46 protein-coding genes and 6 tRNA genes are annotated in these 57,671 nt (G+C 41.9%); 10 read left to right on the top strand and 42 right to left on the bottom strand.

Annotation, left to right across the window (positions count from 1 at the left end; translation table 11 throughout):
• Positions 1-23: 23 nt before the first annotated feature.
• From RHS_RS12335 to RHS_RS12320, 4 genes are all read left to right on the top strand, one after another.
• Positions 24-995, top strand: a complete 972-nt coding sequence (locus RHS_RS12335) for a DUF3644 domain-containing protein (protein ID WP_047833344.1) — start codon at positions 24-26, stop codon at positions 993-995.
• Between the two features lie 288 nt (positions 996-1,283).
• The gene (locus tag RHS_RS12330; RefSeq protein ID WP_047833343.1) at positions 1,284-2,360 is read left to right on the top strand and encodes a site-specific integrase; all 1,077 of its coding nucleotides are present in this window, start codon (positions 1,284-1,286) and stop codon (positions 2,358-2,360) included.
• A gap of 753 nt (positions 2,361-3,113) precedes the next feature.
• Positions 3,114-4,205, top strand: coding sequence for a glycerol dehydrogenase (locus RHS_RS12325; RefSeq protein ID WP_047833342.1), 1,092 nt, complete (start codon positions 3,114-3,116; stop codon positions 4,203-4,205).
• A 167-nt stretch (positions 4,206-4,372) separates the two neighbouring features.
• Positions 4,373-5,236 (top strand): DMT family transporter, encoded by an 864-nt coding sequence (locus RHS_RS12320; RefSeq protein WP_044295488.1) that lies wholly within the window; start codon positions 4,373-4,375, stop codon positions 5,234-5,236.
• A gap of 135 nt (positions 5,237-5,371) precedes the next feature.
• On the opposite strand, the gene RHS_RS12315 is transcribed toward RHS_RS12320, so the two are convergent.
• On the bottom strand, positions 5,372-6,448 hold the full coding sequence (locus tag RHS_RS12315; RefSeq protein WP_027296534.1) for a GntR family transcriptional regulator: 1,077 nt from the start codon (positions 6,446-6,448) through the stop codon (positions 5,372-5,374).
• 249 nt (positions 6,449-6,697) lie between these two features.
• Between RHS_RS12315 and RHS_RS12310 the strand changes: the two genes are divergently transcribed.
• Entirely contained in the window at positions 6,698-7,531 is an 834-nt protein-coding gene (locus tag RHS_RS12310; protein ID WP_047833341.1) for a deoxyribonuclease IV, read from the top strand.
• A 120-nt stretch (positions 7,532-7,651) separates the two neighbouring features.
• On the opposite strand, the gene RHS_RS12305 is transcribed toward RHS_RS12310, so the two are convergent.
• The 9 genes from RHS_RS12305 to RHS_RS12265 form a co-directional block, all read right to left on the bottom strand.
• A complete protein-coding gene (locus RHS_RS12305) occupies positions 7,652-13,405 on the bottom strand; it encodes a glycoside hydrolase domain-containing protein (protein WP_395022209.1) in 5,754 nt (1,917 codons plus the stop codon).
• A 411-nt stretch (positions 13,406-13,816) separates the two neighbouring features.
• Positions 13,817-15,112 (bottom strand): alpha-L-fucosidase, encoded by a 1,296-nt coding sequence (locus RHS_RS12300; RefSeq protein WP_255348132.1) that lies wholly within the window; start codon positions 15,110-15,112, stop codon positions 13,817-13,819.
• A 53-nt stretch (positions 15,113-15,165) separates the two neighbouring features.
• A complete protein-coding gene (locus RHS_RS12295) occupies positions 15,166-16,206 on the bottom strand; it encodes a glycoside hydrolase family 18 protein (RefSeq protein ID WP_044289735.1) in 1,041 nt (346 codons plus the stop codon).
• An 8-nt stretch (positions 16,207-16,214) separates the two neighbouring features.
• Positions 16,215-18,719 (bottom strand): glycoside hydrolase family 2 protein, encoded by a 2,505-nt coding sequence (locus RHS_RS12290; RefSeq protein WP_047833340.1) that lies wholly within the window; start codon positions 18,717-18,719, stop codon positions 16,215-16,217.
• 41 nt (positions 18,720-18,760) lie between these two features.
• On the bottom strand, positions 18,761-20,635 hold the full coding sequence (locus tag RHS_RS12285) for a glycoside hydrolase family 20 zincin-like fold domain-containing protein (RefSeq protein ID WP_242849168.1): 1,875 nt from the start codon (positions 20,633-20,635) through the stop codon (positions 18,761-18,763).
• Between the two features lie 30 nt (positions 20,636-20,665).
• Positions 20,666-22,204 (bottom strand): alpha-L-fucosidase, encoded by a 1,539-nt coding sequence (locus RHS_RS12280; RefSeq protein ID WP_395022205.1) that lies wholly within the window; start codon positions 22,202-22,204, stop codon positions 20,666-20,668.
• Between the two features lie 24 nt (positions 22,205-22,228).
• The gene (locus tag RHS_RS12275) at positions 22,229-23,872 is read right to left on the bottom strand and encodes an extracellular solute-binding protein (protein WP_044295483.1); all 1,644 of its coding nucleotides are present in this window, start codon (positions 23,870-23,872) and stop codon (positions 22,229-22,231) included.
• Between the two features lie 63 nt (positions 23,873-23,935).
• Positions 23,936-24,841 (bottom strand): carbohydrate ABC transporter permease, encoded by a 906-nt coding sequence (locus RHS_RS12270; protein ID WP_044289734.1) that lies wholly within the window; start codon positions 24,839-24,841, stop codon positions 23,936-23,938.
• A 17-nt stretch (positions 24,842-24,858) separates the two neighbouring features.
• On the bottom strand, positions 24,859-25,809 hold the full coding sequence (locus RHS_RS12265) for a sugar ABC transporter permease (RefSeq protein ID WP_027296525.1): 951 nt from the start codon (positions 25,807-25,809) through the stop codon (positions 24,859-24,861).
• Between the two features lie 730 nt (positions 25,810-26,539).
• Here RHS_RS12265 and RHS_RS12260 point away from each other — a divergent pair.
• The gene (locus RHS_RS12260; RefSeq protein ID WP_027296523.1) at positions 26,540-27,574 is read left to right on the top strand and encodes a LacI family DNA-binding transcriptional regulator; all 1,035 of its coding nucleotides are present in this window, start codon (positions 26,540-26,542) and stop codon (positions 27,572-27,574) included.
• Between the two features lie 307 nt (positions 27,575-27,881).
• Here the strand turns inward: RHS_RS12260 and RHS_RS12255 are convergent.
• The 22 genes from RHS_RS12255 to RHS_RS12150 form a co-directional block, all read right to left on the bottom strand.
• Positions 27,882-27,954, bottom strand: a tRNA-Lys gene (locus tag RHS_RS12255).
• 54 nt (positions 27,955-28,008) lie between these two features.
• Positions 28,009-28,080: transfer RNA gene (locus RHS_RS12250), tRNA-Gln, on the bottom strand.
• Positions 28,081-28,092: 12 nt separating this feature from the next.
• A tRNA-His gene (locus tag RHS_RS12245) sits at positions 28,093-28,166 on the bottom strand.
• Positions 28,167-28,218: 52 nt separating this feature from the next.
• A tRNA-Arg gene (locus RHS_RS12240) sits at positions 28,219-28,292 on the bottom strand.
• Positions 28,293-28,296: 4 nt separating this feature from the next.
• Positions 28,297-28,367 (bottom strand) — tRNA-Gly (locus tag RHS_RS12235).
• Positions 28,368-28,392: 25 nt separating this feature from the next.
• A tRNA-Pro gene (locus RHS_RS12230) sits at positions 28,393-28,467 on the bottom strand.
• Positions 28,468-28,665: 198 nt separating this feature from the next.
• Positions 28,666-29,148, bottom strand: coding sequence for a metallophosphoesterase (locus RHS_RS12225; RefSeq protein WP_027296522.1), 483 nt, complete (start codon positions 29,146-29,148; stop codon positions 28,666-28,668).
• Positions 29,149-29,164: 16 nt separating this feature from the next.
• The gene (locus tag RHS_RS12220) at positions 29,165-29,761 is read right to left on the bottom strand and encodes an XTP/dITP diphosphatase (protein WP_044295481.1); all 597 of its coding nucleotides are present in this window, start codon (positions 29,759-29,761) and stop codon (positions 29,165-29,167) included.
• An 88-nt stretch (positions 29,762-29,849) separates the two neighbouring features.
• On the bottom strand, positions 29,850-31,232 hold the full coding sequence (locus RHS_RS12215; RefSeq protein ID WP_047833339.1) for a lectin like domain-containing protein: 1,383 nt from the start codon (positions 31,230-31,232) through the stop codon (positions 29,850-29,852).
• A 10-nt stretch (positions 31,233-31,242) separates the two neighbouring features.
• Positions 31,243-32,391: a class I SAM-dependent RNA methyltransferase gene (locus tag RHS_RS12210; RefSeq protein ID WP_044295480.1), complete on the bottom strand. Its 1,149-nt coding sequence runs from the start codon at positions 32,389-32,391 to the stop codon at positions 31,243-31,245.
• Between the two features lie 49 nt (positions 32,392-32,440).
• The gene (gene yfcE / locus RHS_RS12205; protein WP_027296518.1) at positions 32,441-32,983 is read right to left on the bottom strand and encodes a phosphodiesterase; all 543 of its coding nucleotides are present in this window, start codon (positions 32,981-32,983) and stop codon (positions 32,441-32,443) included.
• Positions 32,984-33,080: 97 nt separating this feature from the next.
• Positions 33,081-33,398, bottom strand: a complete 318-nt coding sequence (locus RHS_RS12200; RefSeq protein WP_044290453.1) for a rhodanese-like domain-containing protein — start codon at positions 33,396-33,398, stop codon at positions 33,081-33,083.
• 154 nt (positions 33,399-33,552) lie between these two features.
• Complete coding sequence (locus RHS_RS12195) at positions 33,553-33,846, bottom strand: hypothetical protein (protein ID WP_052378025.1); 294 nt, start codon at positions 33,844-33,846, stop codon at positions 33,553-33,555.
• Positions 33,847-34,094: 248 nt separating this feature from the next.
• Complete coding sequence (locus RHS_RS12190) at positions 34,095-34,535, bottom strand: threonine/serine exporter family protein (RefSeq protein ID WP_027296516.1); 441 nt, start codon at positions 34,533-34,535, stop codon at positions 34,095-34,097.
• Positions 34,532-35,305, bottom strand: a complete 774-nt coding sequence (locus RHS_RS12185; RefSeq protein ID WP_027296515.1) for a threonine/serine exporter family protein — start codon at positions 35,303-35,305, stop codon at positions 34,532-34,534. Before RHS_RS12185 ends, RHS_RS12190 begins: the two co-directional genes overlap by 4 nt.
• A 179-nt stretch (positions 35,306-35,484) precedes the next feature.
• Positions 35,485-36,417 (bottom strand): cysteine synthase A, encoded by a 933-nt coding sequence (cysK, locus tag RHS_RS12180; RefSeq protein WP_027296514.1) that lies wholly within the window; start codon positions 36,415-36,417, stop codon positions 35,485-35,487.
• A gap of 41 nt (positions 36,418-36,458) precedes the next feature.
• Positions 36,459-37,754, bottom strand: a complete 1,296-nt coding sequence (locus RHS_RS12175; protein WP_047833338.1) for an O-acetylhomoserine aminocarboxypropyltransferase/cysteine synthase family protein — start codon at positions 37,752-37,754, stop codon at positions 36,459-36,461.
• Positions 37,755-37,950: 196 nt separating this feature from the next.
• A complete protein-coding gene (locus tag RHS_RS12170; RefSeq protein WP_027296512.1) occupies positions 37,951-38,394 on the bottom strand; it encodes an Rrf2 family transcriptional regulator in 444 nt (147 codons plus the stop codon).
• A gap of 157 nt (positions 38,395-38,551) precedes the next feature.
• Entirely contained in the window at positions 38,552-38,965 is a 414-nt protein-coding gene (locus RHS_RS12165) for an Rrf2 family transcriptional regulator (protein WP_027296511.1), read from the bottom strand.
• Positions 38,962-39,429: a DUF1700 domain-containing protein gene (locus RHS_RS12160; protein WP_027296510.1), complete on the bottom strand. Its 468-nt coding sequence runs from the start codon at positions 39,427-39,429 to the stop codon at positions 38,962-38,964. The genes RHS_RS12165 and RHS_RS12160 overlap by 4 nt, the downstream gene beginning before the upstream one ends.
• A gap of 209 nt (positions 39,430-39,638) precedes the next feature.
• A complete protein-coding gene (gene cysK, locus RHS_RS12155; RefSeq protein ID WP_044295792.1) occupies positions 39,639-40,586 on the bottom strand; it encodes a cysteine synthase A in 948 nt (315 codons plus the stop codon).
• Between the two features lie 192 nt (positions 40,587-40,778).
• The gene (locus RHS_RS12150; protein WP_027296508.1) at positions 40,779-41,096 is read right to left on the bottom strand and encodes a hypothetical protein; all 318 of its coding nucleotides are present in this window, start codon (positions 41,094-41,096) and stop codon (positions 40,779-40,781) included.
• A 284-nt stretch (positions 41,097-41,380) separates the two neighbouring features.
• Between RHS_RS12150 and RHS_RS12145 the strand changes: the two genes are divergently transcribed.
• Positions 41,381-41,944 (top strand): YcxB family protein, encoded by a 564-nt coding sequence (locus RHS_RS12145; protein ID WP_047833337.1) that lies wholly within the window; start codon positions 41,381-41,383, stop codon positions 41,942-41,944.
• Between the two features lie 96 nt (positions 41,945-42,040).
• Here the strand turns inward: RHS_RS12145 and RHS_RS30890 are convergent, their stop codons facing one another.
• Positions 42,041-45,958 carry an EAL domain-containing protein gene (locus RHS_RS30890; RefSeq protein WP_395022200.1) on the bottom strand — a complete coding sequence of 1,306 codons (3,918 nt, stop codon included), beginning with the start codon at positions 45,956-45,958 and terminating at the stop codon, positions 42,041-42,043.
• A gap of 180 nt (positions 45,959-46,138) precedes the next feature.
• Between RHS_RS30890 and RHS_RS12130 the strand changes: the two genes are divergently transcribed.
• The 3 genes from RHS_RS12130 (at position 46,139) to RHS_RS12120 (ending at position 49,707) form a co-directional block, all read left to right on the top strand.
• Positions 46,139-46,711 carry an N-acetylmuramoyl-L-alanine amidase gene (locus RHS_RS12130; protein ID WP_027296506.1) on the top strand — a complete coding sequence of 191 codons (573 nt, stop codon included), beginning with the start codon at positions 46,139-46,141 and terminating at the stop codon, positions 46,709-46,711.
• Positions 46,712-46,872: 161 nt separating this feature from the next.
• Positions 46,873-48,195, top strand: coding sequence for a uracil permease (gene uraA / locus RHS_RS12125; protein ID WP_027296505.1), 1,323 nt, complete (start codon positions 46,873-46,875; stop codon positions 48,193-48,195).
• Positions 48,196-48,423: 228 nt separating this feature from the next.
• Positions 48,424-49,707, top strand: a complete 1,284-nt coding sequence (locus RHS_RS12120) for an MFS transporter (RefSeq protein WP_044289733.1) — start codon at positions 48,424-48,426, stop codon at positions 49,705-49,707.
• A gap of 19 nt (positions 49,708-49,726) precedes the next feature.
• Here the strand turns inward: RHS_RS12120 and RHS_RS12115 are convergent, their stop codons facing one another.
• The 9 genes from RHS_RS12115 to RHS_RS12075 form a co-directional block, all read right to left on the bottom strand.
• Complete coding sequence (locus RHS_RS12115) at positions 49,727-50,965, bottom strand: DNA polymerase IV (protein ID WP_047833336.1); 1,239 nt, start codon at positions 50,963-50,965, stop codon at positions 49,727-49,729.
• A 67-nt stretch (positions 50,966-51,032) separates the two neighbouring features.
• Positions 51,033-51,623 (bottom strand): SOS response-associated peptidase, encoded by a 591-nt coding sequence (locus RHS_RS12110; protein WP_027296503.1) that lies wholly within the window; start codon positions 51,621-51,623, stop codon positions 51,033-51,035.
• 17 nt (positions 51,624-51,640) lie between these two features.
• Positions 51,641-52,873: an HlyC/CorC family transporter gene (locus RHS_RS12105; RefSeq protein ID WP_027296502.1), complete on the bottom strand. Its 1,233-nt coding sequence runs from the start codon at positions 52,871-52,873 to the stop codon at positions 51,641-51,643.
• A gap of 518 nt (positions 52,874-53,391) precedes the next feature.
• Positions 53,392-53,649: a DUF3795 domain-containing protein gene (locus RHS_RS12100; RefSeq protein WP_027296501.1), complete on the bottom strand. Its 258-nt coding sequence runs from the start codon at positions 53,647-53,649 to the stop codon at positions 53,392-53,394.
• A gap of 21 nt (positions 53,650-53,670) precedes the next feature.
• Positions 53,671-54,228, bottom strand: a complete 558-nt coding sequence (locus RHS_RS12095; protein ID WP_027296500.1) for a PadR family transcriptional regulator — start codon at positions 54,226-54,228, stop codon at positions 53,671-53,673.
• An 87-nt stretch (positions 54,229-54,315) separates the two neighbouring features.
• On the bottom strand, positions 54,316-55,332 hold the full coding sequence (locus tag RHS_RS12090) for a LacI family DNA-binding transcriptional regulator (RefSeq protein ID WP_027296499.1): 1,017 nt from the start codon (positions 55,330-55,332) through the stop codon (positions 54,316-54,318).
• Positions 55,333-55,554: 222 nt separating this feature from the next.
• A complete protein-coding gene (locus RHS_RS12085; protein ID WP_027296498.1) occupies positions 55,555-56,163 on the bottom strand; it encodes an HD domain-containing protein in 609 nt (202 codons plus the stop codon).
• A gap of 81 nt (positions 56,164-56,244) precedes the next feature.
• Positions 56,245-56,709 (bottom strand): cupin domain-containing protein, encoded by a 465-nt coding sequence (locus tag RHS_RS12080; RefSeq protein WP_044289732.1) that lies wholly within the window; start codon positions 56,707-56,709, stop codon positions 56,245-56,247.
• A gap of 27 nt (positions 56,710-56,736) precedes the next feature.
• The coding region (locus RHS_RS12075) for an ethanolamine utilization protein EutH (protein WP_047833335.1) at positions 56,737-57,671 on the bottom strand (935 nt) is incomplete at its 5' end.

Raw genomic sequence — 57,671 nt, 5'->3', positions numbered from 1 at the left:
TCAACAAGAAGGGAAAATGAGTTATGAATGATTTAACTATAAAACTTCTGGATAAGTCTAAAGAAGCTTTTGCAATGGCTATTGAATTATATAATAAGCCTACTATTCATTACCGCGTAGAAGGTTTTGCTCTGTTCATTTGCAACGCATGGGAACTGATGCTAAAGGCTCATCTAATTCATATTTATGGAGAGGAGAGTATTTATTACAAAGATAATCGTGATAGAACCTTGACTTTAGAAAATTGTATTAAAATAATTTTTACCAATGATAAAGACCCATTAAGAATAAATTTAGAAAAAATCATAGAACTACGTAATACCAGCACACATTTTGTAGTAGAAGAATATGAAATGGTATATGTGCCGCTATTTCAATCTTGTGTGCTAAACTTCAATGAAAAAATGATGGCATTTCATCAAATTGATATGACAACTATCATTCCGCAGAACTTTTTATCGCTCTCTGTAAGCATGAAAGCCTTGAATGAATCAGAAATTGTAGCAAAATACCCTGAAGAAATTGCGACGAAAATGTTAACCATAAAGAACACGATCGACGAATTGTCATTCCAAACAAACGATAAATTTGCCATTAGAATAGATCATTTTCACTTTCTCACTAAAGACAAAAATAAAGCCACATCTTATGTAAAGATAGATAAAAATGCTGATTCATCTATAAAAATAATACGTGATGTTAAAGATCTGAATAATACTCATAAGTATACTGCAAAAGCATGTATAGCGAAAATAAAAGAAAATCTGTCAAAGGAAAATATTAAATTATCATACAATGGCGATGAAGCTAAATTTACAAGCTTTCACTTCACTAATTTTTGTAAACACTTTGGGTTAAAAGAAAATGACAAATATTGCTATGTACATAAACAATTCTCTATGCCACAATACTCATATTCACAGCAAGCTATAGATTTTATATTAGAAGAGTTAAAAAAAGATCCTGATAATATATTGGACAACATAAAAAAATAAGCCAACCCCAGGGGCAAAGGAATTCTTGGTATTACTACCTACTCCCATTCGGGAACCCAGCCTTATCCATCACGAGTTAACTTATTTGTATTATACAGTATATTCGATATATTGTCAATTATGTATTGAATTTTAAAAAACCGCCCGGTGCAGAAACACCAAACGGCTTTAAATAAATACTATACAGACAAAGGAGCCTATATAATACTGCCTTAGACAAGCACATTATATCATTTTCCTCGACACCTGTATAGGTGTTATTTTTTTACGAAAAAGGAGGTTAAAATTATGGCAACAGCCAAAAAACTACCATCCGGAAGCTGGCGATGCCTTGTATACAGTCACACGGAAACCGTAAAAGGAAAAGACGGTTTAGAAAAGCAAAAACGAATCTATGAATCCTTTACCAGTGATGACCCATCTGCCGCCGGGAAAAGAGAAGCAGAATATGCCGCCGCAGAATACGCATTAAACAAGAAAGAAAAAAGCAAAGTATCTCACAAAACATATGGCGAATGCCTGGATGATTATATTGAAAACCGCACTGCTGTTCTTTCTCCGTCAACCATTCGTGAGTATAAACGGTCCAGGCGCTGTGATCTCCAGGATCTGGCAGATCTGCGTATCTGTGATCTAACTCAGGCTATTATCCAGAAATCAATTAACAGGGAGTCGCAAACACACTCCCCCAAAAGCGTGCGCAACATGCACGGCCTGTTATCTGCCGTATTAAAAGAATATCGACCGAATTTTGCCTTAAATACCACCCTGCCACAAAAAGTACGTCCAAAGATTCACGTTCCTACAGACGCCGAAATACAAGCTTTAATGACATACATAGAAGATACGGAAATGGAAATCCCCATATTGTTAGCCGCTTTTGGGCCAATGCGCAGAGGTGAAATCTGTGCACTTGACAGTATGCACATAAATAAAAATATTGTACATGTGGCATATGCCATCGTATTAAATGACAAAAATGAATGGGTAAAAAAATCCACAAAGACATACGATGGGGATCGCCTGATTGAGTTTCCGGACTTTGTTATAAAAAAGCTGGAACATAAATCCGGACAAATTGTTAATTTACTACCCTCGCAAATATCAGACCGGTTTTCGGATGTCTTAAAAAGAGCCGGCATCCCTCATTTTCGATTTCACGACCTGAGACACTACAATGCATCTGTATCTCATGCTCTAGGCATCCCCGACCAATACATTATGAAACGGGGCGGCTGGGCATCCGATGCAGTACTAAAAAATGTTTACCGGCATACCATGAGTGACCGAACTGAGCAAATGAACCAGATCGCAAATGATCATTTTATTAATTTATGCAACACGAAATGCAACACAACTTCTTAAAACCCAGTGAAATCAAGGGTTTTACAGTATATTTAACAGGTTCAAGTCCTGTTATCCGCAGGCTACACATCTTTTTCAAATCTTGAGAAAGATAAACCATAACTTGGTTTTGATTTTTTAAAAAACCCCGGAGTAATTTTCCGGGGTTATTTTAAATTCATATACCCCGTTACACTTTAGATCCCTTCTGTCCATCCGGTGAATCCATTATCCTGTTATCTGCCAAATAAAAAATTTGACAAATCTACCAAATCATAATATACTAAAAGTGTATTATCAACTATGATAATATATTTGACTCATAGCCCAGATCCCACGTCTGGGCTATACCCGACTATATTCAGTATCAAAAGGCATTTTTTACTTCCAAAGATCATGTTTGCATTTCTGCTCTTTTAATAATCTTATAAAATCACTGCCTCGAATCAGCTATCTGGCATACTTCCAAAAATTGTTAAAATTTTTTTTAAATTTGAATTGCATTATTTGCCAAAATGTGCTAAAGTAACTATTGTATTAGCGAACAGCTAATATATTTCATAACTCACACTTCGCAGCCCCCACACGCTGCGAAGTACTCCCTAATAGCCGGTATTGTTTGCCAGAGCTATTTTTTTATGCCTTTTTTAGAAAATTTATATATTGACATTTATTTCACAAAGGACTATATTGAACATGAAATTAATACAGGCGTTTCCCATCGTCGCAGAGACACCTGCAATAAACACGCGACGGAGAAAAGAGGCAGAAATGATGTTAAAATTGATGAGAGCACCAGCAAAATATGTTCAGGGACAGGACGCACTGTCACAGGTATATGAAGAAACTAAGGATCTGGGAAAATCCTTTTTATTTATTTGCAGCAGAAGCGGCCACAGGAACTGCTATGAGAAGATTGAGAAAAGTTTTTCCGGAAAAGATGCAAAAATATTATTTGAAATCTTCGGGGGCGTCAGCTCTATTGGGGAAATTGAAAAAATGCAAAGTATCGTGAAAGACCAGAGAATCGATTGTGTTGTAGGTGTCGGCGGCGGTTCCGCTATCGATACTGCGAAAGCAACTGCATACTACGAAGGTCTTCCTGTTGTGATTATCCCTACCGTAGCAGCAACCGATGCTCCCTGTACAGGACTTTCTGTTATTTATAATAATGACGGTACTTTTGCAAAATATATATTCTATCCTAAAAATCCAGATGCAGTTCTTGTTGATACCGATGTAATTGCACATGCTCCTGTAAAATTCCTGATTGCCGGAATGGGCGATGCTCTTGGAACTTTCTTTGAGGCAAGAGCCTGTGAGAAAGCTAAAGCACCAAGCCTGGAGAACGGCGGCATCACCAAATCTGCAATGGCTCTTTGTAAACTGTGCTACGAAACCCTTTTAGAAGATGGTTATAAAGCACTGCGTGCCTGCGAAAATGGTGTTGTAACCCCTGCTGTAGAATCTATAATTGAAGCAACTACTTATCTGAGCGGTGTCGGGGCAGATAATGGCGGGCTTGCAGTATCCCATTCTGTATATAATGGTTTTACAGCACTGGAAGAATGTGAAAAAACAATGCACGGTTCTATTGTGGCATTTGGAACCATTGCACAGTTAATATTAGAAAATGCACCGATGGATGAATTGGATGAAGTCATCGACTTCTGTGTAAGCGTTGGACTCCCTGTTACACTGAATGAAATCGGAGTAACCGATATGAATCGCGTTCATATCGCTGCTGAAAAAGCCTGCGCTGACGGTGAAAGCATTCACAATATGATCGGTGATGTGACTCCTGCCCAGCTGTACGATGCATTAATTGCAGCCGATGTATTGGGGAAAGAATATCTGGGAGAATAACATACTGCCAAAGGCCAGACAGCTGTCTGGCTTTTGGTCTTTTATACTGCAAATTTCTATATCTTATACTTTATCTTTCCATTCTTATCATTCTATGCTAAAATACCTTATACTTTTATACAGTGTCTTTTTACAGTATCAAACTACAGACAGGAGCATTTCATCATATGCAGGCAAAATTTAAAATCATCCTATCCATGGCTGTTTTTGGAACGCTGGGTATTTTTATTAAAAATATACCCCTGTCTTCCGGAGAAATAGCCCTTTTCCGTGCTGTCATAGCCGCAATTTCCATTTTACTATATAAATTTGTAAAAAACGAAAAGATCCCCTTTGACGAAATAAAAAAGGATCTTCTTCTTCTGTTCCTCTCCGGAACCGCAATGGGATTTAACTGGATCTTTCTGTTCCAGTCCTATCGCTATACCTCCGTATCCATTGCTACTTTGAGTTATTATTTCGCTCCGGTAATCGTTATGGCTGTCTGCCCCATATTATTTCGTGAAAATCTAAATTTGAAGCAGATCATATGTTTTGTGATGTCAACCCTCGGTCTGGTACTTGTTATTGATCCCGGGAAAATTTTACCCGGCAGCAATAGTTTTATTGGCATCTGCTTTGGATTAAGCGCCGCAGTGCTCTATGCCACTGTGATTATTTTAAATAAACTTATTAAAAATGTAACCGGAATTGATCGCACACTGATCCAGTTTTTTGCAGCGATTATCATTCTTTTTCCTTATGTTGGCCTTACAGATGGAATACATTTGTCTGCAGCCGGAACCTATGGAATAATTAATTTGCTGGTTGTGGGCATAGTCCATACGGGAATTACTTACTGCCTCTATTTTTCATCTCTTAAAGACTTAAAAGGACAGGAAGCAGCAATTTTAAGCTATACCGATCCGTTGGTAGCAATTATTGTGTCCGTATCCTTTCTGGGTGAAACCATTAGTCTGACGCAGATACTGGGCGGCATACTTATTTTAGGTTTTACTTTACTGAACGAGATTAAATCCCATGATACGTAAATACCCACGAACATAGAAACTGGATTGAAAAACCTCCCGGTACCACTTATGAGGACTTATCCCTCTATCCGGATATCCTTCCGGGGGCATGGTTTTTCCTTAAACCAGAAACTGCACCAGGCTCGCCTCCATTTATCAGGTACTCTTTCCCGGTTTCAAAACAGCTGAAAAACAATAATCTTCCCGATATCCGGGTTCTTCTATCATTTTCAATACAACCTCTGCCGATTTCCTTCCAAAAGATTCCTTCGGATGAATTATGGTGGTGATCTGCTTTCCCATTCCGGCATATTCCGTGTCTTCAAATCCTGTCACTGCAATGTCTTCAGGAACCCGAATTCCTCTTTCCTCCAGAAAACGAATCAGATAAAAAGCAACCCGGTCATCATTGCAGACAATTGCCGTACAATTCCTTACTTTTTCCCAAATTCTTTCTCCATGGGGCTGTGTAAATAGTTCATTTTCCGTTTCATTTGTATACCATATTACCTGCTCATTTTTTACCGGCAGTTTTAAATTCATCGAAGCTCTCATATATCCTTCATAGCGTTTCATTCCGGTCTGCTCATCCATCTTGCAGATTGCCCCAATATTCCGGTGCCCCTTATCAAACAGATGTTTTACCAGAAGCTCCCCGCCGCCTCTGTCATCCACTGTCACTGCTGATGCTGGAAACTGCGTATGCAAAGTCTGGGTAAATACTACCGGTATATTTGCTGTCAGCCTTTCATACAATCCATCATTAATCATAGGAAGTGCTGATTTTACAGGCTCCATGATGATACCCTGAACTCCTCCGTCAAGAACAGATCGCAGAAATTCTTCTTCTAAAGCTACCTGCTGGGATGTAAGAAATAATTGAATCCCATACCCTCTTGGGCATAACTCATCGTGAATCCCCTTTATTACGGCTGGAAACAAATAATCCTCAACTCTGTTCAAAATAACTCCAATGCATCTGCGTTTCTTTTCCTGATTTCGAAAAGGCGGAATCTGAACCTTTCTGCTCACATAAGTCCCGCTGCCCTGTACCTTATACAATAACCCCTCATTTTCCAGCACTTTAATTGCCTGTCGGGCTGTCTGACGGCTTACCGAGAACTTAACACATAATTCTTCTTCCCCCGGTATTTTTACTCCACCGGGAAATTTTCCGGAATAAATTTCATTCTTAAGCCAGTCCGCCACCTGGGAATATTTAAAATTTGCCATAGAAGATCTCCTTGTAACATTTGTACCTCCATTATACTAGGATAAATTCAGGTTTTCAACATTACAATACGTCATTTCTATTTTAATTAATAAGTAAAATATTTTTTAATTCTTTTATGTTTTTAATTATTTTATGTTTGTATCTATCTATTCGTTCTGTTTATTATCCCTTTATATCCAAATCCGAATAATCTATTTTAGAAAGAATATAATAAATAAAAACAAAATATTTACTCAGAAAGGGAATTTATGCTAAATATCGGCTCTCACCTATCCTCTGCAAAGGGATTTTTAAACCTTGGTAAAGATGCCTTAAAAATTGATGCGAACACATTTCAGTTCTTTCTTCGAAATCCCAGGGGGACACGGGCAAAAGCCTTGAATCAGGAAGATATTGATTCCCTCCGGAATTTCATGATGGAACATCACTTTGGTCCGATCGTTGCCCACGCACCCTATACCTTAAATGCATGTTCCTCCAATGCACATACCAGGGAACTGGCACAAGAAATGTTTCATGACGACCTTGCCATCATGAAACATCTTCCCGGCAATTATTATAACTTTCATCCCGGCAGCCATCTGGGTCAGGACAAGGATACAGCAATTTCCTTCATTTCTTCCATGCTAAATAAGGAACTAAAGCCGGGTCAGCCTACCATGGTTCTTCTGGAAACCATGGCCGGTAAAGGAACGGAGATCGGCAGGACATTTCAGGAACTGCGCGAAATTATTGATCAGGTTGATCTGCAGGAACATATCGGAGTCTGTTTTGATGCCTGCCACCTTTCCGATTCCGGCTATGATATTGTTCATAATCTGGACGGCATCCTGGATGAGTTTGACCGGATCATCGGACTTGGATACCTTCATGCTTTCCATATAAATGACAGTCAGAATCCTCCGGGAAGCCACAAAGACCGACATGCGTTAATCGGAAATGGCTACATTGGATTGGAAACAATCGTACAAATCATAAATCATCCCCTGCTGCGGCATCTTACGTTTATTTTGGAAACGCCTGCCGATCTGGATGGACACGCCGGGGAGATCCGGCTGCTGCGTTCCTTGTTTCAGGATTAATAACATATTTTATTTTTAATATAGATGCCGGCATCCATCCAGATCATCTGAAGATATACAGATGGATGAAATAAATAGGAAAGTGCCCCGAGGTATGCCGGCATCTGCGGATTATCTTATTTATCTTATTACTTTCCTATATTTTACCAAAGAATACGGACCATATATTTTCTTTTTCCCTACTGTTCGGTAGGCACGTACCTTGTAATAATACGTTTTCTTTTTTGTAAGTCTGCTATCCTTATAGGTTAATGTCTTTCCTTTCTTTATCGTGGCAATGCTATGGTAAGTTCCCTTTTTACTTACAGCCCGCCTGATTTCATATCCGCTTGCTCCGCTCACTTTTTTCCACCGGAGCTTCAGATGCTTTCCGGAGAGATTTGTAACCGAAGACAAGATCACTTTTCCGGGTACCGGTTTTTTTGACTTCACTTTTGAATAACCGCTAAGCACCGTCCTGCTTTTTTCTGTGGCATAAGCACGCACCTTATAATAATATTTCTTGCCGGTCGTCAGCTTTTCATTCACATACGTGGTTTTGCTTCTGCCTTTTACCGCGGCAATCTTTTTGTAAGTTCCATTCTTTTTGGTTGAACGGTAAATCCGATAGCCGTCCGCCCCCGTAACCTTAGACCAGGTAATTTTTACTTTATTGTAACTTTTAGCTTCTATTTTCGTAATCACCGGTGATGCAAGATTCGCCGGCTGAGGCGTTGGCTCCGGTGTCGGCTGCGGCATCGGCTCTGGTTTTGGTTCTGGTGTTGGGTCTGGTGTTGGCTCTGGTGTTGGCTCCGGTGTTGGGTCTGGTGTTGGCTCTGGTGTTGGCTCCGGTACCGGGTCCGGTTTCTTCACCAAATCCGCCTTCGCTTTTATAAGTGCTTCCCTGGCTGCATCTACCGCTTCCTGTGAAATCTTCTGATCCTCTTCTGCTTTCCGTGCCTCATGTAATGCATTTTGAAATGTACTCCAGCTTTCCTCCGTATAGTCTCCCTGTTCTGTAACCTTCTCTGCATCTGCTATGGTTTGCCGAAGTGCTGTTTTATCAGTGATTCCGGCTATTTTATCGATATCACTGAGTTTAAACTTGGCCTGTCTGATATAACAGAGATCTGTTGTCACCCCTCCCTGCCAGCTCTCTGAAAAATCTTTATCCCAATGGCCGTAAGAATTCATGATAAAAGTACCGTCCGGCTGTACGATAATCCCTGCATATCCCGTATCTCCCGACTTTGCATTGTTTGCCCAGTCTTCATCAATTAAAATTCGGTATTGTCCTTCATTTTGTTCCATTAAGTCTTCGTATGTGCCGACCCAGGCTGCCCAGTCACCGGCTTTCCAGTCATTGCCGCCGTCAAATTGCTGGTTGCCGTTGAGATCGTAAATAATTTCCCTAAATGTAATCAGAAGCCGGTTGCTCACCGGATCATAAACAGCCTTGTGCCGTTCACCTGCCAGTGATCCCGGCAGATCCATCGGCCTGCTCCAGGTTTCCCCCTCATCGTCAGAATAGATCAGGGTTGCAGGATTATTATGAGACTGGCTTCTGGCGAGACCTGCAATCCGTTTCCCATCGGGAGATCGGAACATACCGATTTCACACATCTGATACGTACTTTCGATGGAACGGTAAGCACTTAGATACGGTTCAGGCTCGCTCCACTGTTCCTTTCCGTTTTCATCAAATGTGAGATAAGTCTTATAATTAACATAATCATAATTGTGGTATACGCCCATCCATTTCTGCATGTCATTACCGTCAGCATCTTTTAACTGAATGAGACTTGCCATGGCTACAATGGATTTATTCGGAGTACCATCGGCATGATTCGTATACCAGTGTTTATACTCTGTCCAGGTCTCTCCTCCGTCATCCGAATACGACGTATTCCATCCTGTAGCATTACCTTCCAAATCCTGGCCCCAGCCCGGACAAGCTGTAATCAGCATTAATCTCTGGGTTCCGTCTTTCAGGTGAAGCTTGTACATGGTAGGCGTTTCCTGTGACCCTTTGAAGGATTCCGGTGTCTCTTTTTCTATCCAGGTATCTCCGGCATCATAGCTGATTTTCAAAACCAGAGGTCCTTTTCCGTGTCCAACCGGATAGGAGGTAACCAATGTTTGATTGTCATCCAGCATGACCATATCCGGCTGGCCTAAATACTGACGGGGGCCGCCCGGATCTTTGTCAATATCAGACAGATACTTTTCATCCAGCTCATATACCGGAAGCTGATTTGTAATGTTTAATTTTTTTGAAACAATAACTGTTACCGTATCACGATATCCCGCCGCCTGATTTTCCACGGCAATCGTTACATTCCCCTTTTTATGTGCCGTTACCAGCCCGTTTTCATCTACTGATGCCGTCTCCGGATCACTGGAAGTGTACACAATCGTCTTATCCTCCTGATCACTAATGAGATTTGTCTGTATGGCAAAATGTTCACCCACATTCAGCTCCTTATAGGTCTCCTGAATGTTCAGGCCTTTCGTCTGCATGATTGCAGCGATTTCTTCTGCTGACAGCACTCTGTTAAAAATTTTCAGCTCATCAATTTTACCGGTAAATCCACTACCGCCGATGATATCCGCCGGACATGGAAAATCATGGCTTACGGTCCATCCATTTGTCTGTATCAGAGTACCGTTTATATACATGGATAGCCCGTTCACCTTATCCTGTGTCCATGTCACATGCACCCAGGTATCTGCTGGAAATACATAATTAAAGGTCAGTACGTCCCCACTTCCCGTTCCCACATGTACTCCTGCTTTCTCTCTGTTGTCCGCCAGTCGTACGTCAAAAGAATAATTTCTGTCGTTACTCATCAATACGGAACTGCGCACAGGATCTTTCGTGCTGTTGTTCACCCAGTACCCTACCGTCCAGGTATCCGAAAGACCGGAATCGCCCTGTAAACGGACCGACTTTTCTGCCTCTGTAACAGTCAGCGCTTTTTCCGATCTGCCCGGAGAAAGTACCGCCCCCTGGTTGATGCCGTCTCTGGTCCCCCATTCATCCTTCACCACATTGTTGTCCATATGGTCAAAGGAATAGTATGCTGTCTTCGCACTCTCTTCAATAGTGATTCCTGTCACTGTTACGGAAATTTCTGTACTTTTAGAAGTATCCAGCACAGACGCCGCCGTAATGACAGCCTTTCCCATCTGCCTTGCAGTTAAAACCCCCTGTTCGGATACGGATACCACCGCTTCATCTGAGGAAGACCAATTTAATTTTTTATTGATTACATTGGATGGCAGGATCAATCCATGAAGCTGCAGTGTCCTGCCAATGGATAATTCCACACTGCCGCCTTCCTCAATCGTAACAGCTTCCACCTGATCCGTCCCCGCTTCTTTCAAAGCGAGATACTTGCCGGTAAGTTCCGCTACACCTTCTTTGAAAGTATCCATTTCCTCTGACAAAATTGCTATTTTTTCCGGGCTTAGATAAGTTTTCCCGCTGCCCGCCGTGGTGCTGACTGCATCATACAAAGCATCGATATCTTCCTTCAGGGACGGAATCTCCTGCTCCATATATTTTAACTTGTTTACATCCCGCACGCCTTCTGCCATCTTCTCCAGGCGGACGGAACTTTTCCCGACTGGTTCTGCGGCATCTTTATGATCCGGATAGAAAAGGAAGCAGTCTCCCGGTTCAAAAGCGTTGTGGGTGACATCCGTAAGAGGGTCGGCAACCCATGCATCATATGCCCAGCGCAAAAATCCTGCCGTTCCCATTTTCCCCGCATTAATCATTGACCAGTAGCTCTCTGCCGGAGCGCTCAGTGCATAATTTCCGGGCATATGTTCCGTACACGAATACAGTGTTGTCCGAAATCCTTTTGCTTCTCTTTCCTTTAAAAGCTCTGCAAATTCAGCAGCGTTAGCCTGTGCCGCACTGTCGCCAACATTTAAATCCGTGACACGCAGTGCCAGTTCTTTTTTGTCCGCAAAGTGATCCATAGCCCCGGCTGTCTTTAATGATTCACCATGAATGTTTTTCACGGATGCAATCAAATCAAATGCTTCTTTGCTAAACCCTCGCTCATCAATGCCGATATAGGATTCGTCAAACCAACCTTTTTCCATCAGATGTTCCGTCAGTTTTTGCAGAAAATCCCCCCAAACCTGCACATACCGGGTACTCCCAGGAGTAAAAGCTTCATAGGTTAATGTTCCGTTTTCCCAGTAAGTAAATGAATTATGCCAGGGTGCAATACTGTAAAGCACAATTTTATCCCCAATTCCAAGTCCTTTATTAAATGCGATCCACTTGTCAAAATCGGTATAATCATATTGAAAGCTCCCGTCAGGGTTCCTGCTCCATTTGATCATAGAAGGATAATGCACGTCATTAGCACTGTATGTCTGACCGTCCCACGCCTCTTCTACTATAGAAGCCGTGATTGCATGTCCTCCGATTTCCTTATACTTTCCCATAGCAGGTTCCAGGATTTTCAAATGTTCCGGTGAAAAAGGCTCCACTCCATAATATTCAGCACTGGTGTAAGGATACTGCCATAATTCAATATCAAATCCATCCTTAAATTCTTCTGCATCCGGAAGCTGTACATCCTGGACTTCTATTTCATACTGAAATACCAGCGGATTTTCAACCCCATCTGCCGTAACAGACAGCAATCCTGTATAGTTGCCTGCGGCTTGCCCTTTGGGAATATTAAATTCCACCCATACAGGCTGTACGCTATTAAATGGTATATCAACCGGCCCGGTCTGATACAGGATATCCGAAGCCTCACTCCGGTTGGATTCCGTAGCTTCCGGCACAGGCCGGTCTTTACTGCCATAACCCAGATATGCACCGTTATAGGCTAATGTGGATTTCACAAAGACTGCCCTTATCTGGTCTGCCGGAATAATGTCATCTCCATTAAACAGATCACCGGGGGTAACTGCCACGTTTTTCAGACTGCTGCCATTGGTTAGCAAAGCCAGCTCACTGACAGCCTTATCATTTTTCCATGCCGTGAGTTTCCCCGACATTACATGTCTGTCCAGTATTTCTTCGTAACGGTTCTGGGTATACTGGGTATTGGTGTCCACAATTGTTCCCTCCAGCCGTCGTACCCCGGCAGCCACTGTCACGGATATTTCTTTTGAAATACCGGCTTCTTCACTGGTCATGCGGATCATTGTACTTCCTTCTGACCGGGTGGTTATGACCCCGTCTTTCGAAACCTCCGCCACCTGGCTATCCATACTATCGTATACAAAATCGGTAACTTTCGCATATTCCGGTATGACGGTATAACCAATCTGCCTTGTCTCATCTTCTGTCATTTGAAACTCTGTATCGGTTAATTCAATATCCTCTGGCACATAAGGGGCATGGGTAATCTGAGCATATGCCGCCTGATTTACGATCCTGTTCCCTGTCGCTTCATTCAGCGTTACCGCCTTCAGTACATGCCTGCCTTCCGGCAAATCACTTACAGCATATACGGATTGTGCCTCTGTACGTGTCTCTTGATATAAATCTGCCGCCACTACATTTTCATCATCAACAGAAAACTGAACCTTTCCATGAATGGGACTCTTGTTCGAGAATATCTCAACCTTATTTCCCACAAATGGAATTTCATAATAGCATTCCTGTGCCCGTTCATCGGAGGCACCCAGATCAATATAGGCTTCGTCCTCAGAAACCGTCCATTCTTTTCCCTGGTAAGAAGTAAAAGAAAACTTATTCCAGAAACCCTCCGTCATTTTTGGCTTCACAGTTAATATCTCCACCTCCATGGCAGCATCTGTGGATTCCTGTGCAAAAACCGGTAATACATCAGAAGTAATTACCATCGAAAATACAAGCAGCATACAAAAAAATCTTTTCCATGAAAATCTCATCATAATTCAACTACCTCTCCTTTAAATACGCTCAAATACAGGAGTTTATCTGAAAAAAGCCCGCCTGCCAGAGATGTCTGTATCAAATATTTTCATTTCCACTCCTACTGATTTACAGTTGTCAATTCTCAAAAATATTCCTTATCTTTTGTTTTCGCAATCCTATAATGCATGATGTAAAACGCTTTTCCCTCTTCACCCCCTCTTTTCAGCACATTCATTCATTATTAAGCTTTAATCTTTCAGCTTATAGCGATATGCTTACTATTATATATAAAAGATATTATTTTTTCAATTATATTAATTAAAAAATATTTTTTCTTTTATTTTTTAACATGAAAAAACTCATTGCAATTTTTACTTTGCAATGAGCCTCTGTTTCATTTGAATTCAAAATACTTATATACAACACTTTTAATTATGGGTCACCACAGCCCCGCTGCCCCCATACATTTCCACTTTTCCTTCTAATTCCACTTTCAGTACAGTAACCTGTTCATGGCAGTCTTTTTCATTCATATAAATCCACGTAATTCCAGGAATGTGGAACCAGGGCACGCCGCCGTGTACGTCATAGGCAAGCTCTTTTCCGGAGTGAAGTACAGTAATTTTCCGTATTTTATTGCACAATCCTTTTATACTTATATTCTCACGGGGTTTATCCTGCACAAATAAATACAGTGTTTCCCCATCCATGGAAACAGTGCTTCCTCCTGGATAATAGCGGATCATAATCCCTTCTTTCGTTCCAAATACAGCCTCTTCGTGCTCACTGATCCATTTTCCGAGTCCCAAAAGAATTTCTTCCTGTCTGGGATCTACTGTTCCGTCTTCCTTTGGCCCTATGTCCAGGAGCATATTTCCGCCCATGCTGATACATTCACAAAACATCCGTATAATCTGGTTCAGGCTTTTGTAGTGATGATCATCCGGGGCATACCCCCAGGAATCATTTATGGTAGTACAGAACTCCCAGGCCCCTTCCGGTCTGGTAATCGGCAATCCCTGCTCCGGCGTTTTATAATCTCCGTAACCGCATAACCTGGAATTAACCACCAGTTCAGGGTTAAAACTTTTCAGATACTCCTTAAATTCCGGCAGTCCCCATTGGGATGCACTTCTTTCCCAGTCCCCATCAAACCAGATAAGATCCGCCGTCCCATAATTTCCAAGTACTTCTGAGAGCTGGTTTTTATTAAAGTCCAGAAAACACTGCCATGCCTCTTCATCCTGGATTCCGTCAACCGGATTGGAAAACGGATTTACCTTAGACAGATCCTCAGGAATAACACCTCCCTCATAGACAGAAGCATAGTCTGGATGTGACCAGTCCAGCAAAGAATAATACATTCCCACACGTATTCCTCTTTTGCGGATTGCTTTGGCATATTCATCCACAATATCCCGTTTCGCCGGTGTTTTCTTTACCACACTTAAATCACTGTATTTTGTATCAAACAGAGCCACGCCGTCATGATGCTTTGTGGTTAGCACTGCATATTTTGCTCTGCTGCCTGCAATTAAATCTGCCCAGTATTCCCCGTCAAATTTTGAAGCCGTAAAACCGTCCAGCTGTTTCATATAATCCTCATAGGAAATCCGTTTATTATAAAATGACCAGGACTCCGCTATACCGTTAACCGCATATATGCCGTAATGAATAAATATTCCAAGCTTTGCATCCCTAAACCATTGTGGAACCATCGTAATATCCTCCTGTTTTCTTTTGCTTAGTGATTCCCCGTCCCGAACTCACGGTGCCTTTACTGCAAACGTGCCACGCTGGAATTACAAAACGAATCCCGGATAATCCTGGTGAGGGTTTTCGTCGAATCACAGCTGTATTCCCAAAACATCATTCCTGCCAGACCATGCTCTTTTACATAATCCGCCTTACAGCTGATGGATTCCCCATCTTCGTAGCTGATAAACGTATCTCCGTTAAACAGCCATGGTGCTTTTGCTTCATCATCCCAATAGCGCTTAAATCCGTTTTTATCAATATACCGGTCAGCAAGCTCCCCGTAATCCGGCCCATATCCGCCGGTAGACTCCGCCATCTGCATCCATCCGTGATTGGCATCCGGAACCCCTTTCCACATCCGGGAATAAAAGGCTGCCCCAATCACCAGCTTCTCCCCTGGTACACCTGCTTTTAGATAAGCCTGCACTGCCCGGTCCGTACTGACATCCATCAGATCTGCCTGATTGTCATACAGGTTCGTGTGGTGTCCAGTCTCAATGGTAAATCCGCCCCTCAGGTCATAAGTCATAATCTGAACATAATCCAGATATGCTGACGCTTCCCCCATATTAGTACACCGCAGGAAATAGTTTCCCCCTCCGCCGGCAATATTCAGAAGACAATGACGGTCTTCTATCTGATCCAGACTGAGCCGAAGCTCTTTTAGCATAAGTGTAAAATTTTCCTTATCCTCTCCGGAAGATTTAATTCCGCTGATTCCGATACAAGGATACTCCCAGTCAATATCAATCCCGTCCAGCTGGTACCGTTCAACCAAATTCCGTGCGGACCGGGCAAATTGTTTTCTTCCGGCATCTGTTGCCATTGTTTCGGAAAAGCCCCCTGCTCCCCATCCGCCAACGGACAGCACCATTTTTAAATCCGGGCTTTCTTTTCTGATCTTTAAGAGACAGTCCCGATATTCTTCCAGATCACAGATTACATTTCCGTTTTCAATCTTTCCAAAAGAGAGGTTTAAAATGGAAAGCATCTTTGCATCTTCAACCGTAAGCCCGGGTAAATGATTTGTATAAATATAGCCTATTATTTGTTTATCCAATTTATCAATCAGTGAATATCATAGACGCTGCGGACGCGCAGACCGCTGGTCCTGCCGCTAATGACAGTCACTCTCCTTTCTCCTGCATTCATGTCAAAATAATTGTCAGACAGAACCAGATCCTCTTCTTCATTCAAAATTTCCACACTCTTTGCATAAGCATCTGCCGTCACAACAATATCATCGCCTTCTGTACGCAGCGTTAGGCCGGGATCCTGAAAGTGAAAATATTTCGGGTAAGTAAACAGGACGGTTCCCTCCGATATCACAACTCCGTTTTCCTCTGCCTCATAGCTTACATACTCATTCATATAATCCAGATCCGGCAATTCCACTTTATCCATCCAGACCGCAGAAAGTGCTGGAACCTTTATGGTTTCCTCCATCAGGCGAAGAATCGCTGCATCTGCATTTCTTAAAGCCCACCGTACTTTTACGGTACGCTCCGTCAATGTCTCATTTGCTGCATTTAACCGGATTGACTTCTCAAAGTGGAAATGCTGGCGGTTCATATCCGCTTCCTGGGTCATCCAGCTTTCTTCCTCACAGGAAATCATAAACGGTGCAAAGAAACGTTTCGCATAATACAAAAGTGCTTTCCATCTACCGCTTGAATCTATGGCTGACCAGGAAATTACCGGCCAGCAATCATTTAACTGCCAGAACACCGTCCCCATACATCTGCCCCGGTTTCTCCGAAAATGCTCCACGCCATATCGGATCCCATCAGCCTGCAAAAGCTGGGATGCATAAATCAAAGTTGAAAAGCTTGTGGGGTATAAATACATCTGCTGCATATATTTCACAATTTTTCCATTTCCCCCATTATTCCGTTCGTGCTTCTCGCAGACATAAGAAAACAGGTTCAAATCTTTCGGATCATCTGTAATTTCTTCCAGCGTCTTTAAAGAAGGGAGGGACTGAAACCCAAACTCAGAAATATAGCGGAAATAATATTTGCGGTATTCCGAAAAAGGTTTATTTCCATGCCAGACTTCCCAGTAATGCACATCCCCTCTGTCCGGGTCATTTGGATAGTCAAAAGATCCCCCTGAGGAGGGGCTTGCCGGCCAGTAAAAGGTATCCGGATCATGTTCCTTTAAAACTTCTGGAATCATTTTCTCGTACATAAACAGATAGTCCCGGACTTCAGTAGGCTTCGTCACCCAACAGCGCTGTTCCACAAACATTTCCATTTCATTATTACCACACCAGAGCCCCAGGGAAGCATGGTGGCGGATCCTTTTGATATTTGTGATAAATTCTTCCCGGATATTAGCTTCGAACTCCGGGGTGAGTTCATAGACAGAACAGGCAAACATGAAGTCCTCCCACACTACAAGCCCCATCTCATCACAGGCATCAAAAAACCAGTCTTCCGGGTAATAACCGCCCCCCCAGATACGGACTGAATTAAAATTAGCCAGTCTGCACTGTTCTAAAAGGCGGTAAGTGCGCTCACGTGAGGTTCGCCCCACCAGATGATCCTCCGGAATATAATCCGCCCCCATGGCAAAGATTGTCTTTCCGTTTATTTCATGGGCAAAGCTCTCTCCCCACTGATCCTTTTCCCTGCGTACCGTCATGGTCCGCAACCCTATTTTACGCTGCCAGATATCTAACACTTCATCCCTATCATACAGTATCACCTTAATCTCATAGAGAGGCTGTTCTCCGATACCATTTGGCCACCATAGCCGGGGATGATCCACGGTAAACCTATCGGTCTCTGACTCTTCACACAAAATCCTGCCGTCGGGATCGGAAATACGAATCGTATAATGCAGCCCCTCTTGATTGGAATGTTCTGCCCGGATCAGATTCTTATCTGCCGTTCTGTTTGTATTACAGCTATGTCCGTCCCTCTTCTTGTTCTGTTCTGCCTCCACAGAAAACGTTAATACTGCCTGCCCGGATTCATGCTCCTGATGAATCCTTACATTATCAATTCTGGCAGAGTGGATCCCCAGCAGCGATACCGGGCGGAAAATCCCTGCATCGGGGAGACACGCACCCCAGTCCCACCCAAACATGTAATGGGCTTTTCTCAGGTGCATAAATCCCTCTACCGTATCTTCATTTCCAATGTTTCCATACTTTTCATAAGCCTCTGCCAAAAATTGAAGCGGTGAGTGGAATACCACCTTTAATTCATTTTCCCCGGCTTTCAATATATCCTGCACCTCATATTCCCAGATCCGGTGCATGCTGAATGCCTCTCCTGTCTTCTGGCTGTTCACATAGATATCCGCCAGTGTATCCAAACCGTCAAAATGCAGCAGTATCCTTTCACAATCTTTAAAATCCTCCGGTTCATACACAAACCGGCACACATATTCATAGTCCTTGTTCATAAGCTTCTTGGCACGGATCTCATTGTCCTTAAAAAACGGATCCTCCATGTTCCCGTTCCTAAGCAGGTCGGTATAGACACTGCCCGGAACCTCCGCTTCCTGGAATGCCTCTCCCAGAGGTCTCATTTTCCAGCCATGATTTAATTCCAGTCTTATCACGCTATTCCTCGTTTCTTTGGATTACTTTTTTTCCGGCTTTCCTATTTCATATCCCGTAAGAAATCGGCAAACCAGAATATCACATGGGAAACTCTGTACAATTCAGATTCCCTGCTGATACTTCTCCACATTTTTTTATATTCACAGAACCAGCATTCCAACTTTTGTGCAATCACTTTTGCCTGATCCGCACATCCGGTCATTCCCTGAAAGCTGCTCTTATAGATTAGTAATCCCATACTGTTCAGCACTGCAATACCTTCCGCCGCTATCAGGAAATCATGAACCGCCTTCTTCTGTCCGGCATTCATCTCTTTTGCACATTTTTTCAGTTCCAGTTCCTCTGACTTAAGAATTTTATTCTCTTCCTCTGCCTTAAGAATTTCTTTTTCCCTTGACTTAATCCGTTCCATACACCAGGTATCTTCTATTCCGGATTCCGTCAATTCCTGGAACCGCACCGCCATCTCCCAGTCAAATACGGCATGTCTGCACATACGGCTGACGACAGACATCAGTCTTTCGGATCTGTCCTGATACTGCAGAACAGAAATCATACGGTTTATATCTTCAAATGATATTTCTTTTCGGTTCCAGGAAAATGCGGCTCCGTAGATCATGCCCGGCATACTGAAATCAGGATGGTTAATGTGCCCGAAATCACCCCAATCCGTATTCAGCATACCGATTGCCCGGTACTTTTCGCCAAATGCGCACATTCTGCTGATATTCATATAGGCAGATTCCATCAGGTTAATAAACTGATTCCAGCCACCTGCACCCGGGCAAACATACTGGGTAGCCCCGGCTTCTGCCAATGCCTTTGTTCCGTCTTCACACTGATTCCATGCATATCCCCAGTTTAAACAAATGGTTTCTTTTGGAAGTTCCTTCATGAGCTCCGGAAATCCGCAGATTACATCCCCCCAGAACATAGGTCGATATCCTTTGTCCACAAGATACCCGCAAAGCTTCTTCACGTAGTCAATGTACATCCGGTCTATGCCTGCTTCCTCTGCGTAAGTTTTACTTTTTCCTTTTCCCAGGTCAAAGGTTTCATCCGCGCCTATGTTAAACTGCTTCGAGGTAAATAACGGCATATATTCTTCAATCATTTTAACTGCAAGTTCATAACTTTCTTCCATGGTGACATTCAGGGTATGATGCATCTGACGTCCCCGGAAACTGAACGGCATCTTCACAGGATCCGCAAGTTCACAAAGGTGTTCATAAGTTCTTGTGCTGAGAAGCTTATATAAATGTCCGAAAGAAGACAGAGACGGTACCAGTTCCACCCCTGCTTTTCTGCAGTGGGCATCCAGTTCCAGAATATCCTCTGGCGTCAGCGGCGTGTCATCTCTCCACATCTCGCTGAGCCCCTCAAACAAAAAGCTGTGTTCAACGTATAGCTGCAGCTGGTTTATCTTATAAAAGCTTAACGTATCAGCCAGCTTTTTCAACGTTTCCAGTTTAGGTATCCTGCCTCTGGTAACATCATGATAAAATCCCCGAAACTCCATTGCCGGTTCATCTTCGATTTCAACAAGCGGCAATACACAGCCTTCCTGGCGGATTATCTGGCGCAGCGTTTGTATTCCGTAAAGAATTCCATGGTATCCTCCTCCGGTAATCTGGATTCCCTCCTCCCGGATTACCAGAACATAGCTTTGTTCCTTTAGTGAATCCTCTAATTTTAAAACAATTTCTGCTCCCCCATTTGTCCCCTTAGTTCCCCGGCTCAAGCTGTAATCCATTCCGGTAAAATCCAGAATCTCTCTTTTTAAAATATCTGCTGCATAAGATACATCCTGTGGACAGGAAGCGTCCATCTCGATCTTTCCATAATGAGGAAGGGCAAAAGCCCCTTCCTTTTTCATAATTTTCTGTGGTGCCGGTAATATATACATAGACTCCATTGATCCCTCCTTAAACTACTTCCATTATTTTTACTTCAGGCAAAAAACCCTGGCAATCGGCGCTGTTTCTTTATCGTACTCCTGCAGATGAAGAACATAACCGGTATCTTTTCTGGTAAACTCCACCTCTGCCCCGGTATCCTGCATCGTTATGGATGTCACTGTTCCCTCATAAGGAATCCAGACTTCTGCCCTTACCGGATCCGATTCTTTATCAAAAGTTTCAATTGCATAGACTAAGTTTTCTTTCTTTGTAAATGCAATTCCATCTTTTTTATAAGGAGCACATACTCTGGTCCCATAAATGGCATCTCCATAAACCGAAAGCCATTTTCCCATATCTTCCAGGCATTCCACAGCGCCTCTTGGAAGTCTGCCATCCGGCTGGGGTCCCACATTAATAGCCAGATTTCCTCCCTTTGCCACAATGTCCACCAAAAGCGCTATCACTTCCCGGCAGGTTTTATAACGGTCTTCATAAGCAAAGGAAAAGGAAGTGCCAAGGGTGATACAGCTTTCCCATGGTACGTTCAGGGGTTCCTTGGGAACGCACTGTTCCGGTGTAATATAGTTTTCATAAGGTCCACCCATAGTGCGGTCCGCGCAAAGCATTCCAGGCTGGAATTTCCGGATCTCTTCTATAGTCTCTCCTAACCCGATATCACTGACCCAGCCTGCGTCAAACCACATAATGTCCAGTTTTCCATAACTCGTTGCCAGTTCCTTTATCTGATTCTGGGTGAAATCAACAAACTTTTTCCACTGCTCCGGATGCTCCAGGGGTACATATGATGGTCCTCTGTGCATATAGTTACCCCTTGCATATCCATCACTCCAGTAACTGTCCACATGCCAGTCCGCTTTTGAGAAATATGCGGCGATACCGATTCCTCTCTTTCGGAAGGATTCAAACAGGTGGGCACAGATATCCGCGTATTTATGGGTATGGAACGGACAATCCTCTGCCGTTACTTTATAGTCTGAATAAGCACTGTCCCACATGCAGAAGCCATCATGGTGTTTGGTTGTAAAAATCAAATACCGGATACCTGCTCTTTTCGCCAGATCTGCCCATTTCTCCGGTTCAAAGCGAACCGGATTAAAGGTTTTGTTCAGATTAAAATATTCCTTTTTAAACTCTTCGCCTGTAATCTCCCAGTCAACACCACCCCTGGACCACTCTGCATCGGCATCAGACAGTGCCCAGGACTCCACAAGACCAAGCTGGGAATAAGCTCCCCAGTGCATCATCAGCGCCAGCTTCTGATCCTGAAACCACTGGAGCTTTTGAAGAACCTTTGGATCATCCGGCATGACATATTCCTCTTCTGCACTGTAATTATGTACACCGGCAGCGACTTTGTCTTCTACTGTTTCTTCTGTTTCTTCTATTTCTTCTATTACATCTTTTGCGTCCTCTATTTCTACGTCCTTTATGTCTTTTGCATCCATTATGTCATTCGCACCCTTTTTCTCTTTCGCCAGTTTAATGTCTTCTGCATCCTTAATGTCCTCTGCCTTTTCTTCTGATCTTAACATTTCCTGTAAATGCATACTTTCTTCACTCATGGTGCCTCCTTACTGCTTATCTTTCTATTGTGCTGTTTCCGTTACTGCTTCCTCCGTTGTCTGCAATGCTTTTTCACGTATTGTTATATACTCCTGCAGACCCAGTGTATTCAGCTGCTCTAAATAGCTGTCCCATTCCTTATCAATATCTGACTGTCCCGCAATCCATTCTGCTGCCTTTTGGGCAATGAAATCCCGAAGAGAAGTCTGGATATCGGAAAATTTAGCAGAATCATCTATGGATACCCAGTAAGATGGAATTGCTTCCGTCAAATACGGCTTATAAACTTCATCTGCCTTGTCTTTTTCCGGATACATCGGCACATCTTCTTTAAATTTGAATCCCTGGGGCAGGTAATGCGGCAATGACTGTGGGAACAGGTTCGCCCAGGAATACTTCTTTTCATCTTCCGGAGAAAGGGTTGCCTTATCAATCGCGCGGTATCCATCCCCATCTTTAAAAATGCATATGTCTAAAGGACCAGACAACTTCTGTGCAGAGTTCTGAAATTCAAATAAATCATCCCACCATCTGACAATTGCCCCTACATCCTTCGCTTTATCTGTAATAACAACCTGCGTCTTCATAACAGAAGCTCCATCCGAAGCTCTGAGCCATACAGGATTATCCGTATCCGGGCTTTTCAAAACAGGAAGGGGTTTAAAATCTGGTTCTTCTCCCGCCAGATACGGTACAATATCATTGCTGGCATACATCATAGAACAGCCATAGCGGTCCTGGGAACCTTTAGCCTTCCACTGGCTTAAATCCTGCGTAAATGCTTCCGGATCAATCAGCCCCTGGGAATATAACTTTTTAAGCCATTTAATGCCATTCTTATATTCTTCGCTATTGGCTCCGAAGATCAGTTTTCCATCCTTCATACTCATTCCGTAATTATCCACCGGCATACCGAAATATCCGCACAGATAACCAATATGTTTATTATTCGGGTCAAAAGACATTGGTATCTCATCATTTGGGTCCCCATTTCCATTGGCATCTTTTTCTTTAAACTCCATCAATACTTTTTCGAACTCATCTGTGGTGGTCGGCATTTCCAGCCCCAGATTTTTCAGCCATTTTTCATTGATAAAAGGTTCATAATCTACCAGCGGAGCATCTACTACGTATGGTATGGTATAGATGTGTCCATCCGGAGCTGTCATTGCTTCTCTGACGCCTTCTCTTTCCAGAATCTTCATAATATTTGGCGCATATTTCTCAAAATAGTCTTCCAGGGGAATGAAAATCTTCTGGTCAACACCGTATTTCAGGATGTCGCTGTCCTGGAACAGCCATCCACCGATACAGTCCGCATAGTCTCCCGAACTTAATGCCAGAGACAACTTTTCCTTTGCCACCTCATTTGGGAAATACTCTAAGTTCACCTTGATATTCGTCTGCCTTTCCATCTCATCCATCATCCAGTACTCACCATTTTCAGAAGAGTCATCACAGAAGAGTGAAAAACTATAGGCATCTTTATCAACAATCGGAAGCCCTGTTTCGTAAAATACACCATTTACCTTTCCATCTTCATCCACTTTGTCATTAGCCGGACCGGCTGCTTCTAATGAAGCACTGTTTTTGCTGCATCCTCCCATACCCATTGCAGTAAGGGCTGCTGCACATACTAAAACTGCCAACACTCTTTTTCTTTTCATACTCATACTCCTTTTCTTTTAGATTTTTATTTTGACTGCCACATACACTTAGCATGTTATGTGTTACCCTTTAACTGACCCAATCATAACTCCCTTTACAAAATACTTCTGGACAAAGGGATACATAATCATGACTGGAATACTGGAAATAATAATCAGCGAATATTTCATAAGTTCAACTAACTGCCGCTGTGCTTCCAGTGCTACCTGGGCTGAAACACTTGTCACCTGCTGGGCAAGGGCCGCCTGATTCTGAATCAGAATGGAACGAAGCACTAACTGCAGCGGGAACTTTGCATCATCTTTCAAATAAAGCAATGCGCTGAAATAAGAGTTCCAATGTCCTACACCATAATACAGCACCATAATTGCAATAATTGATTTGGACAGCGGTAAAGCAATTTTAAAGAAAAACTTTGTCTGGGTACAACCATCCACACTGGCTGCCTCCCACAGTTCCTCGGGCAGATTGCTTTGAAAAAACGTTCTGGCAACAATCATATTGTAGACACTAAGTGCCCCCGGAAGAATTAACGACCACATAGTATCCAGCATATGCAGATTTTTGACAACCAGGTAGGTCGGAATCATACCACCGCTGATAAACATCGTAATCATATAGAACCAGGTCACGATTGTCTTTCCGCCGAACCTGCTTCTGGATAAGGCATAGGCGGTAGGAATCGTCACGACCAGATTGACACAGACACCACATGCTGTGTATACGATTGCATTGATAAATCCCGATACGACTAAAGAATTCTTAAACACTTCCCGGTAACCCGCAAAATTAATTCCTACCGGCAGAAATGTTACCATTCCGCTGGCAACTGCCTTGGGGTCGCTGATGGAGGAAATTATAATAAAGTAAAGGGGATAAGCTACAATGATTAAAATAACTGTCAGTATGATAAACAGGGAAATATCAAAGAACTTATCGGTTGCTGACTGTTGTCTGAATTTCTTCATCAATTAATTCCTCCTCTCTAGTACAAACTAATACCCGAAGACTTACGGGCTATTTTATTTACAGTGATCAGCATCACTGCATTGACCGCCGAATTGAACAGACCAATTGCCGCTGAATAGGAAACATTATTTTCAACAAGACCAACCTGATATGTATAGGTAGAAATAATTTCAGATACGCTCTTATTCAAGTCGTTCTGCAGCAGGAATACTTTTTCAAACCCTACTGAAAGAATACTTCCACAGCTCATAATCAATAGGATAATTGCGGTGGGCATAATACTTGGTAAATCAATATGCCGGATAAGCTGGAATTTATTTGCACCATCCATAATTGCTGCTTCATGCAGGTCCGGGCTGACTGCCGAAAGAGCCGCAAAATAAATAACCGAATTCCACCCCATGCTCTGCCAAATACCGGACCATACATAGATGTGTCTCCAGTAAGACTTGTCTCCCATAAAATTTATCGGTGCAATGCCGAAAAAAGAAAGTATCTTGTTGATAATACCGGCATCCGGTGAAAGAAATAACAACAGCATACCGCACATAACAACCACGGAAATAAAGTTCGGTGCATAGGTAACTGTCTGAATTACCTTACGGTATTTCTTATGCTTAAAAGAATTCAGTCCCAAAGCCAGAAGAATCGGAATGGGGAACCCGGCAACCAGAGAATAGATACTGATTAAGAAGGTATTCTTTATTGTAGATGCAAAATAAGGAGATTCAAAAAACCGGATAAAGTATTTAAACCCAACCCATGGACTTCCCAAAAACCCCAGTCTTGGATTAAAATCCCGAAACGCAATCTGTACTCCATACATGGGAATATAACTGAAGATAAATGTCAGAATTAATCCTGGCAGGACAAACATCCACAAAGAGATGTCCCCCCTTACTGCAGATTTACTTCGTACTTTCTTCACTTTAAGGGGTTTGTTGCTAACCTTATCGTTTTTTTTCATTTTCTGTCTCTCCTTTTCTATTTATTGTTCAATATTATTTAACATAGCTTTTTAACAAAATATATAAATATTATACATTTGATAACTGCTATATCTGCTCTTATTTTACATATGCTATATATATTTGTCAATATAAACAATTCATTTTTGTATTTATTTAACATTTTGCACAATTTAGAAAGAGTTTTTTATTATATAATGTATATTGAAAATGAAGTTTTTTAACATATTGTTAAAATTGTTTCTTATTAAACATATCTAATTTACGCAGCAGAATATGAAGTATTATTGAGCCACTCATTAGATAAATGCTGCAATCCTTTACTATGAAGCAGAAATATCATACATAACTAAACAGGAAAAACGATGTACAAAAAATAAGAAGCAGAAAAAGATAGCGGATTTTTCCTCATACGAATTATCCGCGATCCTTCTGCTTCTTAAATTTACTTCCAAATGCATTAAAACCTTCTGCTTCCAAAATCTTTTTACTTTCAATTCTTTTACTTGGAAACAATGATCCGGCTGCTTAGCAAAAATTGTTATACGCATTTTCCTATAAATCTTTTTTTACATTTTTTCTTATTTTTAACATCGGTTTTAACATTTTAAACAAAACCTATTGCGAAACCTCCTGTGATTTGGTAGAATAATAAAAAAAGATATCTGCTAAAGTCGAGTCGTTTCCGTTCTCACGCAGACATCTTACATGATGTGCGAGGTATATAATATGAAAAAACCAACTATGCAGGATATTGCAGAGGCCGCAGGCGTCTCCCGTGTCACCGTCTGGAAGGTACTGAATAATCATCCGGGCGTTTCCGAAGTTAAGAGCAATCTGATTATAAAGGAAGCTGCCCTGCTTGGCTACCCACTGCCGGAACAGTTTACAAATAATACAGTACATGCAAATCCGGCTCTAATGACCAATACCAGTCACGAGAGTGCTACTATATCCGTCGTAGTGTCCAGACCCGATTCTTCCGTGTTCTGGAGCAATATCATACATGAAATTGCGAAAGAGGTCACACAAGCCGGATGCAGCCTTATGTACACCTACGTCCCTACCGAAATCCCGAAGGATTATATTTTGCCGCCACCACTCACTTCCGGTCAGGTACAGGGGATTATTATTCTAAACGTGTACGATGCAAAGCTCCTGTCCATTTTAAACAGACTTCCAATCCCAAAGGTATTTTTGGATGCCGTAACCAATTTTTCTCTGGATACACTGACTGGAGACATGCTTCTGCTGGAGGGCAAAAGCTCCGTAGAAAAAATTACCGACTATCTGTTTGCCTCAGGGCGCCAAAAGATCGGATTTATCGGAGATATCAACTATGCCCTGACTAACAAACTGCGTTACGAAGGCTACACCGCATCCATAACCAGGCATGCGTCCCATATTGATCCTGCTTACTGCAAGACAGGTACCATTGGAATAGAAACTTATGTAGAAGAAATCCATAATTATTTATCCGGTCTGCGGAAGCTGCCGGATGCCTTTGTGTGTGTCAGTGACTTCGTTGCCCATGTAGTTTACCAGGAGCTGATGCTCATGGGTATCCGGGTCCCGGAAGAGGTGAACCTGACAGGCTATGACAATATTGCCGATTATATTGATATGAAGGATTTCTTAACAACCGTTAACATTAATACATCAGCTCTTGGAAAGCGTCTGATCAGGCAGCTTTTTTACCGGATTGAAAATCCGGACACACCTATTGAGGTTATTTATCTGTATTCTGAGATATTGTATCATTGAATGAAACGGCGTTCAGACAGCGCGTTAGTTTATCATTGTTTTCCGAGAGCGTGTTAGAAAATGCTTTCTGACAATTGTGTGTATACTAAAAGCGGTGATGTAAGCAAAAAATTGGAAAGCCTTGTTGATTGGTTTTCCAATTAATTATTTGGTGTAATATCAGGGATTCCAAAAGTGCCCAAATAAAAAAGTCATTTTTGTAACGATATTTGACGACTTCTTAACGTGTCAGATATGACTAACTTGTAGCTGAACCAAAATAGCGGAAACACCTGTATTTACAGACATTTCCGCTATTTTATAGTAATGAGACATCGGGGATTCGAACCCCGGACAACTTGATTAAAAGTCAAGTGCTCTACCAACTGAGCTAATATCCCGTATTTAATTTTTAACCATACTATGGGTTTATATTTCTTACGGCTTTCGCCAAACTGGGCTAGTTGGATTTGAACCAACGAATGCAGCAGTCAAAGTGCTGTGCCTTACCGCTTGGCGATAGCCCAATGTGTGGTTAGGGTGGATAAAGGGATTCGAACCCTCGGCCTCCAGAGCCACAATCTGGCGCGCTAACCAACTGCGCTATATCCACCATATTAATTTTGCTTTCTTTGCAGCAGACATATGATCTCTGCAAAGAAAAACGAGCCTGAAGGGATTCGAACCCCCGACCCACGGCTTAGAAGGCCGTTGCTCTATCCAACTGAGCTACAGACTCAAACAGCGGGTGATGGGAATCGAACCCACGTATCTAGCTTGGAAGGCTAGTGTTCTACCATTGAACTACACCCGCATATCTGCGTTATTTTAGGAACAAGTCGGGGTGACAGGATTCGAACCTGCGACCTCCTGGTCCCAAACCAGGCGCTCTAGCCAAGCTGAGCCACACCCCGATGGTGTCTTGTTTGTTTTTGTTGTTTCGTCTGTTCCCTGACGCAAGACATATTATATTATAGCTCACACCAAATGTCAACAACTTTTTTCAAATATTTTTTTATTTTTTTGAAAAAGCCCGAAAGTGTTGAATATTCGGGCTTTTTCGCCAATTTATTTTTTGGATTTATTTCTTCAAATTGGTCAAATCGAGCTCTTCACCCTAAAAAATTTATTGTAAAATGTGCTTCTCCCTTATTATCAAGTTCCATGATAATATAGCTTGGTTTTCTCCCATCCTGTCTGGGATAGGATAAACTGCCCGGATTTAATGCTATAATATCTTCCTGTATCTCTAAAACCGGCCTGTGTGTATGTCCAAACATTACAATGTCAAATCCTCTTGCTTTTGCCTCTTCTTTGATCGAACGTGTATCCAGTGATACATAATAATAATGTCCATGAGTGAGCAGAATTTTATATTTCCCAAGCTGCAATTCTTCTTCACGTGGTAAATCACTGAAGAAGTCATTATTTCCGCTTACAATATGTACCGGGCAGTCAGCAATCTGCCTGATATAGTCCTCACTGCCCTCAGAATCCCCCAGATGGATTAATTTGTCGATCGGGCTAACTTTTAATAAGACCTCTTTTAAATTGGCATCTCTGCGATGCGTATCACTTACAATCAGGATCTTCATCTGGCACCATGCTCCTCTAAATTTTATTTTTTAATTGTTCTTTCATCGCCCGAAGCGCTTTTCCTCTGTGGCTTAATTCATTTTTCAATTCCATATCCAGTTCTGCCGTCGTACATTTATACTGGGGAAGATAAAATATAGGATCATAGCCAAAACCATTGCTTCCTTTTATCTCATATCCAATCATACCTTCAATGGTTCCTTCCGTAGTCAAAATTTCACCATTTGGAAATGCTGCTGCAATGACACATACAAAACGAGCCGTCCTTTTTTCATCAGGCACACCATTCAGACGCCCGATAAGATTATTATTTTTTATATCATAAGAAGTATCTTCTCCCATATATCTTGCAGAATAGATACCCGGCTCTTTATTCAGGTAATCAATTTCTAACCCTGAATCATCTGCCAGTACAATATCGCCGGTCATTTCCATAATAGTCTTAGCCTTAATAACAGCATTTTCTTGAAATGTTGCTCCGTCTTCTACAATATCGGCTTCAATTCCGGCTTCTTTCAATGAGACTACCTGAACATCCAGATCAGCCAGTATCATTTTTATTTCTTTCATTTTTCCCTGATTACCAGTTGCGAAAATAATTCTCTTACTCACTGTTCCACCCTTTTCCTCATGTTAATTTTTCTTATGTAAATTTACCAAAATTATAACACACCGGGATTGCGTCTGTAAACCAATACCGTTACTGCGCATCCCTGGTGTATACCTTCAGACAGACATTGCAGGAATGCTCTGTTTCTGTTCTTGTCCAGGAATATCCGCTCATACTGATATACCCTTCACCATCGGCAATATCCACGTTCTTAGTTGCTTCATCTGCCTGATATTCCGTTGCAACCGGATACTGCAGACCGGGAGATTTTATTTTTATCATAACTGCATAACGCTGGCCTTTAGCCACTTTCACCGGCTCCTCCAGATCTACGGTATAGTACCCTCCGTTGCCAAATTTACCGCTCTGGGCAGGACTCCAGGAAATCAAGGAGGAAGGCCCGTCAAACTCTTCAATGATATGAATGTCATACTCCGTATCTTTCCCCGTAGCATAGAATCCCACTGCACTCAGATTTTCATCCTGCTTTGCTTCATATACATTTGCAAAATAGCAGGTATCAGAGCCATACCCGATCTGCCCTACCCAGCCGCACAGGTCTGTCTGGTAAATATGGTCATAATTCCCCGTATTTTCGATCCTGGAATAGGCAACACAATTATTTCCAAGATTGGCATCTTCGTATGAGACATAAAAAATGCCGTCTTCCCCGAAGTCTGCCCCCCAGCTGTTCTGGCAGATAAACGCCCCATCCTTCTTAATATCCGCATTAAATTTGTCCGCCGGATAGTGGTCATCCCATCCAATAATTAAAATATCATGATTAGAGCGGGCATTTCCCACATAACAATACGTATTGTTAATCTTATTAAAAAACACCGATGAACTCACTGTATTCTGAAGATCCATATAAAGGGAAGACTGGACAGCACCATGGTGATAAACTGCCCGTTTTATTGCATCATAATCCTTATCCTTAATCATCTGGATCTCCTGTACATGCTTCACCGGTGTCAGCCCATCCGGTGAAACACCATCTCCATAAGGGTCATCCTGTTCCAGTACAGGTCCCTGCCATCCGGCAAGATACGCCATTGCCATGGTATAATCTCCGCCATCGTTCTGATTCTTTGCAAAATGATTCCGAAGTGATATATGGTCCGCAGAAAATACAAGGTGTTCCCTTGGAAGCAGGGAGGATTCCAGCGCCGAGGACGTGGCTACCGCCCAGCAGGTGCCAAGCTCACCCTGATTTTTAATAACAGGAGCCCTTGCTTCATTCCGGCTGTCATATGACTTTGGCAGCCTTACATTTTCATCCTTGCCCGCCGGCTCTGTATTATCTTCCATGCTGCTGTCCCGGGTATTGGAACCACTTTCCGTTTGCCTGTGTTCCTGCTGCTTTTTGCCGTCTAACAGCGCACGTATCTCCGGCTCCATATATTGAAATGCTCCGTATCCAATCAGCAATACAATTAGAATCACAATGAATGTCTGAATTTTTTTAATCAATGTCTACCCCTTATTTTTTAATCTTAGGCGGTCTGGGTCCCAAGAATTGATAAAAATATGTTTTTATCATTCCATTATAAATCTTTCTGTTCTTATCTGCTTTTTTTCCAATATACTTTTCCGCATCTTCATAAGAGGTAATCAGATATTCTGACCAGGAATCCAGCCGCTTAAAGCTCTCTCCTATCTCCCGGTACAATCCCGGCAGGTTTTCTTTATCTTCAATTCTCTCCCCATACGGTGGATTGGTAATTACAAATCCGTATTTTTTTGGATGATTCAGCTGGGAAACGGCTCTTTGCTGAAAATGAATCAGATGATCCACGCCTGCCAGCTTTGCATTTTCTCTGGCTGATTTTATCACGTCACCGTCCATATCATATCCCTGTATATCCACTTCTATCTGATCATTTACATTTTCTCTTGCTTCATCCATTGCATTGTACCAGTGTTTCTTCGTTACCAGGTTGTCCCAGTCTTCCGATAAGAAAGAACGGTTCATCCCGGGAGCTATGTTGGCAGCCATTAAAGCTGCTTCTATTGGAAAGGTACCGCTTCCGCAAAAGGGATCAACCAGTATTCTGCTTTTGTTCCAGGGTGTCAGCATAATCAGTGCAGCCGCAAGTGTCTCTGTAATCGGTGCCTTACTTGTAAGCTGACGGTATCCGCGCTTGTGAAGGGAGACTCCGGATGTATCAATACCAATAGTAGCTTCATCTTTCATAAAAAATACACGTACCGGATAAGCCGGACCTGTTTCTTCAAACCACTGTATGCCATATACGCCTTTTAAACGTTCAACCATGGCTTTTTTCATGATCGACTGTATATCCGTAGGGCTAAACAGCTGGCTCTTAATAGAAGTAGCCTTAGTCACCCAGAATTTGCCATCCTTTGGAATGAAATTTTCCCATGGAAGTTCTTTTGTGCACTCAAACAATTCATCAAAAGTCTCAGCATGGACTTTCCCGACTTTTAATAATATACGCTCTGCTGACCTTAAAAATACATTGGCATAGCTCACAGCTTCCATATCTCCTAAAAAGGTAACTCGTCCATCTTCTACCTGACTGACTTCATATCCAAGGTCAATGATCTCACGCTTTAAAACGGCTTCCAGCCCAAAGTGGCAAGGTGCTATTAATTCAATTTGTTTCATTTTTTCTCCTATCTGTCTGCATTTGCAGGTTTCTTATAATGCTTTTTTCTTATAATGCCAGTTGTTTCACGGTATTTCCTTCAAAATCTTTAATTGAAAATACTCCATTTTCTAAAATTCCATACGTTGGCACATTTCCCTCTTTTGGCAATGACACGGAACCCGGGTTTAATAAGGTAAAATGCTTATACTTTTGGGCAACGGGTACATGGGTATGTCCATGAATAAAGATATCCCCTTCTGCCAAAGGAGGCAGATTGTCTTTGTGGAAGACATGACCATGACTGGCATAAATTGTGTTATCCCCCTCCATAATAATACAGTAATCTGCCATTACAGGGAATTCCAAAACCATCTGATCCACTTCTGCCTCACAATTGCCCCTTACTGCATAAATCTCATTTTTCAAAGGATTCAACATGGAGATGACCTCTTTGGGAGCATATTCCTTTGGCAAATCATTTCTTGGTCCATGATAAAGAATATCTCCCAGAAGCACCAGGCGTCCTGCCTTTTCTAATCTGTATGCCTCTAACATCTTTTTACAGTAAAAAGATGATCCGTGTATATCTGACGCAAACATAAGTTTCATTTGCATTTCCTCCATTCTTTTCATCTATCTCCTATATTAATGCCAGTGTCTGCCCCTGTCAATATTTTTACTTCCTTAATATTTTCTAAAATACGAACTATAAGGTATGGCGATAGGATTCCAGGTATCTTCCACGGTAAGCGTGGATTCCACCGATCATTGTCTTTACACGATAGCCTTTTTCCGCAAGTTCCCTGGCTGCAGCCATACTGATGGAACCACGTTCACAATATACGATAATCATCATATCCTGGGGCAGTGTATAACAATTGCCCAAACTTTCATATGGGATATTTACAGCTCCTTTTATATGACGTTCTACGAATTCGTCCGGTGTTCTGAGATCTATAATAAATGCGCTTTTATCCCTGACGTACGTATCCAGTTGTTTCGGTGCAATCATCTCAAAATTCATAAATACATACACTCCTTCCTGACTTAATATATGCAGAAATCTGGAAATGTGTGCAAAAAAACAGAGCCCCGGCCGTATTGTGGCCAAGACTCCATCTCTCTTTAAAACCGGTTGATTTTACTTGCTGTCCCTACCTGATGTCAGATATCCGGTTTTAGTAGTTGCAATCGCTGTATTCATCAGATTCGTGGTGACAGTCTGAAGAAGCATTGCGGCTTGCATTTTTGGAAGTATTGTTGCTTGTAGCGTTCTTAGAAGAATTGCTGTTCTTGTAAGAGTTATAGGAATTCTCGGATTCATTAGTACTGTTGTAAGCACTGTTTTTTTCGCTTGCATCCTTATAAGAATTGCTAGCTTTGTTACTTGCTTTGTTCTTTGATTCTACATTAGATTCATAGTTGTTCGTACTATTTTGAGTCTGGTTTTTAGAATTCATATTCTTTGCCATAGTTTCATTCCCTCCTGAATAATAAATATTTTTATTACAAAATTTATTATCTCAAAAATAGTAAAAAATATGTATTGCATTTTTTTCCAATCTATATTATAATTTGAGATGTAAAAAGAATTTACCCTTCAAAAAATTTTTTTTACAAACCCCTTATTAATTATTTATACTCCCCTCGAAAGACCCAAGTAGCTCCCCTGCTTGGGTCTTTCACTGTCTAAATATTCTCCAAAGAACAGTTCCGGTTCCTATTCTGCCTTTATTTTTTTCCACTTCTTATTGCGAATCATATCGAACACAGAGTCCATAATAAATACTGCCAAAGCGATCATTCCTGCTATTTCAATCGTCTGAAGCAGTGAATTCATCGCCTTTTGCTGTTCCCCTAAAAAGATCTGATAAACCGTCCGGTACATACCGGCTCCCGGCACTATAACCAGAATTCCCGGGATTAAGAATACCGTTACCGGAGCTTTAAATATTCTGGCAAACACATGGGAAATCAATGCGATCACAAGTGCTGCGAGAAAGTTCGCCATTACAATTCCCTTACTGTCTGCATTCAGCAGATACACAAGCCACCCTGCCGCTCCGATCAGTCCACAGTACACCAGATATTTTTTCGGTACCTGTATCACCGTTGAAAACGCTAATATTGCAACAAATGCACTCACTACCTGCACAATCATGCCTTTACACCTCCCATAATAATCATTCCGAATGCCACACCAATAACAATTGCAACGGCCTTTACAAATGCCTCCAGGGCTTTTGCACCGCCTGCAACATAATCCCCCTGAAGCGTATCCCGAATAGCATTCGTAATGGCAGCTCCGGGCACCAGGGGCATAATGGTACCAATAATGATCATGTCCATATTCATAACGGTAAATGGTATTCTGGACAGAAGGATCGCACCCACCGCTATTACAGCAGATGCAGCAACATCTTTAAAAAATGGATTAAAACCAATTTTAATTCCCAGCTTTAACACCAGTACCAGCAGTGCACCATCAATTGCCGCACCTAAAGCATCCATAGCCGTTCCGCCCAATAAAAGCGCAAAGGCCGATGCAACTACAATAGTAGAAAGATCCAATACTTTCTGGGAATATTCCCGGGATTCCAGGTGTTTCAGATCATGAAATGCTTCTTTCAGGGTAATTTCCCCGGCACAAAATCTTCTGGATATGGTATTTACAAGAGTAATTTTATTAAGATTTGTCTCCCGGTCTGCAATTCTTCGAATAACGGTCAGCGAATCGATCTGGGGATCATCCAGCGTAACAATCATACCGGTAGTTGTAACGTATGCTTCTGTGGTCTTTAAGCTGGATACTTTTAAGATACGGTGAATGGTGTCTTCCACACGGTAAATCTCGGCACCGTTTCGCAGCATGATCTGTCCTGCCAGCACCGCCGTATCCAGTAATAGTTTATAGTCTGTAATCTGTTCCATTTTTGCAATTCCTACTCTTTTTATTTTCAACGCTGTTATTCCAATATTTGCTTACATTCTACAATATTTTTCCCATAAAAGAAAGCTGTTATTAAAATAAAATGAAATTGCATTTCAATGCCCGGAAAAAATTCTTTCCATATAGAAAGCGCCGGTAAACTACCGGCGCCTGATAATCCTTATGCTTCAAATAATTCTGTTGAGAGATAACGCTCTCCGGTATCCGGAAGTAGCGCAACAATGGTTTTTCCTGCATTCTCCGGCTTTTTCGCAAATTCAATTGCAGTATGAAGAGCTGCTCCGGAAGAAATTCCAACCAGAATACCTTCTTTTTTTGCAATCAGCTTTGCAGCCTCAAATGCTTCTGCATTTTCTACTGTTACAATTTCATCATAGACATTCTGATTCAGGTTCTTGGGTACAAAACCGGCACCAATTCCCTGAATTTTATGAGGTCCGCCGGTACCTTTTGATAAAACCGGTGATGCAGCAGGCTCTACAGCAATGACTTTTATTTCCGGTTTCTTGGATTTTAAGAATACGCCGGTTCCGCTTAATGTTCCGCCGGTACCAACTCCGGCAATAAACATATCTACCGCACCTTCCGTATCTGCCCAGATCTCCGGTCCTGTTGTAGCCGCGTGGATTGCCGGATTGGCTGCATTTTCAAACTGCCCGGGAATAAAGGCATTCGGAATATCTTTTGCAAGTTCTTCCGCTTTTGCAATTGCGCCTTTCATTCCCTTAGCACCTTCCGTCAGCACAATTTCCGCACCGTATCCCAGAAGTAATTTTCTTCTTTCAATACTCATCGTCTCCGGCATGGTAAAGATAGCTTTATAGCCTTTTGCCGCTGCTACGCTGGCAAGCCCGATACCGGTGTTTCCGCTGGTTGGTTCAATAATGGTAGCACCCGGTTTTAAGATACCTTTATTCTCAGCATCTTCCACCATAGCCTTTGCCACTCTGTCTTTTACGCTTCCGGCCGGATTGAAGTATTCTAATTTCACTACCACTTTACCCGCCAGACCTAAAGCACTTTCAATATTTTTTAATTCCACAAGGGGAGTTTTTCCTACCAATTCTGTAATACTTCCATATATTTTAGCCATTTTAAACATCCTTTCTTAAATGCGTCAGGCTCCTGGTTCCCTTACTTAGCAATTGCCTGAAATGCCTGATCCAAATCATAAATAATATCATCAATGTGTTCCGTACCGATTGATAACCGGATTGTATTTGGTTTAATGCCGGAACCTGCAAGTTCATCTTCTGTCATCTGGGAATGTGTAGTACTTGCCGGATGTATTACTAATGATTTTACATCCGCTACATTGGCAAGTAAAGAGAAAATTTCCAGATGGTCTATGAAATCCTGTGCTTCCTGAGATCCGCCCTTGATTTCAAAAGTAAAGATCGAAGCCCCTCCCTTAGGGAAATAACGCTGATACAGCTCATGATACGGGCTGTCAGAAAGCGCCGGATGATTTACTTTTTCTACCTGGGAATGTTTGCTTAAATAATCAACTACCTTTAAGGCATTTTCTACATGACGTTCTACACGCAGCGATAATGTCTCTAATCCCTGTAAGAAGATAAATGCATGAATCGGGGAAAGTGTAGCTCCGGTATCACGCAATAAAATTGCACGGATCTTGGTCACAAATGCTGCCGGACCAACGACTTTCGTAAAGCTTACTCCATGGTAACTTGGGTTTGGTTCGGTAAGTGACGGAAACTTTCCGGATGCTTCCCAGTCAAATTTTCCGCTGTCAATAATTACCCCTCCAATGGTTGTTCCGTGTCCTCCAATAAATTTCGTTGCAGAGTGTACTACGATATCTGCTCCCAAATCAATAGGGCGTACCAGGTAAGGTGTCGCAAAAGTGCTGTCAACCACTAATGGTATTTTATGCGCATGGGCAATTGCCGCCACCTTTTCAATATCAATCAGGCTTGCATTGGGATTGCCGATGGTCTCAATAAAAACTGCTTTGGTATTTTCCTGAATTGCCGCTTCAAAACTGCCTTCCACATCCGGATCTACAAATGTTGCTGTAATTCCGTATTCCGGAAGAGTATGTTCCAGAAGATTATAGGTTCCGCCGTATATTGTCTTGGCTGCTACGATATGATCGCCAGCATGTGCCAGATTCTGAAATGTATATGTAATTGCTGCGGCTCCGGAAGCTACCGCCAGTGCTGCTACTCCGCCTTCCAGCGCTGCTATACGCTGTTCGAAAATGTCTTGTGTGGTGTTGGTAAGCCTTCCATAGATATTACCTGCATCTGTAAGGTTAAAACGTGCTGCGGCATGTGCGCAGTTCTTGAAAACATAAGAAGATGTCTGATAGATCGGTACTGCCCTTGCATCGGTTACCGGATCCGGATTTTCCTGTCCTACGTGTAATTGAAGTGTCTCAAATTTTAATTCTCTCTTTTCACTCATAATATTTCTCCTCACTTTTCACTATATTCTCATTGTCTGAACGAGTTATGCTGGTGCAGCCTTTCATATGCTGCAGCACGTGGCTTTTACCACAAATTTATTTTCATACTGTGCTTATTTTATGCACTTAGTATTCCAATTAACATTATTTACTTAGTAGGAATTATTTCTGAAAGAATATTACGTATTATAATTATTATATATAGTACATATATTCTTCTTCCCCATTTAATTTCTGATACTCTTCTACTAAATCAGCCAGCGTGGTGCTTTCCAGATAATGATTTACCTGCTGGTTGATCTTCTCCCAAACCAGTTCATTAATCGCCATTTGTACTTTATCCTGCTGCTCATTGGGCGCCACTTCATCTATAATACTGAACTTGCCTTCCAAAGCTGTTAATATATCAGATACCTGCATCTCTTCCGGCTTCATTGCAAGCATATATCCACCCTGCGGCCCTTTGATACTTTTTACTAATCCGGCTTTTCGGAGTGTTGCAAAAACCTGTTCCAGATAATTGACGGATATTTTCTGCCTGTTGGCTACGCTTGCCAGTGATACAGCTTCACTTGTAGAATGCGATGCTAAATCAACCAGCGCCCGCAGGCCATATCTTCCTTTTGTTGAGATTTTCATTTCATCACCTTTTTCCTGTTTTATTTCCTACCAAACCGATATGTTAAATAATATATCTATGTTATACAGGATAAATCTGTAAATGTCAATACCTAATTTAAAAAAACATTAAAAAAATAGAACTGCTCTTATCCTGCAGCTCTATTTTGTATTAACGCTAACTGGCTTTTTTGAGCAGATCTTCCAATCTGGTCTCTTTCGCAGCATCCTTGATCAGCTCCCACATTTGATTCCAGACACGCCTTGTAGGACATTTCTCACAATCTATTCCACAATCGGTTGACTTAATCAGGCATTCAACCGGCGCCAGGTTTCCTTCCACTGCAGTCAGAATATCATAAACCATAATTTCACCGGCAGGCTTCGCCAGGCAGTATCCGCCTCTTGCCCCCCGGGTACTGCTCACCAGATTTGCTTTCTTAAGCATACTGATAATCCGCTCCAGATATTTTTCTGAAAGATTTCTCCGGCCCGCAATATTCTTAATACTCTCTAAATGCTCTGAATCAGAATGCATTGCCAGATCCACTGCTATTTCTAAGGCATATATGCCTTTCGTAGATATCTTCATCGGCGGCCCCTGCTCTTAAACAGTGCCACAACAAGCACGATTACTATAATCGGAATAAAGAATCTGGAAAGAATTGCAATTGCGGATCCCAAAATGCTGAGCAATACAACTAAGATTACTACAACTCCCGTAATCACCAGCCACTTTGGTATCCCTGTCTGAAGATTAAAAGAATGAAAACTGCCATTCGGACGCCTGTTATCATTCTCATCCTCCTGAAAAGAAGATCCCTGACTCTGTGCCTGATAACCTGTTCCTTTAGCTTTATTGCTAGTCTCAATAATTGTTCGTGCAATCAGTAATGGACTCCCGATCTCGTTTAATATCTGGAATTCCGATTTTCCATTTTCGACTGCGTCTCTGATATATTCATCATAATACCGGATATTCTCTTCCACTTCCCGTGAACTGATCTCTCCTGATAATTGTGAACGCAAAGTATTCAAAAACTCTTGTCTATTCATCTTCGAATGTAAATCCTTTCTGCAGGCAGAAACTGCCTCATTACAAAGTTAGTAGTATTCCCACACTTGACAGCATACATATTGTAAGCTTGCTTACGATATGTCCAAATAAACAGTGTAAAAGTGCTTTCTTCCACACTACCTGTCGTAATTGTTGACATTATAGCATAGGTTTCTACTATTTTACAAGGCATTCTCCGCAAAACTTATCAGAGCGGTTTGTTATTTTCATCTTCAAATAATTCTGTGCTATAATAACGTTCCCCTGTATCCGGGAGAATGGTAACCACTCTTTTTCCGGGTCCCAGCTTTTTGGCAAGGCGCATGGCTGCCGCCACATTGGAACCGCTTGAGATTCCGCATAGCAGCCCTTCTTCTCTGGCAAGGCGTTTTGAAACATCCAGCGCTTCTTCATCTGTCACGATACAGATATCCTCATAAATATCCATGTTCAGATTCTCCGGAATCAGTCCGTCCCCGATTCCCATCTGCAAATGTGTTCCGATGCTTCCGCCTGATAAAATTGCCGCATGTTCCGGCTCAACAGCCCAGATCACAATATCGGGGTTTTGCCGTTTCAAAACTTCTCCAATGCCGGATAGTGTGCCGCCCGTACCCACTCCGGAACAGAAACCATGAATTGGTCCTTCTACTTGTTCTAGTATTTCCACGCCTGTATGGTATTTATGCACCAGCGGGTTATCCGGATTAATAAATTGCTGTGGAATATAGGCATTGGGATCTTCTGCTCCGATGCGCAGGGCTGTCTGCAGACACTCTTCAATGCAGGCTCCGATGTCTCCCTCATCATGAACCAGTATTACTTCCGCCCCATACTGTGTTACCAGTTTCCTGCGTTCTTCACTTACAGAATCAGGCATCACAATTTTTACCTTATATCCTTTTACAGCCCCAACCAAAGCCAATCCAATTCCCTGATTTCCACTGGTAGGCTCAACGATAACCGAATCTTTGTGAAGCTTTCCTTTTTTCTCTGCCTCCGCAATCATATTATACGCGGTTCTTGTCTTCACGGATCCCCCCACGTTTACACCTTCGTATTTCACCAGAATCTCGGCGCTGTCCGGCTGAGACAGCCTGTTTAAACGAACCATGGGAGTATGTCCGATCGCTTCCAATACATTATTATAGATCATTTCCTGCGGTTTCCTTTCCATTTCTTTATTTTCAACTCTTTAAACTGGCATCGTTTTCGATACTGAAATTTATGCTGATTAATATCATGATAATCTGTAAAGTCCTGTTTTAGACCTACAATTTTCTAATAGGAAGTATAGCATAGACCATTTGGATTGGCAATATGCTCCGTCCTCCAATCCCATATTTTATCACGCATTCCCGTAAACCATCACCCATTTTTTCTTATCGGGGAAAAAAATCAGCTTCACATTCTTCATAATCCCTTCTGCCACCATCTCACATTGATATTCCATGGAAGAAACCCCGGCAAAGTTCTTCTGCTCGGAGCACAGTACACGAATGTTGCCAATCGTGTGAATTTCTCCTTCTTCATCCTGGTATTTCACTAATCGCGGTATGCTGATTCCTGTTCGGGTAAACCAGCAGTAACATGCTATTTCTATCTGCTTTCCCCGAATTCTTCCCGCATCCGGTGAATCCATATTAATCCCTGTACCAAACGCCATGATAATTCCTCCTTACGTTTTTCGAACATTTGTTCTGTTTTTGTTATTATATCAGAATCTGTTCTTTAATTAAAGTAGTAATTAAAGGAAAACCGTAACCTAAGATCAGCAATATTGTATTCTTTCTCTGATTTTTCATATAAAAATCACATTTACCGTATATAATAGACAATCAAAGCATGTCTGTAAAATACCTGCATCAAAGATATATGAATTTAATTTTAGCAGGACAGAGCGTGCCGATTATTGCAATAATTTATCAGACTCAAAAGGAGGTGTGTATCTTGGAACTTTTATTTCAGAATGAAACGTCTTATGATGATGGATTTGAAAAATTATATTATGATACCTTGTTAGAAAATGATACTCCGGCATTTAAAGCAGTGAAACGTTACCAGCTTTGGGGAATTGGCTTTCTGCTCGTAAGTGTTTTGGCTTTAAGCCAGGCCCCGCATTTAAGAAGCTGGAGCCTGGGTGCTGCCGGAATGTGTGCATTGGTTTTTGGAATTATCTTTATTTATTTTGCAAAAGATTTTTACAAGAGATCCTTTGTTCGTAAGCTTCGCAAGTCAAAACAATCCTGCCTTTGCGGCAAAAAGATGACTTTTCAGATTACCCCCAGTACGCTCACACAGATCACTCCGGAAGAAACAACGGTTGTGGACTGGTCCGGCATTAAAAGCTGGACATTAATTGAAAATTATTATTTTCTGGAGCATGGCAGCAGATATATGGCTCTGGGAAAAAATAATTTTACAATCGGCTCAGCCGAGCACTTTCAAATCTTTTTAGACAATAAGTTTAGGAAGGAAAAGCTTAATCTGAAACAATGTTCTTGTTCCCAATAAAAATAGATCGCTGCAGAAATCATTTCTTATACCGGACTGCATTTCATATCTGGTTTGAAATTTGCTCTGCAGCGATCCCTTTTTTTCTAAAATATTCTAAAACTGATTTTCAAATTCTTCCGCAGGTATCGGCCTGCTGATCAGATACCCCTGGATATAATCACACCCGAATTCACGTAGCAGCTGCAATTGCTCTTCTGTTTCCACACCCTCAGCCACAACCTTCATATTCAATGCCTTCGCCATGGAGATAATACTGGATATAATAGTCTGATGACGAGGCTCCTTCAGGTTTTCATTACGGAAAAACATCATATCCAGCTTCAGTATGTCTACGGTAATGTCTTTTAGCAGATTCAGGGAAGAATACCCGGAACCAAAATCATCCATAGAGAAGAAAAAACCGCTTACGCGCATGGTACGCATAACCATTTCCAGAAGTTCTGCATTCTCAACCAGCACTGATTCCGTACACTCTAATTCCAGCAGGCCATTCGGTATATTATATTTTTCCTTTAGCCTGATATAATGTCTGGAAAAATCCCGTTGAAATACACTTATTCTGGAGACATTAACCGATATTTTAATGGGCTCCCGTCCTTCATCCAGCCATTTGCGCAGAAAACGGCAGGCTTCTTCAAACATATAACTGTCCAGATCAATAATAAAACCATTTTTTTCAAACAGCGGAATGAATCTGTTGGGCGGAACCACACCATAACCCGGACGTATCCACCTTGCCAGGGTCTCTGCCCCACTTACCCGTATTCCGTCCTGAATCTCAGCGATAGGCTGAAAATAAGCGCAGAATTCCCGGTTCTCCAAAGCTTTATACATAGCCGATTCCATTTCTTTTTCCGATAGAATCTGCCTGCGCATTTCTTCTGTATAGACTGCATATTTACTGCCTTCTAATACTTTTACACTTTTTTGAGCAAGATTGGCACAATCTATCATATCTTCTATCCCTATGGTCTTCCCGTGTTTTTCTACCAGATAGATCCCCGCAACCATTTCCAGCAGCAGTTTTTTTCCGGCCAGTCCTTTGAATTTTGCCAGTAGCCCTGCATTTTTCTGGAACCGCCTCTCCAGCTCATCGATACTGTCATACCAAAGTAGGGAAACAAAGTGATCTGCCGACACCCTGGCAAATATTTCTCCTTCGCGCTGGTCCCGGCTGCTGATCTTTGCCCAATACTGCAGTACTCTGTCTCCAAAATCATAGCCATAGACATTGTTTACTAATTTAAAATTACGCAGATCACAATACCACAGCGCATATTTCTTTTCATTTCTGTTTTCCAAAATTTGTTTAGCTTCTATTTTAAACCTGCTGAAATTAGAACAACCGGTTAGATCATCATATTCTGCCCTGTATTCAAGCTCCCGTCTGTTTCTAGTAGCTTCATCTACATCTGTTATTGTAAACAGAGACCGGTTAACAGAACCATCCTCCGCCCTTAACACGGTAAGAACAATATGACACCACATGAATTGACCGTCCGTTTTTTTCAGACGAACGGTAGTTCCTGCATTCATGGCACCATCCATCACTTTTTTAGAAATCATTCTAGCCTGTTCCCAGTCATTGGGGTGAACATCATCCCGGGTAATAAAGCGCTGGTTTCTGTCGCTCCCTACATTTTTGATTAATGTAAACTGTTTTGCCGGAGGCGATGCATAGTAACTGTCATCCTCTCTGTCATATTCCAGTAATATTGTCCCTGACAATTCCATGATTCGTCGGTAACATTCATCTTCAATCTGTCTGCGTACCTGTATCTGGAGAGTGCGGTTTTCTTCCTCACGGATTTTAACAGCATGGATATCCTGAATAAAACACAGGTACATTTCATCATCATTTCCACCGTTCATAGGCACCAGAGAAAACGCCTCCCATTTATAGTTGTCTCCCTGCGCTCTTCCTCTGAATTCTCCATACACCGTTGTTTTGCCTTCCTGCATCGCTTTTCTCACCAGGTCCCAGTTCGTAAACTGTTTAAAACGTACCCCGTCTTCGGGATGAATCCGGTCTTTGACTATAACCTCCAGTTCAGCATGGAGATCTCCCTTCTCCCATTTATGCAAATTTTCTTCGCTCTCATTCAGCATCCGCCTGTAATAATTCTTTGAAACATTCATGACGATCATATCTTTAAAAATATGATGAACGGAATTTAAATAACTGTAAATCAGATTACTTTCCTCCAGATGGTGCATGGCATTAATCTCTGCAAGATACTCTTTACTGCCTATACTTTTATGATTCTGACTGCCGGATTGGCTGCCTGTACCGGATTCCCCTTCATCCTTACATCTGTTTCGGTCCTTTTGTTTGTGTTCCATTCCCTGCTGATAGAATACAAACTGATTGCGTCCCATCTCCTTGGCTGTATAAAGTGCGGCATCCGCACGCATATAAAGTTCGTCAAAGCTGGTTCCGTCCTTTGGATAAACTGCTACACCCATACTGCCGGATACACAGATTCCCTCCTCATAATGCTTTGAAAGCTGCATGACGATATTTCCAAGCTTCTGTTCCAAAAGCGTATTCAGGGGGATATCCCTTAAACAAATTACAAATTCATCCCCGCCCAGACGCCCAACAATATCATTTATACGAACGGAAGTCTTTAAAATATTGGCAATCTCTCTTAAAACCTGGTCTCCAAACTGATGTCCCATCTGATCATTCAAAGATTTAAAGAAATCAATGTCCACCATTATAAAAATATGCCTGCTGGACAGCGGACTGTTATCTAACAGTCCCGATACTTCTTCGATAACCGTACCCCGGTTCAGCAGTCCCGTCAGGGGATCGATTTGAGAACGATTCTCCAGTTCAATGCTTCTTCTTTTTTCTTTGTCAATATTTCGAAACAGTATCATTGCTTTGACTTCGTCTGTATCAAGATCCGGAAGTAAAAATGTGCTGATCTCCGTCCAGAAAAGTTTACCCTGGGAATCCAAAAACCTGCAGTCAATTTTAAGGCTGCAGTCTTTTTTATAATACTTTTCAATCAATCTGCTTCTGGTAAAAAAACGCTCAAACGTTTGTCTGTCTTCCTCAAAGACCCACTGTTTTGTCACAAATGCAGCCAGTTCATCGTAGGTATCTATTTTTTGCGGAAGTTCTTCCGCCATGGGACCGCCGACATGTTCCACCGTATTCTCATTCAGATTACATTCATAGGACACAATCTCCCCTGCAAGCTGGTTCTCATTATACTTCCGCCATTTTTCATAGGCTGCTTCTTTTTCCCGCTGAACCGTATAATCCTCATATATGATAATGCCCCGCAGCACTTCGCCGTTCACACTATAAGTAAGCCGGTATTTCATCCTATACCAGTTGAGACTGCCCTTTCTGTTTTTTAAACGTACTATAATTTCCCCCATCGGAATACCATCCAGCATCGACTGGAAAAAACGGGATACTTCCGCTTTACTATCTTCAATTACCACCTCCGTATTCAAAATTTCATTCGGCATATTTGTAATAACTTCCGGAAGTCCAAAACTTTGAGCCCCCCTTTTTTCTATGTACAGTGTTCTTGTTTTGATATCAAATACATCCATGATTTTACCGGTCATTGCAAAAGCGATTCTGTTTTCTTCTTCTTTTAATGCCAGTGACTCTTCTGCACTCTTTTGGTTCGTAATATCCGTAATAGCGCAGGTAAGTGTACCACCCTGACCCGGATCATAATTGGATGCTACTCTCATCCACAACAATTTGCCAGATCTGTGGATATAACGGTGCTCACATTCAAAATCATATATATTTTGCGCAATCTTTTTATGCAGCATACGGACAAGTCTCTGATAATCCCCCGGATAGATTATCTTCTTTGCGTTGTTTAATTCTTCCTGCCCAGCTTCTTCTCCTGTATATCCGAACGTTTTATAATAACGGTCATTTGCCCATAAAATAGTAAATACTTTATCGCATTTCATCCTGCACACGCCGCAGGGGATATTGTTCCCGTAGTTCTTGTTATTTTCTGTCTCCATGGTTCCTCCATATACGGACGCTTCAGTCAATAATTCGTTAATTTGGAATGCTTTTATTATACCTTGCTTTTCTGCAAAATTCAATTATATAGCATGCAGAAAAACCATAATTTTCTGCACGCTATCCCTGCTTTTTCATATAATATACAGATACCATAATATAGAAAAGATGTGATACTTTTGGCAATTCGTATCTTTGTAGACCAGGGACACAATCCCAGCGGCTTCAATGCCGGAGCCGAGGGCAACGGTCTTCGGGAGCAGGATATCACCTACACGGTAGGAGCCTATCTTGCAGATCTACTCGCCGCGGATCCCCGTTTCGAGGTTCGTACCTCCCGCAATTCACCTACTGAAGTTCTCGGTACCAGTAATGCCACCAGCCTTCGTGAACGTGTAAATATGGCAAACAGCTGGCCTGCTGACTATTTTATCAGCATCCACGTCAACTCTAATACAAATCCTGCCATCAACGGTACTGAAGTCTACGTCTATCGCCCGGACTCAGCGCCTTATTATCTGGGACAGGAAATAGTGGATGAAATTGTGCGCCGGGTAGGGACAAAGGATAACGGTGTCCGGATCAATCCCGGCCTGTACGTACTGCGCCGCACAAATATGCCGGCGGTTCTGGTAGAACTGGCTTATATCAGTAACACCAGCGATGCACAGCATTTAAGGGATGACCAGTATCAGTTTGCATATGGCATTTACGTGGGACTTTTGAACTACCTGGGACTTCCCCAGCTGTAATTGTAATAACGTTTTTCAGCTGTTTTTTGTAATATCCGTTCCCTCCCGCTCTTTCATCAACAATTTCTGATCAATTTCAACATTTTTTTCTTTCTTGTCATGTTTTTGTATGATATAGTATAAAGAGTTAAAAATAATCATAAAACAGGGAGGGAATTTTCTTGAACGAAAGAAAGATCATTCAAGTTGAGGACAAGGTACCATTTAAACTGCTTGCTCCTCTGAGTATTCAACACATGTTTGCCATGTTTGGCGCATCTGTGCTTGTTCCATTTATTTTTGGAATCAGCCCCGCAATCGTATTGCTTACCAATGGTATCGGTACTCTGCTATTTATCCTTATTACAAAAGGGAAAGCTCCTGCATATCTCGGATCTAGTTTTGCCTTTCTTGCACCCGCTGGTATTGTAATTGCCAAATGGGGGTACTCATACGCCCTGGGCGGTTTTGTTATCGTCGGTTTATGCGGATGTATCCTGTCGTTTATCATTTACAAATTTGGGACAAAGTGGATTGACATTGTTCTGCCACCGGCAGCCATGGGTCCTGTGGTAGCCCTGATCGGACTGGAACTGGCTGGAACGGCTGCTTCTAATGCCGGAATTTTATCATCTACATCTTATACTCTGGATCAGGCATCCGGCTTGTATGAGCAGACGGTTACTCCGGTAGCAATGAATAACCTGATAGTATTCTTAATCACATTAGGAGTTGCGGTATTCGGAAATGTACTTTTTAAAAAATTCCTGGCAGTCATACCAATCCTGATCTCCATTATTGCCGGTTATATTTCAGCCGTCATTTTCAATGTAATTGACCTTGGCACTATTAAGGAAGCACTTGCAACACCCTTTATTTCCCTGCCAAGCTTCCAGCTTCCGCACTTTAAGGCTGAAGCTGTTCTGATACTGCTTCCGGTTATACTGGTAATTGCTTCTGAGCATATCGGGCATCAGGTTGTAACCAGCAAGATCATTGGCCGTGACCTGCTAAAGGATCCAGGACTTCACCGTTCTTTATTTGCCGATAACTTCTCTACCATGTTATCCGGTCTTGTAGGCTCCGTACCTACTACTACTTATGGTGAAAATATCGGTGTAATGGCTATGACAAAAGTATACTCCGTTCGCGTAATCGGCGGTGCTGCCGTGCTCTCGATCCTGTGTTCTTTCATCGGACCGATGTCCGCATTAATCAACACCATTCCAGGACCCGTTATCGGCGGTATTTCATTCCTGCTTTACGGTATGATCGGAACTTCCGGTATCCGTATCATGGTAGATGCCGGTGTAGATTACGGCAAAAGCCGTAACCTGACACTGACTTCCGTAGTCTTTGTCACCGGACTCTCTGGGGCGGCACTTACACTTGGTAACGTAGAATTAAAAGGTATGGTACTTGCATGTATCGTTGGTATGATTTTATCCCTTTTATTCTATATCTTTGATAAGCTGAAGCTGACCAACGACAGAGAAGAAGCCTAGAGCGTGTTTAAGTATATAAAAATCTCTTTTCCAAAAGGTTAGCCCCAACGGAAAGAGATTTTTATTTAACCGGATTTTTTACAAGAAATTTACCATTGACTTTTGAAAACTTTACATCCATTTCCTATAATTTTCATGGCGGCACAAGAATTATCTTATATCAGAAACTTTCAAGTGAACTTCCAGGGCTATCCGCCCTTACAAACCATAACAGAGAGGTATCTTTCTATGAAATTTAAATTGACTGCCTTAGAAAAGCAATGGATCTTATATGATGTGGGAAACTCTGCATTTATTCTGCTCGTCTCTACCATCATCCCTATATATTTTAACTATCTTGCTGACAACGCCAATATTTCGTCTGTCAATTATCTTGCTTACTGGGGTTATGCTGCATCCATTTCTACCATTTTAGTTGCCCTGATCGGTCCAATTGCAGGAACGATATCAGACACCAGGAGCTATAAGAAAAAATTCTTTATCCTTTCCATTGGCGTCGGAATTGCAGGCTGTATTATTCTTGGTTTCCTTCACTCCTGGATCTGGTTTCTGGGAATTTTTATTATCACTAAAGTTGGTTATTCTTCAGCAAATATTTTTTATGACTCTATGCTCACCGATATTACGGTATCTGAACGTATGGATAGAGTATCTTCCCATGGCTATGCCTGGGGCTATATCGGAAGCTGCATCCCTTTTATTGCAAGTCTCGGTCTGGTACTGGGTGCAGGCAAACTGGGACTCACCATGACACAGGCAATGGCTATGGCTTTTTGCATTGTGGCAGTCTGGTGGCTGGTTTCTTCCCTGCCTCTGATTAAAAATTACAGACAGATACATTATGTAGAAAAATCAGGCAATGCTGCAAAAGAAAGTTTTGGAAGGCTTTTTAGAACCCTGAAAGATATGAAACGCCAAAAGCATATTTTTATGTTCCTGCTGGCTTTTTTCTTTTATATCGATGGTGTGTACACCATCATCGATATGGCAACAGCGTATGGTACCTCACTGGGTCTTGATACCACCGGTCTCTTACTGGCTCTTTTACTGACACAGATCGTTGCTTTTCCCTGTGTTCTTATCTTTGCACGGATTGCACAAAAGCAGGATACTACCCGGCTCATTTCCATCTGTATAGCAGCATATCTGGGCATCACCCTGTTTGCAATGCAGCTGGATTCCCAGTTAGAGTTCTGGATATTAGCTATATGCGTCGGCATGTTTCAGGGAACGGTACAGGCACTGTCCCGCTCCTTCTTTGCCAAGATTATCCCTCCCGATAAATCCGGCGAATACTTTGGTATTCTGGATATCTGCGGAAAAGGAGCCTCTTTTCTTGGAACCACTCTGGTAAGTATCATCAGCCAGATTACCGGTAAGGTAAATCTGGGTGTGGGTGCCCTGGCAATTATGTTTATCCTTGGGTTCGTTTTTTTTAGACGGGCAGTACGACTTACGAAAGAACTGCAGTCATCCCAGTCAGAACCGGATACCATGACTACCACTTCCTGACAGCATCCGTAATTAATTTCTATTTTTTGTACTTTCTCCCAATTCCGCCCTCCATGTGGTCTATGGGGGTCTGTACAAATACAGCGCGTTTCAAAGCATCTAATCCGTATCTTTTTCTGATATGATCTACAGCTGCGTCAAGCTTTTCCAACTTTTCAAAATCGATTGGATCAAACAACTGCATTTGACGGATGTAATCCTGTTCATGTATCCTCCCTGTATGAATACCCAGATGCCGTATCGGCACACCATCCCACAATTCATCAAACAGCCTCGCTGCCGCATGGTAAATTTCCAGCGTGATATCTGTGGCCTCCGGCAAAATACACTGATGGGATTCGTAGTGGAGTTCATAATTTTTAATACCCACTGCCACTATTTCTGCTTTCACACCGTCATGGCGAAGCCTTGCCGCCACAGTTTCCGCAAGTGCCAGCAAAACCATCTTTGCCGTTTTTCCATCCACTACATCAAAGGGTATCGTTGTAGAATTTCCGTAACCCTTATTCGGGGGCGGCACCGGTTCTACTACCGATACATCTATTCCATTTGCAAATCCCCAGATAACCTCCCCATGCTTTTTCAGATGGTCTCTTAAAATCTGCAAATCTGTATGCGCCAGTTCTCCAATTGTCCGTATGCCTAACTGTACTAATTTTCTCGTGGTTGCCCTGCCCACAAAAAATAAATCTGACACCGGCAGCGGCCACATTTTCACAGATATCTCTTCGGGAAAAAGAGTATGTACCATATCCGGCTTTTTAAAATCGGATGCCATCTTCGCCAAAACTTTATTTTTAGAAATACCAACATTTACGGTAAACCCTAATTCCCGGAATACCCGGTCTTTTAAGGAACAGGCTGCTTCTATGGGATCTTTCCAAAATCCCTGAGTACCTGTCATATCTAAAAAAGCTTCATCGATACTGTATTGTTCCACAACCGGAGTGAAATCCCTTAAAATTTTCATTAATGCTGCAGATGCTTTTTCATACAATTCAAAATCAGGAGGAACCAACACCAGCTCCGGGCATTTCACCCGGGCCTCTGCAATAGTTTCTCCTGTTTGTATCCGGTATTTCTTTGCAGGAATGGATTTCGCCAATATAATTCCCCTGCGCTTGCTACTGTCCCCGCCCACTGCAGATGGAATTGTACGCAGATCCTGTACAGCTCCCAAATGCTCTAAACGGTATACGGCTTCCCAACTCAAATATGCGCAGTTTACATCTACGTGAAAGATTAGTTTTTCAAACATATGTTCGCCTCCTGTTTTCATCTTATAAGAACATATATAGGATGTAAACAGGTAAATAATGGATTATCTATAAGAAATCCAAGGTCTGCTGAACATATTCCGAACTGCCTTTCAAACGTGCGGGAATCTGATGCAGAAGTTCCTTTGCCCTGTATTCATCAAAGATCCAGTCCCTGAGCTCCTCGCTTTCCAGTATCAGGGGCATCCGGCTGTGTACGGGTTTCATTGTTTCATTCGCATCCGTGGTTAAAATTACAAAACGTTCCTGTCCTTCATACAGATTATAAAATCCTGCAAGAAACAATATTTTTCCGTCCTCTCTCTGAAACGTAAACTTATTCTTATGAGCATCCCATTCATAAAAACGTTTCGCAGGAATCACACATCTTCTGACCAATATGCTTTCCCGGAACATTCTCTTTTCCAAAGCCGTCTCGGATCTGGCATTAAAAATTACACCTTTTTTATCGAATCCCGGAAATCCCCAGGTGAATATTTCTTCAGCAAATTCTTCCTCTCTCCCAAGGATAACAGGTGCAGCAGCTGTGGGACAAATATCTCTGGAACTATATTCTTTCCACAGCTTTGCATCCACCTGACGGACTATTTTTTCCATTTCTCTTGCCGTATCATCATCTATATAATATCTTCCACACATAGGGAAGCCTCCTTTTTCTATATTTTCTTAACCCGGACTTTTTCAACCCGCCTTTCCTTCATCTGCAGCACTGTAATTTCCAGATTCTTATAAGAAAAACAGTCCCCTTCTTTTGGAATTCGGTCAAGTTCCTCCATTACCCAGCCACTGACGGATACCACTTCAAATTCCTGTTCCATATCCAGTTCTTCAAACAGCTTTTCAACATTCATACAGCCAATCACAACGTATTCGTCCTGTCCGGTCTGCTCCATTTCATGAACAACCTTGTCGTGTTCATCCCATATTTCACCAACCAGTTCTTCCAATATATCTTCCAGTGTTACAATACCAACCGTTCCTCCAAACTCATCAATCACAACTGCAATATGGGATTTCGCCGCCTGCAGCTCCTTAAGCAGAATACCTATTTTCTTATTTTTAGTGGTATACAAAGCCGGTCGGATAATGGCAGCCAATTCCTGCTCCGTGTGATAAATATGATTGTGGAAATCCTTCTGATACACAATTCCTTCAATGTGGTCAATGTCTTCTTCATAAACCGGAAGCCTTGAATATCCTGTCCTTGCAAAAACACCTGCGATTTCTTCTTTCGCCGCATCCAGAGGTATGCCAACCACATCCACTCTGGGTGTAAAAATATCAATAGCCTCTATTTCGGTGAATTCAATGGCACTTCGTATGAGCGTACTTTCCTGCTCATCGATTCCGCCTTCCTGCTCTGCTTCGTCTACAATTGTCAGCAGTTCTTCTTCTGTAATTGTTCTGTCCTCTGAATTTTTAAACATCTTCGACAACAGTTTCTTCCACTGGCGGAAAAGAAAGTTAAAAGGCGTTAAAATCCAGACAAAACAATTCAATATGGTGGCTGAAAACATAGCGAATTTTTCCGGTGACTCTTTTGCTATACTCTTTGGGGAAACTTCACCAAAAATCAAAACTACTATAGTCGTAACAATCGTAGATATGCTGGCACCCAGGTCCTCTCCCAATAGTTTTACAAAAAGTACGGTAGCAAGCGATGCCGACGCTATATTTACTATATTATTGCCAATTAAAATGGTAGATAACAAACGGTCATAATCCTGGGACAGTTTTAACACCAGAGCCGCCTTTTTATTCCCTTTTTCCGCCATATTTTTGATTCGAATACGGTTCAGAGAAGAAAAAGCTGTTTCTGTAGCCGAAAAATACGCAGACATTATAATACAAATTACAATAATTATAAGTGACACACTGTTACTATCCATCTAATAAAATCCTCCTTCAGATATGTTCCCTGTTTTCATTAGCTTCACTTCCATCATACAGCTTCCGCCCCATTCTTTCTGTCATAATCATATAAAAATACACAAAAAGACATAGCCTGTACTTCACAAATACAGGTTATGTCCATTTTTATTTTCATATTTACTTATAAACCGATTAAAATAATAAAATAAAGGTCGGTCAGCGTCGCTATCGGCGTCGTCCATTTGTTCTTCCCTCTCTTAAAACTGCTGTTATTATTTTGTAATTATGTTATATTATATGCTATGCCAATAAAAAAATCAATAGGCTTTGGTTCCTTTGTATAATATTATCCAGGTATTCCAGATCTTCGTAAAGCTGCTCCATTGGGATATCCTATCATTACTGCCATATCAATCCGGCTCTGTTTCAAACAGCCGCATCTCTGAAAGATGGAGTGTGGGATAATTACATGTTCCATACCAGGCGGCTGAGCTGCGAAAACCATCTGGATTTCACAGCGAATGTCCGCGGGCCGTCAAAAAGTGCTCCACTCCCTGCATTTTTCTATCTTAATAGTTGGATCGAATCCCTGTTCTTTTCCCATATTAGATAATACCTCACATGGGAATTCCGGACAGACACCGCAATGATCATATTTATTTTTCTCACAGCAGCTCTTCACCTCACAGGTTCCGCCCCAGAAAGGTCCTTCCATATTCAAACATCCTTTGCATGCCACTTTGTCCTTTCTTTCACAGGAATTGCAGCAAACGCCGCATCTTGATTCATGCATAAAAATACCTCCTTAAAATTTTTATTCATTTTCCAAATTTTTTTCTCCATCTGCATCTTTGTCCAGGTATTCACTCATGAATTTCAAAATCCACGCTTCCATGGAAGATGCCATCAGATACTGTTGTTCCAATATTGTTTGTCCTGTCATTGGGATATGGGTACGCTTCTGCGAATTTTCCCCAATCACCTCTTTCAGGTCTGAGATTCCTTCCCGGATATGTTCCAGCAATTCTTCTCTTTTTGCAGGCGCTGCGAAATCCAGGTTCATAATAACAGCATTAAAATCCAGGAAAATACTTACCGACTGCATTGCCGTCTTCTCCATAAGTTTCTCGAAATATGCATCGCCTTCCGGCGTAATCATATAAACAGATTTTTCCGGCATTTTTCCATCCTTCATTACATTTCCTTTAATATACCCCTTGTCCTCCATCTGGACCACTTTCTTGTATATCGATGGCGTACTGATTTTTACCCATCTGGAAATATTGCGGTACTCCACACTTTTCTGCAGATCATATGCACTTTGTGGTCTCTGCTTAATCATTCCTAACACAATTAGATCTATTGCTGCCATTTTTCCTTTCCTCTACCTCTCTGCTATATTTTATACTACTATACTTTATATCACGTGTCAATAAAAACATATTACTTTGCTTATGTTCTATAAACAGCGGACACTGTCCCCAATAATCAGCTCTGTATTCACATAGATCTTAACGGATTCTTCCACATCCCCCTGGATTCGCTCCACCAGCCTGCCGATGGACACATAAGCCTTTCTGTCATGCAAGGCACAAATGCAGGTAGGCTGATAATCCATGAGGGCAGTGTCCGGAATCGTATCAAAACCCACAATTGAAATATCATCGGGTATTTTATAACCGTTATTTTCCAAAGCTTTACTGATCCCGATCGTAACCTCATAATTTTCCGAAAAGATAGCCGTTGGGATATGTTTTTTATCTTCTATGTAACGCTGCATGCCTTCAAAAGCTTCCTGGGTTCCCCCTCCGATATCCACAATTCTTTCATTTCTCCGGCTCTGAAGTCCCTTTTTCTCCATAAACCGGTTAAAAGCTTCCCGGCGTTCGTACATATTATAAAAATTATTTGTATTGCGGAAATAGAGGATATCACGATGCCCGTTTTTATAGAGATAATCCAATCCCATTATGACTCCCTGATGGTTATTCAGCATAATATTGTCTGTATGCAGATCATTAAAATCCTGATCGCAGACCACAAAAGGTATTTTAAAATTCAGGAAGCTGGCATAATCATCCTCTTCCATATAGGCTGCATTCACATAGACACCTGCCACATTATCCCGGATACATTCATCCAGAAACGCTCCAATATCATCTTTTCCCCGGATTACATTTACCAGATCCATCTTATATCCGTATTCCCTCGCCCGCCTGGATGCCTGTTCGAACGTTATGTACGTCCTGGTATTCTCAGAACTGTCCCAATATGGCCGGTCTTCCAAAAAAGCAAGCATGCGGATAATTTTTTCATTTCCACCTGCGGACTCATCCTCCGCTGTCTTACTTTCCAGATAATCCAATACCCTTCTCCTGGTATCTTCATTTACCCCCGGACGGTTATTAATTGCCAGGGAAACCGTAGCTGTAGAAAGCCCAAGCTCCTTTGCAATATCCTTAGCCTTCACCCTCATAAAAACCTCCTATGACGCACTAATGCGATTTTAATAAAAAGAAATAACATACATTATTTCACAATTGTCCTTTAAATTTTTAAATAAATTTAAATTCTTTTAAATTTATTGTACCTTTGCACATCAGATTTGTCAACACACAAAGCAAAAAAATGGTTTTTTAAAAAAAGGACACTTTGTAGACGGGGGAGTACGACTACTACCCTCCTATACAAAGCGTCCTTAATCATCTAAACATTTCTTTATAAAAAGCCGGATGTTTTTTTCTTCTTCTTCTTTATTTTGCGTATCCCTTCCCAACCGGTCACACAGGCCAAGGAGCGCTACTTCCTGCAGATCTGTTCTTTTCTTCATTCCTTCCAGATCTGCATGGGGCAGCCCTTTCACCACAAACAAAATCTGCATGTGATAGCGCACCAGTCCACATACTGCTTCTATAAAATTATTATCTTCATCGAAAAAGGACAGGAATTCCCTGGCCAGCTGCTCACCTGCCTGATCATGGTTATAGGAAGTGATTCTACCCTTTTTCATTCTCGTTGTAGAGGGTTTTCCAATATCGTGAAGCAGGGCCGCCCACATAAAAACTCTGGGATCCCTGCTCCGCTTTCTTACTTTTGCCGCTACATCAATAACCTGCATCGTATGAATCCATACATTTCCTTCTGGATGATATATTGGCGACTGCTCTGTATTGCGGAGTTCATAAAGCATTTGAAAGGGGTAGTCTTTAAACAAACCTCTTTCATACATTTCATTTAAATAAGATGACGGGTTTTCATCTTCTATCATATGGGTCTGCATTTCCAGAAATATTTCTCTCTGGTTCATCCCTGCACCTCTCTGTAGATCACAATCCCGCTTACCACACTGCCCGGATGAGAAATGTGAAAATTCTTTACTTCCACAAGTTCATCCCTGATCTGCCCAATCAGCCGGATAGGTCACATATAGAAATCTGGCACTCTGGAGCACCGAAAACTGAATTTTGGAGCCTTTGGGAATGAGTATTATTTCACCCGGGCCCGCTGTTACACTTTTCCCATTGGCAATAATCGTAAGGGAACCTTCGATTACGTAATCTATTTCATCATAATTTAATGTCCAGTCAAAAGTAGTTTTCTCCATCTCCATAATTCCGCATCCAAGTCTGGGACTTTCCGGCAATGTAAACAGATCATGTGTATAGACCTGATCTGTTCCTTTCCCGGTATCAAGACGGTCGGAAGGTTCCACTTTTACCGCCGGAACTTTAACCTTAATTATATTACCGGCTGTCTCTTTTTGATTATCTTTTGTCAGCTGCCCCATCTGTCCTAATTTTTCTGCCAGAATCTGGGCAATCATTTGCTCGATTGATTCTTTATTTATATCCATTGACGGCATTCTCCTTCTATAATCATTCTACTTTGCAGAAGCCTGTCCTGAATGATCCTCTTTTAATGTCCTGTTAGAAATAAAAACAGCTACCATTACCGCTGTAATCCCTCCTACCAGTTTTCCAATAATCATTGGAAAAATCATAGTAGAATTAAATCCTGCGGTAAATCCCAGATGATCACCGAAAACAAAGGCTGCCGATACGGCAAACGCCACATTTAATATCTTTCCCCGGTTGTCCATATCTTTCATCATTCCAAACATAGGAATACTGTTTGCCAGACTGGCTACTAATCCTGCTGCTGCAATGTCATTCATCCCAAGTACTTTTCCAAGCTTCATCAGTGGCTTTTTGAATACTTTGGTAATTACATAAACCAGTGGAAACGCACCTGCCAACACAATTGCGATGTCTGCAACTACGGTAAATCCTTCACTTAAAGGATTCATACCTTTGATCAGGACAATTCCCGTCAACTGCTCGATGATTCCCACACCCAGTCCCAAAGTAATAACCGCCACAACAAATTTACCGAAATAAGTAAATCCTTTTACCATGGCATTTTCAAATTTCCAGAGTCCCAGAGCAATCAGAAGGGCAAAGATAATAATTGGAATCAGATTGCGCAGTACCATTCCAATGGAATACCCTGCTACAAGTCCTCCAACGAAGGAACCGATGGGAATGGTGATGACTCCAGCCAGAACACCCGTCGCCAGATATTTCCGGTCAGACTCTTCAATAATTCCCAGTGCAACCGGAATGGTAAATACAATTGTAGGTCCCAGCATAGCCCCTACAATCAAACCACCAAAATTTCCAGCATTGGGATCTAAAGCCAAGGCTTCTGCAAGTGGCGCTCCACCCATATCATTTGCCAGAATCGATCCGGCAAACATAGCCGGGTCAGCGCCCAGAAATCCAAACAGCGGTACGATAACCGGTTTTAAAAGATTCG

The sequence above is a fragment of the Robinsoniella sp. RHS genome, from assembly GCF_001029355.1.
Taxonomy (GTDB): Bacteria; Bacillota; Clostridia; order Lachnospirales; family Lachnospiraceae; genus Robinsoniella; species Robinsoniella peoriensis.
This window is presented reverse-complemented; position numbering and strand designations above follow the sequence as displayed.

What these genes read in the sequence shown, in the direction of transcription:
- RHS_RS12095 (WP_027296500.1), bottom strand. Translation starts at nt 54,228, where the DNA reads ATGGCAGCAATAGATCTAATTGTGTTAGGAATGATTAAGCAGAGACCA.
- RHS_RS12115 (WP_047833336.1), bottom strand. Translation starts at nt 50,965, where the DNA reads ATGTTTGAAAAACTAATCTTTCACGTAGATGTAAACTGCGCATATTTG.
- cysK (WP_027296514.1), bottom strand. Translation starts at nt 36,417, where the DNA reads ATGGCTAAAATATATGGAAGTATTACAGAATTGGTAGGAAAAACTCCC.
- RHS_RS12330 (WP_047833343.1), top strand. Translation starts at nt 1,284, where the DNA reads ATGGCAACAGCCAAAAAACTACCATCCGGAAGCTGGCGATGCCTTGTA.
- RHS_RS12170 (WP_027296512.1), bottom strand. Translation starts at nt 38,394, where the DNA reads ATGAAAATCTCAACAAAAGGAAGATATGGCCTGCGGGCGCTGGTTGAT.
- RHS_RS12260 (WP_027296523.1), top strand. Translation starts at nt 26,540, where the DNA reads ATGAAAAAACCAACTATGCAGGATATTGCAGAGGCCGCAGGCGTCTCC.
- RHS_RS12120 (WP_044289733.1), top strand. Translation starts at nt 48,424, where the DNA reads ATGAAATTTAAATTGACTGCCTTAGAAAAGCAATGGATCTTATATGAT.
- RHS_RS12185 (WP_027296515.1), bottom strand. Translation starts at nt 35,305, where the DNA reads ATGGAACAGATTACAGACTATAAACTATTACTGGATACGGCGGTGCTG.
- RHS_RS12090 (WP_027296499.1), bottom strand. Translation starts at nt 55,332, where the DNA reads ATGAGGGTGAAGGCTAAGGATATTGCAAAGGAGCTTGGGCTTTCTACA.
- RHS_RS12305 (WP_395022209.1), bottom strand. Translation starts at nt 13,405, where the DNA reads ATGATGAGATTTTCATGGAAAAGATTTTTTTGTATGCTGCTTGTATTT.
- RHS_RS12190 (WP_027296516.1), bottom strand. Translation starts at nt 34,535, where the DNA reads ATGATTGTGCAGGTAGTGAGTGCATTTGTTGCAATATTAGCGTTTTCA.
- RHS_RS12105 (WP_027296502.1), bottom strand. Translation starts at nt 52,873, where the DNA reads ATGGATAGTAACAGTGTGTCACTTATAATTATTGTAATTTGTATTATA.
- RHS_RS12175 (WP_047833338.1), bottom strand. Translation starts at nt 37,754, where the DNA reads ATGAGTGAAAAGAGAGAATTAAAATTTGAGACACTTCAATTACACGTA.
- RHS_RS12285 (WP_242849168.1), bottom strand. Translation starts at nt 20,635, where the DNA reads ATGGAGTCTATGTATATATTACCGGCACCACAGAAAATTATGAAAAAG.
- RHS_RS12100 (WP_027296501.1), bottom strand. Translation starts at nt 53,649, where the DNA reads ATGCATGAATCAAGATGCGGCGTTTGCTGCAATTCCTGTGAAAGAAAG.
- RHS_RS12195 (WP_052378025.1), bottom strand. Translation starts at nt 33,846, where the DNA reads ATGGCAAAGAATATGAATTCTAAAAACCAGACTCAAAATAGTACGAAC.
- RHS_RS12150 (WP_027296508.1), bottom strand. Translation starts at nt 41,096, where the DNA reads ATGGCGTTTGGTACAGGGATTAATATGGATTCACCGGATGCGGGAAGA.
- RHS_RS12265 (WP_027296525.1), bottom strand. Translation starts at nt 25,809, where the DNA reads ATGAAAAAAAACGATAAGGTTAGCAACAAACCCCTTAAAGTGAAGAAA.
- RHS_RS12110 (WP_027296503.1), bottom strand. Translation starts at nt 51,623, where the DNA reads ATGTGTGGAAGATATTATATAGATGATGATACGGCAAGAGAAATGGAA.
- RHS_RS12085 (WP_027296498.1), bottom strand. Translation starts at nt 56,163, where the DNA reads ATGAACCAGAGAGAAATATTTCTGGAAATGCAGACCCATATGATAGAA.
- RHS_RS12225 (WP_027296522.1), bottom strand. Translation starts at nt 29,148, where the DNA reads ATGAAGATCCTGATTGTAAGTGATACGCATCGCAGAGATGCCAATTTA.
- RHS_RS12335 (WP_047833344.1), top strand. Translation starts at nt 24, where the DNA reads ATGAATGATTTAACTATAAAACTTCTGGATAAGTCTAAAGAAGCTTTT.
- RHS_RS12160 (WP_027296510.1), bottom strand. Translation starts at nt 39,429, where the DNA reads ATGAATAGACAAGAGTTTTTGAATACTTTGCGTTCACAATTATCAGGA.
- RHS_RS12315 (WP_027296534.1), bottom strand. Translation starts at nt 6,448, where the DNA reads ATGGCAAATTTTAAATATTCCCAGGTGGCGGACTGGCTTAAGAATGAA.
- RHS_RS12275 (WP_044295483.1), bottom strand. Translation starts at nt 23,872, where the DNA reads ATGAAAAGAAAAAGAGTGTTGGCAGTTTTAGTATGTGCAGCAGCCCTT.
- cysK (WP_044295792.1), bottom strand. Translation starts at nt 40,586, where the DNA reads ATGATCTATAATAATGTATTGGAAGCGATCGGACATACTCCCATGGTT.
- RHS_RS12200 (WP_044290453.1), bottom strand. Translation starts at nt 33,398, where the DNA reads ATGAATTTTGAGATGATTGCACCGAAACAACTGGATACGTACGTCAGG.
- RHS_RS12270 (WP_044289734.1), bottom strand. Translation starts at nt 24,841, where the DNA reads ATGAAGAAATTCAGACAACAGTCAGCAACCGATAAGTTCTTTGATATT.
- RHS_RS12280 (WP_395022205.1), bottom strand. Translation starts at nt 22,204, where the DNA reads ATGAGTGAAGAAAGTATGCATTTACAGGAAATGTTAAGATCAGAAGAA.
- yfcE (WP_027296518.1), bottom strand. Translation starts at nt 32,983, where the DNA reads ATGAAACTTATGTTTGCGTCAGATATACACGGATCATCTTTTTACTGT.
- RHS_RS12325 (WP_047833342.1), top strand. Translation starts at nt 3,114, where the DNA reads ATGTTAAAATTGATGAGAGCACCAGCAAAATATGTTCAGGGACAGGAC.
- RHS_RS12210 (WP_044295480.1), bottom strand. Translation starts at nt 32,391, where the DNA reads ATGAAACAAATTGAATTAATAGCACCTTGCCACTTTGGGCTGGAAGCC.
- RHS_RS12310 (WP_047833341.1), top strand. Translation starts at nt 6,698, where the DNA reads ATGCTAAATATCGGCTCTCACCTATCCTCTGCAAAGGGATTTTTAAAC.
- RHS_RS12320 (WP_044295488.1), top strand. Translation starts at nt 4,373, where the DNA reads ATGCAGGCAAAATTTAAAATCATCCTATCCATGGCTGTTTTTGGAACG.
- RHS_RS12080 (WP_044289732.1), bottom strand. Translation starts at nt 56,709, where the DNA reads ATGGATATAAATAAAGAATCAATCGAGCAAATGATTGCCCAGATTCTG.
- RHS_RS30890 (WP_395022200.1), bottom strand. Translation starts at nt 45,958, where the DNA reads ATGGAGACAGAAAATAACAAGAACTACGGGAACAATATCCCCTGCGGC.
- RHS_RS12165 (WP_027296511.1), bottom strand. Translation starts at nt 38,965, where the DNA reads ATGAAGATATCTACGAAAGGCATATATGCCTTAGAAATAGCAGTGGAT.